This is a genomic window from Streptomyces sp. NPDC007189 (genome assembly GCF_040703635.1).
Taxonomy (GTDB): Bacteria; Actinomycetota; Actinomycetes; order Streptomycetales; family Streptomycetaceae; genus Streptomyces.
In genome coordinates this window covers 389,970-443,909 of the sequence record NZ_JBEYEY010000004.1, presented here as the reverse complement: position 1 = coordinate 443,909, position 53,940 = coordinate 389,970, and the positions used below count along the sequence as shown (strand labels likewise).

Sequence of the window (53,940 nt, the reverse complement as noted above, 5' to 3'; positions counted from 1 at the left end):
AGCGCAGCCTGCTGCCGAGCCGTCCGCCGGTGACGACCGGTCTGGAGGTGGCCTCCCGCTACCAGCCCGCCGGGGCCACCACCGAGGTCGGCGGCGACTGGTTCGACGTCATCCCGCTGGAGGGCGGCAAGACCGCGCTGGTGGTGGGCGACGTGATGGGCAGCGGGCTCAGCGCGGCCGCGACCATGGGCCGGCTGCGCACGGCGACCACCACGCTGGCCGCGCTGGACCTGGACCCGGCGCTGCTGCTGGAGCACCTGGACAAGACGACGTCGGCCCTGGACCACTCGATCGCGACCTGCGTGTACGCCGTCTACGATCCGCATCTGCGGCAGTGCCGGATCGCCAACGCCGGCCATCTGCCGCCGGCCCGGGTCCGCCCGGGCCGGCCGCCGGAACTGCTCGACCTGCCCACCGGGGTGCCGCTGGGGGTGGGCGGGGTCGCGTTCTCCACGGTCACCGTCGATCTGGCCCCCGGCGACGAGCTGGTGTTCTACACCGACGGGCTGGTGGAGACCCGCCGCCACTCCCTCGACGAACGCCTGGACTTCATGCTGTCCCTGCTCGACGACCCGGCCCGCCCCCTGGAGGAGACCTGCGACCTCCTCCTGCGCACCCTGCACCACCCCGACAACCACGACGACGTCGCCCTGCTGATCGCGCGGGCGCAGGAACTGCCGTAGCCGGCTCCGCCGGGCTCAGCGGGACGTTCGGGAGGCTTGGGCCGGGCCTTCCCCGCCGCCCGGAGGATCCTGGGGCCGTACGCCGATCACCACGTGCGCGGACAGTTCCTCCGACACCGCCAGGCGGGTCGTCAGGCCGGCGTCCGTGAAGGCCCGCACGGCGGCCGGCGCCTGGCGTTCGCTGGTCTCCGACAGCAGCAAGCCGCCCGGCGCCAGCCACTCCGGGGCGCCGACTGCCACGCGACGCAGCAGGTCCAGGCCGTCTGGGCCGCCGTCCAGGGCGGCGCGCGGTTCATGGTCGCGGGCCTCGGCCGGCAGCAGCGGCAGTTCGCCGGTCGGGACGTACGGCACGTTGGCGGTGACGATGCCGACACGGCCGCGCAGCGCGGCGGGCAGGGCGTCGTAGAGGTCGCCCTGGTGGGCCCGGCCGGTGAAGGCGGCGAGGTTGCGGCGGGCGCACCGTACGGCGGCCGGGTCGATGTCGGCGGCGTGCACCTCGGCCCCGTCCAGGGCGGCGGCGAGGGCCGCGCCGAGCGCGCCGGAGCCGCAGCACAGGTCCACGACCACCCGCGCGTCCGGAGCCTGGGCCAACGCCTGGTCGACCAGGAACTCGGTACGGCGGCGGGGCACGAACACCCCCGGTTCCAGCACGACCCGCAGGCCGTGGAACCGGGCCCAGCCGAGGACCTGTTCGAGCGGCAGCCCGGCGACACGCCGGTCCACCATCGAGGACACCTCGTCCTCGGTGCGGGCGGTGGCGAGGATCAACTCCGCCTCGTCCTCGGCGAAGACGCACCCCCCGGCACGCAGCGCGGACACGACGGCGGCAACGGAGGAACGGGAGGGGGAAGGTGAGGGGGAAGGGGAAGAGGGACCAGAAGGAGGCATGGAGCCCGAAAGCCTTTCGGAGCGCGGGAGTCGAGGGCGCTCCCGCGGTCACCGGCGCCGGTGCACCGCGCCGTCACGAAGGGGGAGCATCCCCGAGGGCACAGCGGTGATGGGTCCCACCTCCTCGGCACGTGAGGCCGCGTACCTCCGCGACCGGACGGCCACCATACCCCAAGGGGCGGCGCCGGATTCGAGCGGAAAAACGCGTGGCGCGGGTGACGGACGGGCGGCTACGCTCACCGCGATGACGACTCACGCCTCGCACCGATTGGGGGTCCCGTCCGCGCAAGGTGAGCGCTGATGCTCCCTTCCACCGCGCACGGGGATTCCCGGCTCTCCTTGTGGCTGCGCGTACGGGCGTACGCCGTGCCACCGTCGATGATCGAGCTCGCCACCGGCCGCCGTCTGGCCGGGGACTGGGCGGGGGCCTGCGCCGCCGCCCGGGTCGACGTCGACCTCGATCTGCGCCGCGTCGCCCGCGCCCACGGCCGGGAGATCGCCGCCTCGGTCCGCGCCGACCTGCGCCGTCTCGCCCCGGACCTGCTGCGCTGGCACATGCCGAGGATCGCGCCCGACGGGCTGCTGCGCCCCGGCCTGACCCTCACCCTGGCCCGGTACGAGCGGCCCGGTCGCACCGGCCCCCTGCACCTCGTGGCCCGTACGCCGCCGGCCTGGGCGGACGCCGGCCAGCGGATCGGCCTCGCCCTGTGGGATCCGGCCGAGCCGCCCGCCGGCCGCCATCCGCACCCCCGCCCGAACCGCCGCTACCGGCTCGATCTGCACCGGCACCTGTGGGACGCCGGCAGGGCCGGTGAACTGCGCGAGCGGTCGGGGGCCGACGGTCCGGCGCCGCCGGACGCCGATCCGCTGGCGCTCGCCCCGCCCGGGCACGGCTGCGCCGTCGGCCGGTGGGCGGCCGAGGCGGCCCTGCTGCTGCACGCCGAGGGCCGCCCCGGCGGCCCCTTCGCCGTACGGCTCGGCAGCCGGCACCGACTGCTCCTGAGGGCAGCGGAGGACGTGGGTGACGCCTGGTCCTTCGCTGGGGACCGCGGCTACGCCCGGAACCCTGATGGGGACTGGGGCGACGACCGAAACCCTGCTGGGGGCCGGTGCGACGCCCGGAACCCTGCTCGGGACCGAGGCGACGCCCAAGACCCTGCTGGGCACCGGGACCACGCCCAAAACCGCGCTGGGGATCGCGGCGACGCCCAATACCCTGCTGGGGACCGCGGCGACGGCCGAAACGCTGCTCGGGACCGAGGCGACGGCCGGAACCCCGCTGGCGGCCGAGGCGACGCCCGGAACCCTGCTCGGGACCGCGGCAGCGCCCAAGACCCTGCTGAAGACAGGGGCCACGCCCAAAACCCCGCTGGGGACCGCGGCGACGGCCCAAACGCTGCTCGGGACCGAGGCGACGGCCGGAACCCCGCTGGCGGCCGAGGCGACGGACGGAAACCCGCTCGGGAGCGGCGCGGGGATGGCCCGGGTGCCGGGTCGGTGCCTTTGGCTGGGCTCGGGCGTCGGACCGCGCGTTCCGACGGCGCGCTGCGGCTTCGGCTCGTCGGTGAGCCTCCGCCGGGCGGCTTCTCCGCCGTGCCGGTGCTGCCCGACGCCGCGACCTGGGTGGCGCCCGATCTGGAGCTGCTGCGCGCCGGGCTGCTCGGCCCGGAGGAGTTGCACCCCTTGGTCGCCGCCGCGCTGGCGCCCGGCCGGGAGGCGTCCGGTGCGGTCGCCGGGCCGGATCCGGTGGCGCGGGCGCGTCAGGTCGAGTGCCGGGGCGCCACCCACCGGATCGGCCTGGTCGACGGCGTCCTGGCCCCGCTGGACCACGATCCGGACGAGATCCGGCGCGAGGAGCTGCTGGCCGCGCTCGGCGGACCGCCACTGCCCTGTCTGCGGGCCGTCGACGAGGCCCACCGGCGTCCGGACTGCCTCGCCGGTGTGCGCGAACTGCTCGGCCACGGCGACACCGAGGGCGCCCTCGCGGTGGTCGAGGGGCTGCTCGGTCCCGGCGCGGTGCTGCGCGAGGGGCCGCTGCGGGACGAGCTGACCACGGCCGCCGAGCGGCGCATCGCCTACGGCCTGTACCGGGCCGGTCTGACGGGCCCCGGCCACGCCCCCGCCGGCGTCGGCCGCGACCGGGCCCGCCACGGCACCCGCCGCCGGCGGGACGGGTCCGTTCGCCCCTGAACTCCCGCCGTTCACGGCCGACTACGGCACCCACGCGTGCCCCTTCTCCCTTCTCCCTTCCCACTTCCCACTCCCCTCAGGTGATCCCACATGACTGCCTCCATCTCGCTCGCCCCCCAACTCGACGTCGCCGAAACCCTGTTGACCCTGCTGCGTGACACGACCACCGAACCGCGCTCCGACGACCAGCTGGAGGCCCTCACCCTCGCCGTGGCCGCCGATCTCCCGGTGCTGCTGTGGGGCGAGCCCGGCATCGGCAAGACGGCCGCGCTGACCCAGCTCGCCACCGCCCTGGATCTGCCGCTCACCACCGTGATCGCGAGCGTGCACGAGCCGTCCGACTTCTCGGGCCTGCCCGTCGTGGGAGAGGATCCGACGGTGCAGGGCGTCCCGATGGCCCCGCCGGACTGGGCGGTGCGGCTGGTGCGGGCCGGGCGGGGACTGCTGTTCCTGGACGAGCTGTCCACCGCTCCCCCGGCGGTGCAGGCGGCCCTGCTCCGGCTCGTGCTGGAACGGCGGATCGGCGCACTGCGCCTGCCGCCCGGGGTGCGGATCGTGGCCGCCGCCAACCCCCGCTCCTCGGCGGCCGACGGCTGGGAGCTGAGCCCGCCGCTGGCCAACCGGTTCGTGCATCTGCAGTGGGCCCACGACCACGACGTCGTCGTACGGGGGCTCGGCGGGACCTGGCCGCGGGCGACCCTGCCCCGGCTCGACCCTCAGCGGCTGTCGGAGGCCGTGGCGCATGCCCGGCGTGCGGTGTGCGGGTTCCTCACCGCCCGGCCGGGACTCGTCCACCGGCTGCCGGGCGGTGAGAGCCACCGGGGCGGCGCCTGGCCGTCGCCCCGCAGCTGGGAGGCCACCCTGCGGCTGATCGCCTTCGCGACCGCCGCCGGGTCGTCACGGGATGTGCTGTCGCTGCTGGTGCGGGGCGCCGTCGGGGACGGCCCCGGGCTCGAACTGCTGGCGAGCCTGGACCGGATGGACCTGCCGGACCCCGAGACGCTGCTCGCCGACCCGGCCGGCGCCGGACTCCCCGAGCGCGGGGATCTGCGGCAGGCCGTGCTGGACGGGGTGGTGGCCGCGGTCCGGGGCCGCCCGGAGCGGGCCCGCTGGGACGCGGCCTGGGCGTTGCTGGTGCGGGCCGTGGAGACGGGGGCGCCGGACGTCGTGGTGGTCCCGGCCACGACCCTGGCCGCCCTGCGCCGGGACGACTGGGTCGTACCGGCGGCGATCGAGCGGCTCACCGGGGTGGTGTCGCTGTCCCGGCGGGCCGACGAGGCCGCGCGGGTCGCCGGGGCCCGCCGATGACGGCGGACGCGCCCGGCGCGCTGGACCTCGGCAAGCTCTTCGCCGCGCGGCTGCACGCGGCCCGTGCCCGGCCGTACCTGGCGACGGCCCTGTTCGCGCTGCGGCCGGTGGAGTCCCGGCAGGTGCCGACGATGGGGGTGGACCGGCACTGGCGGTGCTACGTCTCCCCGGCGTTCGTGGACCGCACGCCGGTGGCGGAACTGGCGGCGGTGTGGGTGCACGAGGTGGCGCATCTGCTGCGCGACCATCACGGGCGCGGCGACCGGTTCGCCCGCGAGCACCGGCTGACCGGTCCCGCCGAGCGGCTGCGGATGAACATCGCCGCCGACTGCGAGATCAACGACGACGTGTACGGCGACGGGCTGCCGCGGCCCGAAGGCGCCGTGACACCGGAGAAGCTGGGGCTGCGCCCGGGCGAGCTGATGGAGGACTACCTGCGGCACTTCCGGCTCGGGCCGCGTCTGGAGCGGCTGGCCTGGCTGGACTGCGGCAGCGGGGCCGACGGGCTGGATCGGGAGTGGGAGCTGGGGCCGGACGGCGCGCACGGGCTGAGCGCACAGGAGCGGGACGCGATCCGGTTCCGGGTGGCGCGGGGCATCAAGGGCAGCCCGGGCAGCGCCCCGGGGGGCTGGCGGCGGTGGGCGGAGGAGGTGTTCCATCCGCCGCAGCCGTGGCGCCGGTTGCTGGGCTCGGCGCTGCGGTCGGCGGTCTCCGCCCCGGGCGTGGGCGAGGACTACAGCTACGGCCGGCCGGCGCGGCGTTCGGCCGGGCTCCCCGGAGTCGTCCTGCCGAGCCTGCGGCGCAGGCCGCCCCGGGTGTGCGTGGTCATCGACACCTCGGGGTCGGTCAGCGACGCCGAACTGGGCAGCGCGCTGCTGGAGGTGGCCGCGATCTGCCGGGCCGTCGGCGGCCGTCGGGACCTGGTCTCCGTGCTGTCCTGCGATGCCGCGGCCCGAACGGTCCAGCCGCTGTGCCGGACCGAGGGCATCGAGCTGATGGGCGGCGGCGGGACGGATCTGCGCACCGGGTTCGCCCGGGCGCTGCGGACACGGCCCGACGCGGTGGTGGTCCTGACGGACGGTCAGACACCATGGCCGGCCGAACGGCCGCCGTGCCGGACGGTGGTGGGACTGTTCCCCCGGCCCGGCGGTGCGTACGACGAGAACGACCCCGACCACCGGCCGGACACACCACCGGCGTGGGCACGTGTGGTGACGATCGGGTCGGGGGGCGGGTGAGGGGGGTGCGGCGTGGGGGTCGAGTGACGGGGTGGAGGCCGGCAGGGAGCTTCGCCCGTCGCGGGCGTTCTCCCTGTCGCCGGGCCGGTGTGGGCCTGTGCCGTCGCCGGGCCCGGGCCGGGTCAGACGCCGACCGTCTCCTCGGTCTCTTCCTCGGCCTCTTCCTCGGCCGTGCGCGCGTCCACCTCATCGGTCAGACGCGGCGCCGGGTGCGTGGCGGTCGCCGTCGTGCCGGTCGCCGTGCCGGCGTGGCCCGCCGCGTGCCGGGCGTGCCGGGGCCGCTCGTACAGGGCCGCCACACCGGTCACCACCAGGCCCACGAGCAGCCAGACCAGGAGCGTCCAGAGGTTGCGCGAGAGACCGTCGTCGCCGAAGTACAGCAGGCTGCGGACGCCCTCGACGAAGCCGGCGCCGTTCCAGAAGGCGTGCAGGGTGCCGAAGAAGCCGTTCTGCAGCTCGGGGCGGAACAACCCGCCGGAGCTGGTGAAGTTGAGCATCACGAACAGCACCATCATGGCGAGCGTGGTCCACCGCTTCAGGAAGGTGTGCAGGCCGACGCCGATGAGGAGGATGCCGGCCGAGTACAGCCAGGCCATGCCCCACACGCTCGCGAGGTCGTGGTGGGCCAGCTGGAACACCGGCCCGGCGAGGAGCGCTCCGATGCCGCTGACCACGGCGGAGACGCCGAGCGCGAGCAGGGCGCGTACCCGCATCGGGAGGGCGGCGCCCGCGGCGCCGATCGCGGCGACGGAGGCGTAGGAGCCGATGCTGAGGGCGATGAGCAGGAAGAACAGGCCCTGGCCCGTGGGGTCGTCGGCGACCGGCTCGGCCACGTCGGTGACCTTCAGCGGGACGCCCTGCCGGGCGGCGACCGGCGTGAAGGCCTTCTCCACGGCCGTGGCGCCCATGTCGGAGGCCGCGCTCGCCACCAGCAGCTCGGGGGACTTGGCGCTCGGCACGTAGGCGCCGGTGACATCGCGGGACTTCAGGAGGCCGACGGCGTCGGCGCGGCTGGCCACGGTCCGTACGTCGAGCTTGTCCCCCGCGGTGTCCTTGACCGTCTGGGCGAAGACCTTCGCCCGCGGGGTGGTGCCGACGACGGCGACCGGCATGTGGTGCGGCTCAGGGGTCACGAAGGCCCCCATGTACGCGAGCCCCATGCCTATGCACATCAGCAGCGGGGTGATCAGGTGCGTGAGCACATGGCGCAGCGCCGGTGACCTCATCGCGGGCGACCTCCAATGGTTGGCTTATACAACTTCCATGCAAGTTGTACTATACAACTACAACACCGGAGGAGGTATTCCCGTGAGCGCAGCGGAGTCGGCCGTCGAGACGATCCAGCGCGAGATGACGATCTTCGCGCGCCGGGCGCGCGCCTCGGCGGGCCGGATGCACCCCGAGCTGTCGCTGGTGTCGTACACCCTGCTCAGCCATCTGGAGGAGCACGACGGCCGCCGGGCGACGGACCTGGCCGCCCACTACGCGCTGGACAAGTCCACGGTCAGCCGCCAGGTGGCCGCGCTGGAGCGGGCCGGGCTGATCGAGCGCCGGCTGGACCCGGACGACCACCGGGTCCAGGTGCTGCATCTGACGGAGGCCGGCCGGGAGATCCTCGCCCAGGTCACCCGCAGCCGCCGGGCCGCCTTCCACGAACGGCTCGCGAACTGGCCGGAGGAGGACCTGGTGCGCTTCGCGGCCTACCTGGAGCGGTACAACGCGGGACCGGACGAGACCGGCTCCGCCTGACCGGCCGCCCGCGCCCGGCCGTCACGCCACGCCCGCCTACCGCGGGGCCGCCGATAACTGCGCATGGCACGCGCCGCAAGCCGACCGCGCCCGACCGTCAGGCCACCGGGACAACCGCCGGCTCCTCGGACAGCCGCTGCGGTGCGCGGGCCGCGACGAACGCGGTGCGGCGGCGCAGCCGGAAGCCCAGGGACTCGTACAGCCGGATGGCGCGCGTGTTCTGGGCGCTCGTGTGCAGGAAGGGCGTCTCGCCGCGCTCCCGTATGCCGTGCGCGACGGCGAGGATCAGCCGGGTGGCGAGGCCCTCGCCGCGAAAGTCGGGGTCGGTGCAGACCGCGCTGATCTCGGTCCAGCCGGGCGGGTGCAGCCGCTCCCCCGCCATGGCGACCAGCGCGCCGCCGCGGCGGATGCCGAGGTAGGTGCCGAGTTCGACGGTGCGGGGCAGGAAGGGACCCGGCCGGGTACGGGCCACCAGGTCGAGCATCTCGGGCACGTCCGCCGGGCCGAGGCGGACCGCCTCCGCGTCGGCCGCGGCGGCCAGGCCGTCGTCCACGAACTGCACGCCCTCGATCCGGAACGTGGTCTCCCAGCCGTCCGGCACCTCGCCGCGGAAGCCCGGCAGCGGTATCTCCGCGCCGGGACCGGCCAGGGCGGCCAGGTCCGCCCAGTCCCGTGCGTCCGGTTCGTCGGGCAGCGCCAGCCACGGGGAGACGTCGACGGGATAGCGCAGCACCCGGCCGCGCCGCTCGGCGAAGTGGGCGTGCGGGCCGGTCAGCGAGGCGAGGGCGGGGTTGTCGAGGACGTGCGGGGCGTCGGCGGCGGCCGGCCCGCCGACGCCCTGGCCGGGTATGTGGCTCACTCGGCCACCTCGATCACGACCTTGCCGAGGGCGTGCCCTTCCTCCACCGTGCGCAGCGCCTGGCCGGCCTGCTCCAGCGGGAAGACGCGGGTGACGTGCGGCTTCAGGGCGCCGCGGGCCGCGAGATCGGCCACCGCCTCCAGGACGGCGGCTGTACGGGCCCGCCGGACGGGGGCGCCGCCCAGCGCGGCGACGGCCTCCTGCGGCGATCCCGCGGTGACCAGCTTGCTCCGGTCCTTCAGCAGCTCGGCGGCCTCGGCGAGAACCGGGTCGCCCACCAGGTCGTACACCCCGTCGATCCCGTCCGGTACGGCGGCCCGCACCCGCTCGGCCAGATCCGGTCCGGAGGGCACGTGCACGGCGCCGAGCGACTCCACGAAGTCCCGCTTGCCCTCGCTCGCCACACCGACGACGTGCAGCCCGAAGGCGCGGGCGATCTGCACGGCCGCGCTGCCGACGCCGCCGCCCGCGCCCGTCACCAGCAGGGTCGCGCCGCCGGGCAGGTCCAGCTGGCGGACGCCGTCGTAGGCGGTGGCGGCGGCGACCGGCAGGGTGGCGGCGTCACGGAAGGACACCGCGGCGGGCTTGTGGGCGCTCACGGCGGCGGTCAGCAGGGCGTACTCGGCGTAGCCGCCGTCGGCGGTGCTGCCGAACACCTCGTCGCCGGCCGCGAAGCCGGTGACACCGGGGCCGGTCTCCTGAACGACACCCGCTGCCTCGCTGCCGAAGACCCGGGGAAAGACGGGCTCGCTCTCGCCGGGGCGGCGGAAGCCCTGGCGCAGCTTCCAGTCGACGGGATTGACGCCTGCCGCGCGGACCGCGATCAGGATCTCGCCGGGACCCGGGCGTGGGCGGTCCAGGTCGATCAGCGTCTCGGTCTCGGGTCCCCCGTGCCGCGTGTGGACGTACGCCTTGGGCATGCTCTTCCCTCACTTCTCTCGCACTGCCACCGGTGTACCGGTGCCGGCACCCAGCGCAAAGGAGAAGCGCCGCAGGGCTATTCCCACGGCCCGAAAGAGTTCATAGGGCTGCAATCATCCGGGCGGTGACCAGGGACGGAGCACACGGAACGACCGCGTACGGTTGAAGGATGAACGTAACGCGAGGCTTCACGGGCCGCCCGCGCGTGCACAACCCGGGGTTGCCGCCCGGTCAGTACGACGCGGGCGAGGACTGGCCCGTCCTTTCCGCCGAGGTCACCCCCGATCTCGCACCGGCCGACTGGACCTTCCGCATCGACGGCCTCGTGAAGCGGCCGCACACCTGGGACTGGGACGCGGCGCACGCCATGCCGGCGTCGGCGTACCACGGCGACATCCACTGTGTGACCGGCTGGTCGAAGTTCGGCGTGCGTTTCGGCGGGGTCTCCCTGGACGCGTTCTTCGACGTGGTGCGTCCCCAGGCGTCCGCCACGCATGTGCTCGCCCGCTCCCACACCGGCTACACCGCCGGCCTGCCGCTCGCCGACGTCACCGGCGGACGGGCCTGGATCGTCTGGGAGTACGACGGCGCGCCCCTCCCGGCCGAGCACGGCGGCCCGGCACGGCTGCTGGTGCCCCACCTCTACTTCTGGAAGAGCGCCAAGTGGATCGCGGGCCTCACCCTCCTCGACCACGACGAGCCGGGCTTCTGGGAGCGCAACGGCTACCACGAGCGCGGCAACCCCTGGGAGGAGCAGCGGTACTCCGGTGACTGACACGGCGACGACAGGTACGACCACCCCTGGCACGCCCCCGGCTTCCGCTCGGGCCACGGCCACCCCCGCCACCAGCCGCGGCCTCCCCGCCCCCCGGTTCGCCGTGCCCGCGCGGATCGCGGTGAGTGAGCAGGTGGCGGCGGTGTGGCAGACCGCCACGGTGACGGAGATCCGGCGTGAGACGCCGCGCGCGGCGACCTTCCGGCTGGCGGTGCCGGGCTGGGCGGGGCACCTGCCGGGCCAGCATCTGATGCTGCGGCTGACCGCGCCGGACGGCTATGCGGCGCAGCGGCACTACTCCATCGCCTCCGCGCCGGAGGACTCCGGGCACATCGAGCTGACCTTGGACCATGTGCCGGACGGCGAGGTGTCGGGCTGGTTCCACACGGTCGCCCGCCCCGGTGACACGGTCGAGGTGCGCGGGCCGCTGAGCGGCTTCTTCGCCTGGCCGGGCGACCGGCCCGCGCTGCTGCTCGGCGCCGGTTCCGGGATCGTGCCGCTGATGTCGATGGTGCGGCACCACCGCAGGCTGGGGCTCACCGTGCCGCTGCGCATGCTGGTGTCCGCGCGCGGCCCCGAGGAGCTGATCTACGCGGCGGAGCTGGGCGCGGAGACGACGGCCGTCTTCACCCGCAGCGCGCCACAGGGTGTGCCGGTGGGTCGTATGGCAGCCGCACATGTGGCGCCACTCCTGACCGAGCCGCCCGCCGGTGGGTGGGAGGCCTATGTGTGTGGAACCAACGGGTTCGCCGAGCACGCGTCCCGGCTGCTGGTCGCGGCGGGCCAGCCGGTGGACCGGATCCGTATCGAGCGCTTCGGCTGAGCCGCCCGCCGCAGCCCTCGGGGTGCGCACCGGGGCGGTCGCGCGACCGTGGGCGCGTGGCGCGTGCCGTGCTCCAGTTGGGCTTGAACTCGCGGTCGGCGGCATGAGCGAGGTGCTCCGTACGGGGTACGAGACGTTGTGTGGACGCTCGTGTGCGCGAGCGGCGGGGGTGGCGGACCTGGAGGCCCGGTTCGCCCGCTCTCCGGCTCCGGTGGTGCGAGGAGGTGGACATGCGTACCGGGGTGCGTGGCTGGCGCTGGCGGCGCAATCCGCTGCGGCGCCGCTCGGATGTCGTGGAGGCGTGGACGGTGCTGATCGCCGCCGTCCTGCTGTTCGTCGTCACGCCCCTGGTCGGCGTGGCCGCCGGCCTGCGGGCGCATGACACGGCCCAGCACGTCGCGGCCGCCCAGCGGGCCGAACGCCACCAGGTACACGCGCGGGTGATCGGCGACCCGCCCCAGCGGCTCTCCGGCGGGCAGACCGACCGCGGCTACCCGTACCGCGCCCGGGTCCGCTGGACCGAGCCCGGCAAGGGCGTCCATACGGCGTGGGCCCGGGTGCCGGCGGGCACCCTGACCGGGGACACCGTCTCCGTGTGGTTCGACGCCCGCGGCCGCAGTGTCGCCCCGCCGCCGAACGCCGCCGCGGTCTGGCAGCACACGGTGACCGTCGGGCTGGTCGCGGCGGGCGGCACGGCGACCGTCGTGCTCCTCGGCCACGCCGTCGAGCGCCGGATCGCGCTGCGGCGCCGGCTGGCGGAGTGGGAGCGGGAGTGGGCCCGGACGGGACCGAGGTGGACCCAGCCGCGGGCCTGACCGGCCCGGCCGTCCGGCCGCCGGGAGGGAGCAAACGCTTACTGGTCAGCCCTGCTGCGCCCACCGTACGGTGAGCTGACACATTCTCCCTTCGCCAAGGCGGTTGTTGATGGCCCTGTTCGACCTTCCCCTCGACGAACTCCGCGAGCACCGCAGCGAGTCCACCGAGCCCGAGGACTTCGACGCCTTCTGGGACAAGACGCTCGAGGAGGCGCGCGAGCACGATCTGGACGCCCGCTTCGAGCCGGTGGACACCGGGCTGTCGACGGTCCAGGTGTACGACGTGACGTTCGCCGGGTACGGCGGCCACCCGGTCCGGGGCTGGCTGCGCCTGCCGGCCGGCGCGAGCGAACCGCTGCCGCTGGTCGTGGAGTTCATCGGCTACGGCGGCGGGCGCGGGCTGCCGCACGAGGATCTGCTGTGGGCCTCCACGGGCCGGGCGCACTTCGTGATGGACACCCGCGGCCAGGGCAGCGCCTGGGGCGCCGGGGGAGGTACGGCGGATCCGGTGGGCGCGGCGCCGGCGTACCCCGGGTTCATGACGCGGGGCATCGACGCGCCGGAGAACTACTACTACCGCCGGGTGTTCACGGACGCGGTGCGCGCCGTCGACGCGGCCCGCTCGCATCCGCTGACCGACGCCGCGCGGACCGCGGTGATCGGCGCCAGCCAGGGCGGCGGCATCACCCTGGCCGTCGGCGGTCTGGTCCCCGACCTGGTCGCGGTGGCGCCGGACGTGCCGTTCCTGTGCGACTTCCCGCGCGCGACCACGCTCACGGACCGGCACCCGTACCGCGAGATCGGCCTGTTCCTCAAGACGCACCGCGGCCGCACCGCGGAAGTGCTGCGCACGCTGTCGTATTTCGACGGGGTGCACTTCGCGGCCCGGGGCCGGGCGCCCGCGCTGTTCTCGGCGGCGCTGGAGGACCAGACCTGCCCGCCGTCGACGGTGTTCGCGGCGTTCAACGCCTGGGCGCACGAGGACAAGGCGATAGAGGTCTACGACTTCAACGACCACGAGGGCGGCGGCCCCTTCCACGAGGCGGAGAAGGTGCGCTGGCTGAGGTCGTACGCCTGAGACGCGGGGCGGGCGTGCGGGGCCTTCCCTCCAGTCCGACCAGTCGGTACGTTCGGGGAACCCGGGTCGCGGCGTCGCGGCCCGGGTTCCCTGCGACGACGGAGGTCCCATGTCCGCGCACGAGACACAGGTCGACGGCCACTGCGACGCGCGTTTCGCGGCGGTGCGGGAGGCCTTCGAGGAGAACTTCCGCAAGCGCGACGAGCTGGGCGCGGCCGTGGCCGTGACCGTCGACGGGGTCACGGTGGTGGATCTGTGGGGCGGCCGGGCGGACGCGGCCGGCACCCGGCCGTGGCAGCGGGACACGCTCGTGAACGTGTGGTCGACCACGAAGGGACCGGTGGCACTGTGCGCGCATCTGCTCGCCGACCGGGGGCTGCTCGACTTCGACGCGCCCGTGGCCGCGTACTGGCCCGAGTTCGCCGCCGCGGGCAAGGAGAAGGTGCTCGTACGGCATCTGCTGTCGCACCGCGCAGGCCTGTCCGGGCTGCGGGAGCCGCACTCCCTGGCCGATCTGTACGACTGGGAGCTGACCACCGCCCGGCTGGCGGCCACCGAGCCGTGGTGGGAGCCGGGCACCCGGTCCGGGTACCACGCGCTGACGTACGGCTTCCTGGTCGGCGAGGTCGTCCGGCGGATCTCGGGGCTCCGGCCGGGGGCCTTCCTTCAGCGGGAGGTGACCGGACCGCTCGGGATCGACTTCACGGTCGGCCTGCCGGCCGGGGAGGCGGGCCGGGCGGCCGAGCTGGTGCGCCCGCCGGCCCTGTCCGGCAGTGAACAGGCGTCGGTCTTCGGGCAGTTGCCGCCCGCGGCGCTGGCGGCGCTGGCGAATCCGCTGGTCGGCGCGGCGGAGGCGAACACGCCCGAGTGGCGGGCCGCGGAGATCCCCGCGGCGAACGGGCACGGCACGGCGCGCGCGGTCGCGGCACTCTACGGCGTCTTCGCCGGGCGCGGCTCCTACGGCGGGCAGCGTGTTCTGTCGCCGGAGGCGGCCGAGCGGGTGCGCGAGGGGCAGGGCAGCTGCCGCGATCTGGTGCTGGGCGCGGGCTTCGAGGGCGATACCGAGGTCGGGCTCGGACTGTGGCTCAGCGGTCCGCACGGGTCGTACGGCCCGAACCCGCGGGCTTTCGGTCATGACGGACTCGGCGGCTCGTGCGGGCTGGCCGATCCGGAGGCGGGTGTGTCCCTGGGGTACGTCATGAACCGGATGGGGCCGCGCATCGCCGACGACCCGCGGAAGATGGCGCTGATCGACGCGCTGTACAGCGCCTTGTGACCGAGGTCGCGCGGGTGGGTTTCGGCCGAACCGGCAGGCCGCTCTTCCCTTGTGGTTTAGACCAATGCTAAGTCTGGTCGCGCAACGAGCCCGCACGACTACGTCTTGTCACCACAGGAGGGCGCGGCATGGCCCGCACCACCCCGCACGAACCCGCCCAGAGCGACGGCCGGCCCCTGTACGGGCGGATCGCGGCGCTGCTGCTCGACGAGCTGCGCGCCGGCACCATCCCGCCGGGCGAACGGCTGCCGGGCGAGCGGCACTTGGCCGCACACTTCCAGGTCAGCCGGGAGACGATCAGGCAGGCGCTGGAGGTGCTGCGGCGCGGCGGCCTGATCACCACCGACCGGCGGGGCAGCCATGCCACCCTGCCCGCCCGGCCTGTGGGGGCGCCGGCGACGCCGGCCTTTCCGCTGGGCGCCCGCTCGGCGGACCCGGCCGCGGTCGACCGGGCCACGGTGACCTGGGAGGCGCCGCCGGAGGAGCACGCGCGGGCGCTGGGCCTCGCCCCGCACCGCCCGACGCTGGTGCACCGCTACCGGTCGGCCACGCCGGACGGCCGGTCGCTGCGGACGGCGGTGACGTCGTTCTCGGCGGTGGCGCTGGCCGAGGTGGCGGAGCTGGCCCGCTACCGGGACCGGGCCGACGGCAGTACGCCCGCGCAGCTGCGCCGGGCCTACGACTGGATGCGCAGGGCCGGCCTGTCGCTGCACCACCGCGATGCCATCACCCAGGCCGACGGCGCCCGTTCGGTACGGGTGACCCGGCGGGTGCACGACCAGTACGCCCGGCCGCTGGAGATCACCGATCTGGTGGTGAACGCCGAACAGGAGACCCTGGTCTACGAGTTCACGCTGCCCGCCGCCGGCTGAGCCCGCCGGGCCACCACCAGCCGGGCCCGCGGGCTGCCGTCCTGGCGCCGCCCGAACGCGGGCAGGGGATGCAGGTCGACGGCGAACCCGGCGCGCTCCAGTTCCCCGAGCACCCGGCCGAGCCGGAAGGCCCGGTAGTACATCACGAACGGCGGCCGCCACAGCGCGTTGCGCACCCGCATCACCGCGTCGAAGCCGAGCAGCATCCAGAAGCCGGCCTGGGTCGGCTTCGGCGGGGCGAGCACCGGGAAGGCGAACCGGCCGTCCGGCCGCAGGACGGAGTGGACCTGGGCGAACAGCCCCGGCAGTTCTCGCGGCAGGAAGTGTCCGAACGCCCCGAAGGAGACGACGAGATCGAAGGCGGGCGTGAACGGCAGGGCCCGGGCATCGCCGCGCACCCAGGCGACCCGGGGCCCGCCGGCGGGCCGTACCCGGCGCCGGGCGACGTCGAGCATCCCGGCGCTGAAGTCGACCCCGGTGACGCTGCGGCGGCACAGCCCGGTGAGCACCTCGACGCCCTCGCCCGTGCCGCAGCACAGGTCGAGCCCGTCCTGGAACGGGCCGAGCGGGGTGAGCGCCTTGGCCACGGACTCCAGGACCTGGTCGGGCGTCCGGAAGGGCGTGTGGTCGAACTTCGGGGCGAGCAGGTCGTAACCGCGCTCGACGGACGACAGCGCCTGCACGGCCAGTTCGCGCAGGGAGGGGCCTTCGGGACCGAACATCTCCTCAGCCTACGGCCGGCCGCACCGCGAGGACCCGCTCGCATTAGTCTCATCGGCACCTGTTCGCTCACTTGACTATGAGGTGGTCCGATGCACGCGTTCCGTGCGGCGGTCGAGGCCGGGGACTTGGACGCCGTGGAGGCGCTGCTGGCGGAGGACGTCGTCTTCACCAGCCCGGTGGTCTTCAAACCGTATCCCGGCAAGGCGATCACGGCGGCGATCCTGCGCGCGGTGTCCCAGGTCTTCGAGGACTTCCGGTACGTCCGGGAGATCGGCGATCCGGCCGCCCCCGACCACGCGCTGGTCTTCACGGCCCGGGTGGGCGACCGGGAGCTGACCGGCTGCGACTTTCTGCATGTGAACGAGGAGGGACTGATCGACGAGCTCATGGTCATGGTCCGCCCGCTGTCCGGCGCGCACGCCCTGGCCGAGGCCATGGGCGCGCGGTTCGACGAGATCGCCAAGGAGGCGCAGGCGCGGTCGGCGTGAGCGCGCCCCGCCGCTCGGGCGTCACGGCCGCCGGGCCCGCAGGTCAGCCCTTGAGCTGCCCCAGCGTGGCCTTGGCGTCCTTCTTCAGCCAGTCGTCCACGTCACTCAGCGCGGGCGGGTTCTTGTCCTGGTCGTACGAGGAGAGGTACGCGCTGTAGCTCATCGTGTACGTCACCCAGCCGTCGCGGACGGCGAGGGTGGCGTAGCGGGAGCCGCTGCTCGAGGAGCCGTTGCTGGTGTCCTGGCTGACGAGGTAGGCCTCGTCCCCGATGCCGCTGACCGGTGCCACGTCGTAACCGGTGTGGCTGTCACCGTAGTTCTTCCACGTGGCCGTGAACTCCGGCCCCGGGTCGGTCTTCCTGTGCAGGTCCAGCTGCATGGACAGATAGGCGTCCGCGTACGTGGAGCCGGTCTTCTTCAGGCTCACGCTGCAGAAACTCTCGTCCAGCGCCACGTTCTTCAGAGAGGTCTTGGTGGGTGAGGAGTCGCCCTCGGGATACTCGGTCTTGAAGGACGAGTAGTCGGCGCTGGAGCACATGTTGGACGGCGCCGAGTAACCGCGCAGGTCGGCGCTGCCGCTCTTGCCGCCGATGAGGAAGACACCGCCCGCCCAGGCGGCGGAGGCCACGACCGCGCCGACCACGGCCCACAGCACCGCCTTGCCGGCCCCGCCGCCCCCGGCCGGCGGTGCCCCGCCGAACTGTGGAGCCTGCGCATAGGGATTCCCCGGCTGCGGCTGCCCGAACGGCCCCTGCTGTCCGGGCTGCCCCGCGTGCGGCTGCCCGAACTGCCCGGCCTGACCCGGCTGGGGCTGGGCGGCGGGCTGGCCGACCAGCGTGGGCTGCGCGTAGAAGGCGCCCGGCGGCGGGGACTGCGGGCTCGGGTAGGGGTAGGCCGTCGGCTGCGGTGGTACGGCCGGCTGCTGCGCGGGCGGCTGCGGCTGCGGAGCCGGCTGGTCGGCCGGCTGCGGGGGCTGCGGTGGCGTGGACATGCCTGGAACATAGACCATGGTTGCCGGTCAAGTCCCCTGACGTCCGGGATCGTTATGGTCTGGGGACATCTGGTCCGGTTCCCCGACCTGACGGCTGGTCAGGCTCCTGGCCGTCGGGCGGGAGGGACGGTGTGGGCCGGGGCGGGGAATAGACGCGGACGCCACCATGTTGACCGAACCAGACGCACGGGTATAGTGCGATCAGCGCGTGTGCGTGTCCCGTCGTACGGACGCCGGCGCCGCTTTTCCCCATCAGCCCCATGGCCGAGGTCTTCGACCGGCTAGGGCTTCTTCTGTGCACCACCTCGTGACCAGGGCGTTTCCGCCGTACCCGAGGTGCCGTTCCCGCCGCCCGGAGGCAGCTGTCACAGCCTCCCGCTCGCGGCCTCTCCCCCTCCCCCCTCGCTTCTTCCGTCCGCTGAAAGGACCTCCCACCATGACCACCACACTCGAACACCCTCCCGTGGTCCAGCAGGCCCCCGCCACCCGGCTCGTCACCGGTGTCCTCGACATCGACGCGCAGGGGAAGGGGCATCTGCGGGCCGCGCACCTGCTGTCCTCCCCCGCCGACCCCCAGGTCCCGCCGGGCCTGATCCGGCGCCACGGGCTGCGCAAGGGCGACCTCCTCGAAGGCGTCCAGGGTGACCGGCGCGCCCTGACCGAGATCACCCGCGTCGACGGCCGCGCCCCGGCCTCCTTGCGCTCCCGGCGTCACTTCCGCGACCTCACCCCGCTCCACCCGCACCAGCGCATCCGCCTGGAACACCCCGGCTCCGGGCCGGCCGGGCGCGTCACCGATCTGTTCGCGCCGGTCGGCAAGGGCCAGCGCGGGCTCATCGTGGCCCCGCCGAAGAGCGGCAAGACCGTCCTGCTGCAGCAGCTCGCCGCCGCCGTCGCCGGCAACCACCCCGAGTGCCGGCTGATGGTGCTGCTCCTGGACGAGCGCCCCGAGGAGGTCACCGAGATGCGCCGGTCGGTGCGCGGCGAGGTGTACGCCTCCACCTTCGACCGGGCGCCCAGGGAGCACATCGCCCTGGCCGAGCTGGTGATCGAGCGGGCCAAGCGGCTGGTCGAGGCCGGCGAGGACGTCGTGATCCTGCTGGACTCGCTGACCCGGCTGTGCCGGGCGCACAACAACGCCTCCGCCGCCGGCGGGCGCACCCTGAGCGGCGGTGTCGACGCGGGCGCGCTGATCGGCCCCAAGCGGTTCTTCGGCGCCGCCCGCCAGGCGGAGGAGGGCGGCTCGCTGACCATCCTCGCCACCGTGCTGGTGGACACCGGCTCCCGTGCCGACGGCTACTACTTCGAGGAGCTGAAGAGCACCGGCAACATGGAGCTGCGCCTGGACCGGGAAGCCGCCGCCCGGCGCCTCTTCCCGGCCGTCGACCTCGACGCCAGCGGCACCCGCCGCGAGGAACTGCTGCTCACCCCGGCCGAACTGACGGCCGTACACGGTCTGCGCCGCGTCCTGCGCCCCCGCGACGGCGGTCCGTCCGGTCTGGAGACCCTCCTGGAGCGGCTGCGCTCCACCCCCGACAACGCCACCTTCCTGCGGCGGATCCGGCCCACCCTGCCCTCCGGCTGAGACCGCCGCCGGGAGGCCGGGGTCCGGCATCCGGGTTGCCCGCGTGGGCCGAACGGCCGCTACGGCGAGAGAGACGGCCAGCCCCTTCGTACGTTGACCATATGATCACCGGACTTTCTCATCGGGTGGCCGCGACGGCCTGTTCCCTGTGTGTGGCGGGCGTGCTGGCGCTCACTCCGGCCACCGCCTCCGCCGGCCCCCGTGCCGGAGCACCCGCCCCGCCCGGCCCGGGTGCGGCGATGCCCGCGCCGTCCCTGCTCTACCGCTCGGGCACCCAGGTCCGTCCGCACCGGGGCGCGCCCGAGGTCCCTCAGGTGTCGGCGCTGTCCTGGGTGGTGGCCGACGCCGGCAGCGGCAGCGTGCTGGCCGCGAGCTCCGCGCACCGCAAGCTGCCGCCCGCGAGCACGCTGAAGACCCTGTTCGCGCTCACGGTGATGCCCTCGCTTCCCTCCTCGATGCGGCACACCGTGAGCACCAAGGAACTGGCGGGCATCGGCGAGGGCAGCAGCCTGGTCGGTGTCAAGGAGGGGAACTCCTACCAGGTGGCCGACCTGTGGCGCGGGGTCTTCCTCAGCTCCGGCAACGACGCCGTGCACGTGCTCGCCGCGCTGAACGGCGGCTGGAACACCACGGCCAGGCGGATGCAGGACAAGGCGCATACGCTCGGCGCCCTGGACACCCATGTGGTCTCCCCCGACGGCTACGACGCCGACGGCCAGGTGTCCTCCGCCTTCGACCTGGCCGTCTTCGGCCGGGAGGGCCTGCGCAACCCCGACTTCGCCCGCTACTGCTCCACCGCCGAGGCGTATTTCCCCGGTGACGGCGAGTCGTACGGCATTCGGAACACCAACCGGCTGCTGACCGGCGCCGACGGCGTGGCGAAGTACCCGGGGCTGATCGGCATCAAGAACGGCTACACCACCAAGGCGGGCAACACCCTGGTGGCCGCGGCCCGCCGGGGCGGGCGCACGCTGGTGGTGACCGTGATGAACCCTCAGGCCGGCGGCGGGTTCACCGTGTACCAGGAGGCGCGCAAGCTGCTCGACTGGGGCTTCGCGGCGGCGGGACGGGTTGACCCGGTCGGCTCGCTGGACGGGCAGCGCGTCGTGAAGTCCCGCCCGGCGTCGGTGACCGCACCGGTGGCCGCGGCCGCGTCCCGGGCAGCGGACGACTCGGGCTGGTCGGTTCCCGCCGTCGCCGCGGGACTCTCGGGGCTCGGGGTGGGCGCCGTGGCGCTGATGCTGACCCTGCGGGCCAGGGGCAGCCGGGCACCGCGCGGCTGACCCGTCGGCAGGCCCAGAAGCAGGCCCAGCGTGATCCAGGTGTAGGTGTTGCTTCCGAGGAAGCCCCCGATGCCCGAGGCGTCGTCGAACCACAGCCAGACCACGCTCGTGCAGAGCACGGCGAACAGGGCGCCCGCGATCCGCGGGCGCCCGGCGCGCAGCAGCACGGCGAAGGACGGCAGCAGCCACACCAGGTGGTGCACCCAGGTGATGGGGCTGACCAGGCAGGCCGCCGCCCCGGTGAGCGCGAAGGCCGCCGCCCAGTCGCCGGCCCGTACCGCCCTGCGCGCCCGCCACGCCCAGACGCACAGGGTCAGCAGGACCGCCGTCGCCCACAGCGGGCGGCCCGGCTCGCCGAGACGGGCCAGCACGCCCTGGAGCGACTGGTTCGACACATAGTCCAGCCGGCCCACCCGGCCCGTGTCCCACAGTCCCTTTGTCCAGTAGAAGCGGGACGCCCCCGGGTCCACCCAGGCGGCCAGCGCGGTCGCCGCCAGGGCGACGGCCGTCGCCACGCCCGCCGCCCGGCGCCGTCCGGCGAGCAGCAGCAGGCCGATGAACAGGGCGGGCGTGAGCTTCACCGCGGCGGCGAGCCCGATCCCGGCACCCGCCCAGCGCTCCCGGCCGGTGGCCAGCAGCAGACAGTCGCCGAGGACGAGGGCCAGCAACACAAGGTTGACCTGGCCGAAGCTGACGGTGTCCCGCAACGGCTCGAACAGGGCGAGCAGGCACAGGCACAGCGACCAGCGGTACCAGCCGTGCCGCCGCCGGCCGGGTCCGGCCAGGATCCGCAGGACCACCGCCAGCGCGGCCAGGTTGACCACCAGGGACGCCACGATCGCCGCGGTCCGGCCGAGCGGGGCCAGCGGCAGCATGGCGAGGGCCGCGAACGGCGGGTAGGTGAAGCCGTACGAGGTGCCCGGCACCCGGTAGTCGTAGATCCGGCCGCCGTGGTGCACCCAGGTGTGCACGGTGCCGTAGTAGACGCGCAGGTCGAAGAAGCCGCGCAGCAGCGGCACGGTGGCGGTGAACACCGTGACGGCGGCGGCCAGGGCGAGGACCAGCAGCAGCCGGCCCCTGGTCGTGCGCGGCCCGCTCACGCCATGCGTCCCGGTGCCGGGGCCTGGGCCGCCTGGTGGGCCTGCCACAGGACGACCACGCCGAGCACCCCGCCGGAGACGGCGAGCACCAGCTGGCCGAGGTCGGCCGGGCCGCCGCTCGGCAGTACGGCGAGGGCGAGGACGCCCGCCAGGGCCGCGACCCGGTGCCGTACCGAGGTGCTGGGCGCGGCCGCGGCGATGAGGAACAGGCCCCACAGCACGTACCAGGGGCGGATCGCGGGGCCGAGCACGGCGACCGTGAGCAGGCTGAGGCCGAGCGCGTACACGGGTCTGACGCGCATCCGGAGCCATATCAGCGCCACGGCCACGGCGGTCGCGGCGAGGCCGAGCACATGCCAGGCGGGCACGGCCAGTGGGGCCAGACTGCTGCCGAGGTGTTCCAGCAGGGCGCCGGTGGCGCGGCCGAGCAGGCTGGTCAGGGCCCAGTTGTGCGGGGAGACCGGGGTGTTGAGGGCGCCGATCCAGCCGTAGCCGGTGCCGGCGACGGCCGTGGCGGCGACCGTCGTGGCGGCGGACGCGGCCGCCACCGTCAGGACGGTCGGCAGTGGGCGGCGGCCGGAGCGGACCTGAAGGGCCACGACCGCGAGCAGACCGAGCACGGCCGGCGCCTTGACCAGGGCGGCCAGGGTGACGAGGACGGCCCCGAGGACACCGCCGGCGGGCCGGTCCCGGCGGGCGGCGACCAGGCCGAGCCCCAGCAGGCCGAGCATCAGGGCGTCGTTGTGGGCGCCCGCGACCAGGTGCAGCAGCACGAGCGGGTTGAGGGCGCCGAGCCAGAGGGCGGCGGCCGGGTCGGCGCCGCTGTGCCGGGCGAGGCGGGGCAGCGCCACCGCCATCAGGGCCACCCCGAGCACGGCGACCAGGCGCATGCCGAGCAGGCCGGCGGGCAGCCGGCCGTGGGTCAGACCGGACAGCGCGGAGGCCAGGGCGAGGAAGGCGGGACCGTAGGGGGCACCGGTGTGCTGCCACATCGGGGCCACCTCGTCGGCGAGCGGGCCGCCGAGCTGGGCCGGGCCGTGGGCGTAGACGTCCATGTGGGCGTCGACCATGGCGCCCTGCGCGAGATAGCTGTAGACGTCCCGGCTGAACAGCGGCGGCGCGAGCAGCAGCGGCGCCGCCCACACGGCGAGCACCAGCAGCAGGGCGCGCGGGGCGGGCGGCTGCGGGCCGCGCACCAGGCGGCCCAGGAGCACCCAGGCCGCTGTCAGCAGGACGACACCGAAGTACACCCCGACCACGCCGAGCGCCGCCTGCACCGAGGCGGGCGCCAGGAGGTGCTGCACGGGCAGGGCGCCGGCCGTCTCGCCGCCCAGCGCGAGACATGCGGTGCCGGCCAGCCCGAGCACCTGGCAGCGGCGGAGATCGACGGGGAACGCCATGGCCAACACTCGGGCAGCGTGTCAACGCCGGGTGGCCGGAAGACGACGCTCCGCTCACCGGCGGGCGGCCCGCACGTGACCGGCGTGTGAGCGACGATGACTTCCGGGCGTCCGCAGGGTCACTTCTGCGACGGCAACCGACGGAACGGACGTGATGACCGTGGCGCACAGCTCCGCCTACACCAAGACCGGCGACCTGGAGATGTACTACGAACTCCACGGCGAGGCGTCCGCGCACCGGCCGCTGGTGCTTCTGCACGGCGGCGTGTGCACCGTGGACCTGTCCTTCGGCGCCGTGCTGCCCGCGCTGGCCGGAACACGCCAGGTGGTCGCCCCCGAACTCCAGGGCCACGGGCACACCGCCGACACCGGCCGCGCGCTCACGGTGCTCGCTCTGGCCTCCGACGTGGTGGCCCTGCTCGACGAACTCGGCATCGAGCAGGCCGACTTCCTCGGCTTCAGCCTCGGCGCACTGACCGCGCTGGAGGTGGCCGTACGGCATCCGGGCCGGGTCGGACGGCTGGTCCTCGCCTCCGCCCCGTACACGCAGGACGGCTTCCTCCCCGAGATCCAGGACCCGGCCTCCGGTTCGTCCCGGCTGCCGACCCCGCGGGACTTCCGGGAGATGGCGGACGCGTACGCCGCGGTCGCGCCCCACCCCGAGCGCTTCCAGGACCTGCTCGCCCAGTGCTCCGCGGCCGCCCACGCACCGCTTCCCTGGACCGCCGACGACCTGCGCGCTCTGCGGGCGCCGACGCTGCTGGTCATCGGCGACACGGACTTCGTGCGCATCGAGCACGCAGCCGAGATGCGGGACCTGATCCCTGACGCGCGTCTCGCGGTGCTCCCCGGCACCACCCACATGGCGCTCATGCGCCGTACGGCCCTGCTGCTGCCGCTGCTGCACGAGTTCCTGGACTGAGGGCGCGCGGCGGCCGGAGCCGTCAGAACACCGAGAGCCCCGTCAGCGTGGTGAACCGGTCGAGCGCGGCCACTCCGGCCACCGAGTTGCCGCGCTCGTCCAGGCCCGGGCTCCACACGCACAGCGTGCACCGGCCCGGTACGACCGCGATGATCCCGCCGCCGACCCCGCTCTTGCCGGGCAGCCCCACGCGGTAGGCGAAGTCACCGGCCGCGTCGTACGTCCCGCAGGTCAGCATCACCGCGTTGACCTGCTTGGCCTGGCTGCGGGTGAGCAGCCGGCCGCCGTCGGCGCGGATGCCGTGCCGGGCGAGGAAGCCGGCGGCGAGGGCCAGGTCGGCGCAGGACGCCCGCAGGGAACACTGACGGAAGTACTGGTCGAGCAGGACGGGCACGGCGTTGTCGATGTTGCCGTAGGACGCCATGAAGTGGGCGAGGGCGGCGTTGCGGTCGCCGTGCGCGCTCTCGGAGGCGGCGACCTCCTGGTCGAAGTCCAGGGAGGCGTTGCCGCTCTCGGCGCGCAGAAACGCCAGCAGCTCGCCGGCCGCGTCCCCGGTACGGGTCTGGAGGCGGTCGGTGACGACGAGGGCGCCCGCATTGATGAAAGGGTTCCGCGGGATGCCGTTCTCGTACTCCAGCTGGACCAGGGAGTTGAAGGGGTTGCCGGAGGGCTCGCGGCCCACGTGCTCCCAGAGTTCGTCGCCCTCGCGCGCCAGGTCCAGGGCGAGGGTGAACACCTTGGTGATGGACTGCGTGGAGAACGGCTCGCGCCACTCCCCCACCCCGTACACCGTGCCGTCCAGCTCGGCGACGGCCATGCCGAAGCGGCGCGGGTCGCAGGCGGCGAGGGCCGGGATGTAGTCGGCGGCCCGGCCGCGGCCGGGGGTGCGCTCCATCTCCTCGGCGATGCGCTCCAGGACTGGCAGGAAGGTGAGGGACGACGTCGTTGTCATGATCACCATTGTGCCTCCGGACCGGCCCTGGAGCCCACTCCCACGGAGGCCGATATCCGCCTGTTACTGCAGGTCAGGTGGCCGGTGCCCCGCTGCCGGCGACGACCTCGGGGCGCAGCAGGCCGGCCAGCCGCTCGGCCGGCAGCAGGCCCTTGTCCAGGACGAGTTCGGCCACGCCCCGGCCCGTGGCGAGGGCCTCCTTGGCGATCTCGGTGGCGGCCGTGTACCCGATGTGCGGGTTGAGCGCGGTGACCAGGCCGATGGAGTTCTCCACGCTCGCCCGCAGCCGCTCGGTGTTGGCGGTGATGCCGGACACGCAGCGCTCGGCCAGCGTCAGGCAGGCCCTTCGCAGATGGGTGACGGACTCCGACAAGGAGTGCAGGATGAGCGGCTCGAAGGCGTTCAGCTGGAGCTGTCCGGCCTCGGCGGCCATGGTGATGGCGACGTCGTTGCCGATCACTTCGAAGGCGACCTGGTTGACCACCTCGGGGATCACCGGGTTCACCTTGCCCGGCATGATGGACGAACCGGCCTGCACCGGCGGCAGGTTGATCTCGCCGAGTCCGGCGCGCGGGCCGGAGGACAGCAGCCGCAGGTCGTTGCAGCTCTTGGAGAGCTTGACGGCGATCCGTTTGAGCACACCCGACATCTGCACGAAGGCGCCGCAGTCCTGGGTGGCCTCCACCAGGTTGGCGGCGGTGACCAGCGGCAGTCCGGTGATCTCGGCCAGGTGCCGGCGGGCCGACTCGGCGTACCCGGCGGGGGCGTTGAGACCCGTGCCGATCGCCGTGGCGCCGAGGTTGATCTCATGGATCAACTCAACGGCCTCGGCCAGTCGGCTGCGGTCCTCCTCGATCATGACGGCGAACGCGGAGAACTCCTGACCGAGCGTCATCGGCACGGCGTCCTGCAACTGTGTACGGCCCATCTTGAGCACGTCACGGAACTCGACGGCCTTGCGGGCGAACGCGTCCTGCAGGACGGCCATCGCCTTGAGCAGTCCACGTACCGCGAAGACCGTCGCTATCTTGACGGCGGTCGGATACACGTCATTGGTGGACTGGCCCAGGTTGACGTCCTCATTGGGGTGCAGATACGCGTACTCCCCCTTGGCGTGGCCGAGCAGTTCCAGCGCGCGGTTCGCCACGACCTCGTTGGCGTTCATGTTGGTGGAGGTGCCGGCGCCGCCCTGGATGACGTCGACGACGAACTGGTCGTGCAGCTTGCCCGCGCGGATCTCCTGGCAGGCGGCGACGATCGCGCGCGCCTTCTCGGGCGCCAGCAGGCCGAGTTCCTCGTTGGCGAGCGCGGCGGCCTCCTTGACGGCGGCCAGGGCGTCGATCAGATGCGGGTACGCGGAGATCGGAGTGCCGGTGATGGCGAAGTTCTCCGTGGCGCGCAGGGTGTGCACACCCCAGTACGCGTCGGTGGGTACGTCACGGTCGCCGAGGAGGTCGTGTTCGCTGCGGGTGGCGGCGGTCATGGGGGTGCGGATCCTCTTTCTGAGAGGGCTGAAGGTTGTACTCGGCGAACTACGCGCAAGCGGTGAACGGAACCGGATCCAGCGCACGCACGGCCCGCACGCACCCCACCGGCTCCCCGCCACCCAGCAGCGGCTCCCCCGCGAACTCGGTCAGCAGCTCGGGGTCGACGCCCGCGCGCGCGAGCGCAGCCGCCGCCACGGGAATCCGTGCCCGGTTCGCCCCGTCGGCGATCTTGACGGCGACGGCCCGGCCGTCGGGCAGCGCGGCGACCTGCACGCCCTCGAAGCCGTCCTTGGCGAGCAGCCCCGGCACGGCCCGCATCAGCGCGGCCACGTCGCGGCGGGCGCCGGAGGCCATCTCGGGGTGGGCGCGCAGCGCGTCGGCGACCTGCGCCTCCGGCGTGCCGGGTGCGGCCGAGGCGATCCGGGACAGGGCGCGGGCCAGGCCGTGCAGGGAGAGGGAGAACAGCGGCGCGCCGCAGCCGTCCACGGTGACCCGGGCGACCCGCTGCCCGGTGAGGTCCTCGACGGTCTCCCGGATCACCTGCTGGAGCGGGTGCTGCGGGTCGAGGTAGTCCGGCAGGGACCAGCCGCCCAGCCGGGCGGTCCACAGCATGGCCGCGTGCTTGCCGGAGCAGTTCTGGGCGAGCCGGGAGGGCCCCCGGCCCTCGCGGATCCAGGCGTCGCGCACGACCGGGTCGTACGGCAGGTCGGGGACGTTGCGCAGGTCGCCCTCGGTGAGCCCGGCGAGGTCGAGGATGCGCCGGGTGCCGGCGAGGTGGCGGTCCTCGCCGGAGTGGCTGGCGGCGGCCAGCGACAGCAGCGGGCCGTCGAGCGGCAGCCCGGCCCGCAGCATGGCCACGGCCTGGAGGGGCTTGACGGCCGAGCGCGGGTAGAAGGCGGCCTCGATGTCGCCGAGCTGCAACTCCACCCGGCCGTCGGCGCCGAGGACGACGACGGAGCCGTAGTGGATGCCTTCGACGACTCCGCCGCGGACGAGGTGGGCGACGGGAGCATGGAGGGGTTCGCGTATGACGGGTGCGTCGGCGAGGAAGCTGCTGTACATCACTGCCTGTATCGATGGGTCGGGTCCGGCCGGTACGCGGGTCACGCGTCGGCGCGGGCGGAGGTGCGGGTCGTCCGGCCGCGGAGGGCGTACCGCCCGGCGGCCGGGCTTGCGGCGATCAGCGGCGGACGGAGCATGGTGGTGGTTCCGGGGCCGTCGCTTCGAGGTGCTGCTCGCTCATGCCCCGGGGCCGCCTTCCGTGGGGAGGTCGTCCGCGTGCTGGGGGCGCACGATGTCGGTGAGGGTCGTCTCGACGCGGTCCAGGTGGTGGCTCATGGCCTGGACGGCGTCGTGTTCGGACCCGTCGATCAGCGCCTCGACGATGGCCCGGTGCTCGCGGTTGGACTGCTCGCGGCGGCCGCCCAGCTGGTTGAGGAAGGCGGACTGACGCGCCAGTGCGTCGCGGATCTCCTCGATGACCCGGCGGAAGACCGGGTTCTGGGCGGCCTCGGCGATGGCGAGGTGGAAGAGGGTGTCCATGGCCACCCAGGCCGTGGTGTCCGTCTCCCGCTCCATGCGGTCGAGCAGGTGGGCCAGGTGGTCCAGGGTCTCCGGGGTGCGGCGGGCGGCCGCGTACCCGGCGACGGGGATCTCGATGTGGCGGCGCACCTCGAGCAGGTCGCTGGCCGCGTAGTCGCCGAACGTGGGGTCCTCCACGGCGCTCGCGACGACGAAGGTGCCCTTGCCGGTCCGGGAGACCGTCAGGCCCATGGTCTGCAGCGCGCGCAGCGCCTCGCGCAGCACGGGCCGGGAGACCTCGAGGGTGCGGCACAGCTCCGCCTCGGAGGGGAGCTTGTCGCCGATGGCGTACTCGCCGCGTTCGATGGCGCCGCGGAGGTGGGCCAGGACCGCTTCCATCGCGCTGACGCGGCGCGGACCCGAGCCACCTGTCTGGCTGTCTGACAGGTTCACGGGAGCGATCCTGCGGGTTGCGGGCCGGGACTGTCAAGCCGCCCGCATGGAAACATTCGCGGGGTGCGGGCGCCTGAATACAGGCATCCGCACCCCGTGGGTGACCAGGAGGGCTTCCGTCAGGCGTTGAGCGTGCCCGCGGCCAGCAGGCCGAGCAGGCCCACGCCGATGACGATGCGGTAGATCACGAACGCGTTGAAGGAGTGCTTGGCGACGAACTTCAGGAGCCAGGCGATGGAGGCGTAGGCGACGACGAACGACACGATCGTGCCGACGGCCAGCGGGGCGGCGCCCACGCCCGCGCCGAGGGCGTCCTTGAGCTCGTACAGGCCCGCGCCGGTCAGGGCGGGGATACCGAGGAAGAACGACAGGCGGGTGGCGGCGACGCGGTCGAGGTCCAGGATGAGCGCGGTGGACATGGTGGCGCCGGAGCGGGAGAAGCCGGGGAAGAGCAGGGCGAGGATCTGCGAGCAGCCGACCCACATGGCGTCCTTCAACGAGGTGTCGTCCTCGCCGCGCTTGTGCCGGCCCATCTGGTCCGCGCACCACATCACGGCCGAACCGGCGATCAGCGAACCGGCCACCACCCACAGCGAGGCCAGCGGACCGTCGATCAGCGGCTTGGCGGCCAGGCCCACCAGGACGATCGGAATCGTGGCGTAGATGACCCACCAGGCGAACTTGTAGTCGTGGTGGTAGCGCTCCTCGCGGTTGGTCAGACCGCGGAACCATGCGGAGACGATCCGCTTGATGTCCTTGAAGAAGTACACGAGCACGGCGGCGATGGCGCCGACCTGGATGACGGCGGAGAAACCGACGACGGACTTGTCGTCGACGGGGATGTTCATGAGCCCCTCGGCGATCTTCAGGTGCCCCGTGGAGGACACCGGGAGGAACTCGGTCACCCCCTCGACGACTCCGAGGACGACGGCCTGACCGACGGAGATGGCGCTCATGGGATCCAGTTCTGAGGAGAGTTGGTCGACATTGCTGTAGACAGTACTTGCTGCGCCCGGCGCCCTGGCAAGCGCCTAGGCCCACAGGGCCCCGGCGATCGAGACACCGGCGAAGGCGGCGGCGAGCCCCGCCGCGAGGCTTCCCAGGACGTTGGCGGCGGCGTAGGCGCCGGAGCCGGCCTCGGCCAGCCGCAGGGTCTCGTAGGAGAACGTCGAGTACGTCGTCAGCGCTCCGCAGAACCCGGTGCCCACCAGCAACTGCGTATGCGGCCCGGCCGCCCCGGCGGAGAGCGCGCCCGTGAGCAGGCCAAGGATCAGCGAGCCGGTGACGTTCACCACGAAGGTGCCCCAGGGGAAGACGGAGTCGTGGCGGGCCTGCACGGCACGGTCGGTGAGATAACGCAGCGGTGCGCCGACCATGGCCCCCGCGATGACCAGCAGCCAGTTCACGACGACTTCTCACCCTTCCCGCGCGCGCCCCCGGGGTCGCCGGAGCGCCCCACGTACCGGACGACCTCGCACTCCTGAAGGGTGACGAGCCCCTCGCCGACGAGTTCGTCGAGCTGCGGCAGAAAGGCCCGTACCCGCTCCTCGGTGTCCACGACGACGATCGCCACGGGCAGGTCCTCGCTCAGGGACAGCAGGCGGGAGGTGTGGATGCGGGAGGAGGCGCCGAAGCCCTCGATGCCCCGGAAGACGCTCGCCCCGGCGAGTCCGGCCGCGTGGGCGCGGTGCACGATCTCGGAGTAGAGGGGCCTGTGGTGCCAGGTGTCGTCCTCGCCGATGTAGACGGTGAGCCTGACGGCCCGGCCGGTCAGTGATGTCATCGCTGCCTCCCGATCAGCACCCGGCGGGCGGCCGCCGAGGCCAGCCACACCGCGGCGAGGGCCGCGCACAGCGTCGCGGCGAGATAGGCGAGCCCGAGGCCCGGGCGGTGCGCGTCGGCCAGCCTGCGGATGTCGACGGCGTAGGTGGAGAAGGTGGTGTAGCCGCCCAGCACACCGGTGCCGAAGAAGGGGCGTATCAGCCGGTGGGCGGCCCACACCTCGGTGATGAGCACCATGAAGACACCGATCACCGCGCAGCCGGTGACATTGGCCCAGAACGTGGCCCACGGGAAGCCGCCGGGCGCTGCGGGAAGGGCGAGGGCGAGGCCGTAACGGGCGCAGGCGCCGACGGCGCCGCCCAGGGCGACCACCGCGACGACGGGCGCCTGGCTGCGCCACTCGGACCGCCGCCGTGGGCCGGGGCCGACACGGAGGCTCTCGGCTTCCGGGGCTGTCATGCTGGTACGTCTCCTCTTGGGCCTGCCCCGAACGGGTGATCATGGCCGGGCACCAGCCTACCGCCGGGTCAGCGGGCGGCGGGCCGCACACAGACCGCGACGCCGGGCTCCCAGAGACTACCGAGTACGAGATGGTCCCCCGTCGCGCAGACGCTGGTGACCATGCGGAAGCCGGAGCGGCGGCGAGTGAGGTGCGCCACGGTCCGTCCGGCGTCGTCGAGGGCCATCACGCCGATCGTCCCGCTCGGCCGGTACGGCGCGTGGACGGCGGCCCGGGCGGCGGCGCCGCGCACGGCGGGCGAGGCGCGGTGCAGCAGCTCCAGCGGAGGGACCCGGGGACTGGGCAGCGCGACCCACAGCGGGCCGCCGGGACCCTCGCGCCAGAGGTTGTCCGGCATGCCGGGGAGCGTGGCGAACAGGTCGGCGTGACCGGCGCGCGGGCCGGTGATGTGGTACCGGGTGAGCCGGCAGGCGCCGGTCTCGGCGATCACCAGGAAGGAGCCGTCGGCGCCGACGGCCAAGCCGTTGGCGAACTGCAGCCCGTCCAGCAGGACTTCGGGCTCGCCGCCCTCGGGCGGAACGCGCAGCAGCCGCCCGGTTCCGGTGTGCTCGACGATGTCGCCGATCCACTGGTCGAGCGGGTAGCGGCGGCTGGAGACGGTGACGTACACGGTGCCGTCCGGCAGGGCGACGGCGTTGCTGCAGAAGCGGAGCGGCTCCCCCGCCACCGAGTCCGCGAGGACGCGGACCGTGCGGCCGGTGCCGGTGACGCTGCCGGGGTCTGGGTCTGGGTCGACGCGGAGCAGGCCGCGTTCCGCGTCGCACACCAACAGGCCGCCGTCCGGAAGCGGTTCGAGCCCGAGGGGACGGCCACCGGTCTCGGCCAGCACCTCCACGCGGGCCGTCCGCGGGTCGCCGAGGTGGTGGACGCGCAGGATCCGGCCGTCCGCCACTCCGGTCAGCACCCGGCCGTGCGCGTCGACGGCCACGTCCTCGGGGCCGTGCCCGCCCAGGGAGACGTAGTGCAGCGGGACGAGTGCCGTGGGTCGGTCCATGTGCGGTCCCCTTCCGTCGGTCGGCCCATCATCTCCGGCCCGCCGCCTGCTCGCCGGTCCTTCGCGCGGCGGTGGTGCGGGCGGGCCCGTACGGCGCGCCGGGCGGCGGCCGGTTCACCGCGGCTCCGCGCGGCACAGCGGGCGTGCGTCACCAGCCCTTCTCGAAGACCCGGGCCACCTCGGCGATGCGGATCTCGTCGCGCCGGTAGTAGGTGCGGCAGTAGCCGCGGCGGGTGCGCAGCACGCCGAGCCGGGTGAGGAAGTCCAGATGGGCGAGCGCGGTCCGGCGCGGCACGCCCAGCTTTGCGGCGACGGCCCGCGCGGTGACGCCCGTCTCGGCGAGGTCGCGGCCACGGGGCGCCGGGAAGTGGGCCGCCGGGTCCTTGAGCCACTCCAGGATCGTCCGCCGCATCCGGCCCGAGGGGGTTCCCATCATCCGTCCGCCTCCGTCCCGGCCTCCTCGTACGCAGTCTTCCCACTGTGCCGCCGGCGACTCCGCCGCGGCCGGGACTCGGCGGTCGTTGTCCGGTACCCCACCGCCGTACGGCCGGGGCGGGCCGGTGCGCGCCGGAAGAACGGCGGGGGTTGGGCCTGCGAGCCGGAGAAGAGACGGGGCGGGGCCGGTGACCCGGAGGAGGGGCGGGGTCGGACCGGTGATCTGGAGAAGAGAGAGGGCCGGGCCTGCGAGCCGGAGAAGAGACGGGGCCCGGCCGGTGACCCGGAGGGGGAGTTGGGTCGGGCCGGTGATCTGGAGAAGAGACGGGCCGGGCCTGCGAGCCGGAGAAGAGACGGGGCCCGGCCGGTGACCCGGAGAAGGAGCGGGGTCGGACCGGTGACCCGGAGAAGGAGCGGGGCCGGGCCGGTGACCCGGAGAAGCGACGGAGCCGGGCCTGTGATCCGGAGAAGAGACGGAGCCGGGCCTCTGATCCGGAGAAGGGCGGGGCCCGGCCGGTGACCCGGAGAAGCGACGGAGCCGGGCCTCTGATCCGGAGAAGCGGCGGGGCCGGGACGCTGATCCGGAGAAGGGCGGGGCCCGGCCGCCCCTTGCAGCCGGGCCCCGCCGGGGTGGTTCAGCGGTGGCCGAACCACGTCATGGAGGAGAGCGCCTTGTCGTCGTAGCCGAACAGGGCCTGGTTCTCCCAGCCGTTGCCGGAGCCGGCGTCGGTCGGGTCCCAGCCGTTGCCGGGGACGGCGGTCCAGGTCGCCTCCCAGTAGAAGACGCCGAGGCCGCGGTGGTCCGGTACGGCCTCGACGATGCTCGCCACGTCGTTCATCCACTTGGTCTGGCCGGCCACGGTCGCCGGGTAGCCGGAGACCAGCTCACCGGTGGTGTCGATCTGGTTCTCCAGGGAGTCGTCCTGGGCCAGGGTGAACGGGTAGGCCGTCTCGGCGACGAACACCGGCTTGCCGTAGCGGGAGGCCGCGTCGTCCAGCGTGGTCTGGAAGTCGGCGAGCGGGCCGTGCCAGTAGCCGTAGTAGGACAGGCCGATCGCGTCGAACTTCACGCCGTGCGCGACCGCGTTGTCGAACCACCACTCGGTGCCGGCCTTGTCCCCGCCCTTGGCCAGGTGCAGCGCGACGACCGTGGAGGAGCCGACCGCCTTGGCGGCGTCGTAGCCTGAGTTGAGCAGTCCGGCGAGCTGGCTCCAGTTGTCCGTGGATCCCTCCGACCACAGGATGCCGGCATTGATCTCATTGCCGATCTGGACCATGTCGGCGGTGGTGCCTTGAGCCTTCAAGGCGTTCAACACGTCGTACGTGTGCTGGTAGACGTCCGTCTTGAGTTGACTGTATGTATGGCCCACCCAGGCGGCCGGCTTGTTCTGCTGACCCGGGTCGGCCCAGCTGTCCGAGTAGTGGAAGTCGACCAGCAGCTTCATGCCCTGGGCCTTGATCCGCCTGGCCATGGCGAGGACGTGCGTCTTGTCGTTGAAGCCGTCGGCCGGGTTCACCCACACCTTCAGCCGGGCGTAGTTCATGCCGTACGACTTCAGGACGGCGAGGGCGTCGCCGGTGGTGCCGGAGGCGGTCCTGTAGACGCCGCCCTTGGCCTCGCTCTTGGCGAGGGAGGAGATGTCGGCGCCGTGGATGGAGGTCCCGGTGGTGCCGGACGTGAAGGTCAGATCGTCAACGTTGATCCAGTTGCCGGCGTTCGCGTCACTGTTGACGCTGACGGTGCACTGATGACTGGTCACCTTGATCGGGGTGACCATCCTGATCCACCCACTGGACGAGACGGGCAGATCGGTGCGCTGCTCCGCACTCCCGCAATTCTTGAGCGCTATGTACGCGGCGTTCTGTCCACCACTGGAGCGGACCCACGCGGTCAACGTGTAGCTGCCGTTGGTCAGGCCCGACAGGTACTGGTACGTCTCCACCTTGTAGGCGGAAGCGGAGTAGTGGGTGAGGCGGTAACTGCCGCCGTGCCCGCCGGACTCGGTGTACGAGGCGCCCGTGTCGCCGTACTCGGACCAGCCGGCGGGCGTGGCCGCACCGGTGCCGTCCGCCTCGAACCCGCCGTTGGTGAGCGTGCTCGCGGCGGAGGCGGTCTGGGCGGGCAGGAAGGTGAGGGCGAGCCCGGCCGCGACCGGCAGAAGCAGGACTCTGATGGTGCGTCTGGGATGGAACTTCATCGTCCGTCGTCCCTTCGACGTGAACGGGGTGGGGGTCCTCCGGTGGGGGCTGGAGGAGAACCCCTCCGCCCGCGGCTCTCGTGGCGCACGCGGACGGAGGGGAGCCTGCTCAGCCGTCGAGTCGTACGACCCGGACGGCCCCCGCCGGGACCGGAAGGCGGCCCGCGGCGCGTTCGCCCGTCAGCAGCTCGGTGCCGGGCGCGTCCAGCGGCACCTTGGTGTCGCCGGCGGTGTGGTTGATCGCGAAGAGGTAGGTCCCGGACTCGCCGCTGCGGCGGACCACTTCGACGTCCCGGGGCAGGTCGTCGCGCGGGGCGATCCGGGCGTCGCCGGCCGCCCGGCCGAGGACGGCGTCCAGGCCTTGGGCGTCGAGGCGGGTGGAGACGTACCACGCGGTGCCCCGGCCGCGCCGGTGCCGGGTGACGGCCGGGCGGCCGGCGGTGAGCCCGTCGGCGTACCGCCACACGGTCTCGGCGCCGCGCGGCACGACGAACTCCGTCCACACGTCCCCGCTCAGCTCGCAGCCGTCGGGGCCGGCGAGCCGTACCCGCTCGTCCTCCAGCAGCGGCGAGAACTCTTCCACCGTCAGGCCGAGGACGTCGCGCAGCGCACCCGGGTGGGCGCCCTCGTGCACGGCGTCGTGCTCGTCGACGATGCCGGAGAAGTACGACACCACGAGCGTGCCGCCGTGGTCGACGTACTCGGTGAGGTTGTTCCCGGCCGCCTCCGTCATCAGGTACAGGGCCGGTACGACGACAAGGGGATAGGCCGACAAGTCGGCTTCCGGGTGGGCGAAGTCGACGGTGAGGTGGCGGTCGTAGAGGGCCTCGTAGAAGGCGTCGGCGCGTTCGCGCGGGTCGTGGTCCTGGCTGGGGCGCCAGGACAGGGCCTGCGCCCACCACGACTGCCAGTCCCAGAGCATGGCCACGTCGGCCTCCGTGCGGGTGCCGCGGATCGTGCTCAACGACTCCACGGACGCGCCGAGTTCGACCACCTCGCGCCACACGCGCGTGTCGGTGCCGCCGTGCGGCAGCATCGCCGAGTGGAACTTCTCGGCGCCGCGCCGGGACTGGCGCCACTGGAAGAACATGGCGCCCTCGGAGCCGCGGGCCACGTGCGCCAGGGAGTTGCGGGCCATCTGGCCGGGGGCCTTGGCGGGGTTGCGGGGCTGCCAGTTGACGCCCGAGGTGGAGTGCTCCAGGAGCAGCCAGGGGGCGCCGCCGGCGACCGAGCGGGTGAGGTCGGCCGCCATGGCGAGGTTGACGTGGGTGCGGCGGCCGTCGGTGATCAGGTAGTGGTCGTTGGTGACCAGGTCGACCTCGCGGCCCCAGGCCCAGTAGTCCATGGAGTCGCACTGGCTGAGGGCGGTCATGAAGTTGGTGGTCACCGGGACGCCCGGTGACAGGCGGTGCAGTATGTCGCGTTCGGCGCGGAAGTTCTCCCGGATGGTGGCGTCGGTGAACCGCTTGTAGTCGAGGGCCTGGCTCGGGTTGCCGACGGTCGGGGTGGCCCGGGGCGGGTTGATCTGCTCGAAGCTCGTGTAGTGCTGGCCCCAGAATGCGGTTCCCCAGGCCTCGTTGACCGCGTCCACGGTGCCGTAGGCGTCCGTCAGCCAGCGGCGGAAGTGCGCGGCGCAGGAGTCGCAGTAGCAGGCCGAGACGGGGACGCCGTACTCGTTGTGGACGTGCCAGAGCGCCAGCGCGGGATGGTCGCCGTAGCGTTCGGCGAGCCTGGTGGTGATGGCCGCGGCGGCGGCGCGGTAGTGGGCGTTGCTGTGGCAGATCGCGCCGCGCGAGCCGAACTCGTAGCGCATGCCCTCGGCGGTCACCGGCAGCGCCTCGGGGTGCGCCCGGTAGAACCAGGCGGGCGGCGCCACGGTGGGCGTGCCCAGGTCGACGCGGATGCCGTTCTCGTGCAGCAGGCCGAAGACCCGGTCCAGCCAGCCGAAGTCGTACGTCCCCGGTGCGGGCTCCAGCAGGGCCCAGGAGAAGATCCCGACGCTGACCATCGTCACGCCGGCCTCCCGCATCAGCCGGACGTCCTCCTGCCAGACGTGTTCCGGCCACTGCTCGGGGTTGTAGTCCCCGCCGAAGGCGAGCCTCGCGAGGCCCCTGGGGCTGGTGTCCGGCATGGATCTCTCCCGAAAAATCGATCATTTGGGAACGTGCACACACAGCATCGGCGGTGCGAGCCCAACATAACCGCACAGCAACAACCATTGACAAGTGTCCGGGATGTTTCTCTACTGTGAACGCTCACAGAAGCATGGCAGGGGCTCTCCCAGTGCGAGCAGCCGGGTCATGTGAACGTGCACATCCGCAGGGGAGGTCTCCGCAGCGGGCGGGGACCCTGGTCAGGGGAGAAACCATGCCGCACACGAAGCGCCGCCGCCTCGTGACAACCGCCCTCGCCGTCGCGCTCGGCGCGACCACCCTCGCCGCCTGCGGCTCCGGGGACGACAGCAAGGCCGAGTCCGGTCCGGTCTCGCTGACGTACTGGACCTGGGCACCCGGCATGGACAAGGTCGTGGACCTGTGGAACAAGGGGCCGGGGAAGAAGGAGCAGATCAGCGTCACGGTGAAGAAGCAGGCGTCCGGCGACTCGCTGATCACCAAGATCCTCACCGCGCACAAGGCGAGGAAGGCCCCGGACCTGGTGCAGGCCGAATACCAGGTGCTGCCGACGCTGGTCAGCAATGACGCGCTGGCCGACATCTCCAAGGAAGTCGCCGGTGTCAAGGGCAAGTTCGCCGACGGCGTCTGGCAGCAGACCACCCTCGGCACGGACGCGGTCTACGCGGTCCCCCAGGACATCGGCCCGATGATGTTCTACTACCGCGCGGACCTGTTCAAGAAGTACGGCCTGAAGGTCCCCACCACCTGGCAGCAGTTCGCCGAGACCGCCCGCGCGCTGAAGAAGAAGGCCCCGGACAAGTACCTGACCACCTTCTCGGCGGGCGACGCCGGGCTCTTCGCGGGGCTGTCCCAGCAGGCCGGCGCCAAGTGGTGGACCACCTCCGGCCAGAAGTGGAAGGTCGCCATCAACGACACGGCCACCCGGAAGGTCGCCCGGTTCTGGGGCGGGCTGGTCAAGGAAGGCGTCATCGACAACCAGCCGATGTACCAGCCGGCCTGGAACAAGGCGATGAACACGGGCCAGGAGATCGCCTGGGTCAGCGCGGTGTGGGCGCCGGGCACGCTGACCACGGCCGCGCCGGACACCAAGGGCAAGTGGGCCATGGCCCCGCTCCCCCAGTGGTCGGCGGACCAGGACGTGACCGGCAACTGGGGCGGCTCCTCCACGGCCGTCACCACCGACTCCGCGCACAAGGAGGCGGCGGCCAGGTTCGCGGCCTGGCTGAACACCGACCCCAGCGCGCTGAACGCGCTGGCGAAGGAGGGCGGCATCTACCCGGCCTCCACCTCCGCCCAGCTCAGCGGCGCCTTCACCAAGCCGCCGGCCTTCTTCTCCGACCAGCCGGACTTCTACACCAAGGCCGCCGACATAGCGAAGACCACGGCGCCTTCCGCGTGGGGCCCGAACGTCAACGTCGCCTACGCCACCTTCAACGACGCCTTCGGCGCCGCCGCCAAGAGCAAGTCGGACTTCACCGCCGCCCTGAACGCGATGCAGGACGCCACGGTCGCCGACCTGAAGAAGCAGGGCTTCGGGGTTTCCCAGTGAGCAGCGCCACCAGCCGGAGGTCGTACGGGGTCAAGGGGGCCCCGTACGCCCACCCGTCTCCCGCCGCCACCCTCAAACGCGCGCGAAGCGCCCCCTATGTGTTCCTCCTCCCCGCCACCGTCCTCTTCGCCCTCTTCTTCGCGCTGCCCATCGGGTACGCGCTGTGGCTCAGCTTCCGCAAGGTGCACGTCTCCGGGCTCGGCCTGGGGTCGGGGGCCCGCAAGGAGGTGTGGGCCGGCTTCGAGAACTACACCGACGCCTTCCACGACAGCGAACTGCTGCAGGGAGCGCTGCGCGTGCTCGGCTACGGCTGCGTCGTCGTCCCGGTGATGCTCGGCCTCGCGCTGCTGTTCGCGCTGATGCTGGACTCCGAGAAGGTGCGGCTCGCCCCGTTCACCCGGCTCGCGATCTTCCTGCCGTACGCCATCCCCGGCGTGGTGGCCGCGCTGATGTGGGGCTTCCTCTATCTGCCCTCCGTCAGCCCCTTCTTCTACGTCCTGCAGAAGCTGCACCTGCCGCAGCCCGACCTGCTGGACGGCGGCCCGCTCTACCTGGCCCTCGCGAACATCGCGGTCTGGGGCGGCACCGGCTTCAACATGGTCGTCATCTACACCTCGCTCAGGTCGATCCCGGCCGAGGTGTACGAGGCGGCGAAGCTCGACGGCGCCACCCCGCTGCAGATCGCGCTGAGGATCAAGATTCCGATGGTGGCGCCCTCGCTGGTGCTGACCTTCTTCTTCTCGATCATCGCGACGCTCCAGGTGTTCAACGAGCCGACCACGCTCAAGCCGCTCACCAACTCCGTCAACACCAGCTGGAGTCCGCTGATGAAGGTGTACCAGGACGCCTTCCACCGGGGCGACGTCTACTCGGCCGCCGCCGAGGCCACCCTGATCGCGCTGGCCACCCTGGTGCTGTCCTTCGGGTTCCTGCGGGCCGCGAACCGCCGCAACAAGCAGGAGGCACGATGAGCACGCTCGCCGTCCGCAAGGCCGCCCCGGCCGCCGGCACCACCCCGGGGACGGCGCAGGGGCCGCCCCTGCGCCGGCGGATCGCGCTCGTCCCGACGATCACCCTGCTGATCGGCGCCGTCTACACCCTCCTGCCGGTCGCGTGGGTGGTGATCGCGTCCACCAAGTCCGGTCGCGAGCTGTTCTCCACCTTCACGTTCCTGCCGGGCACCGGGTTCACGCAGAACATCAAGGACCTGAACGCCTACCGGGGCGGCATCTACTGGCAGTGGATGGGCAATTCCGCCCTGTACGCCGGTCTCGGCGCGCTGGTGTCGACGGCCGTCTCGGCGTTCAGCGGCTACGCGCTCGCGACCTACCGCTTCAAGGGCCGCGAGACGATGTTCAACATCCTGCTCGCGGGCGTCCTGATGCCGCCGGTGATCCTCGCCATCCCGCAGTACCTGCTGCTGGCCAAGGCGGACCTCACGGACTCCTATCTGTCCGTGCTGCTGCCGCAGATCCTCTCCCCGTACGGCGTCTACCTGTCCCGGATCTACGCCTCCGCCGCCGTCCCCGCCGACGTGGTGGAGGCCGGGCGGATGGACGGGGCGAGCGAGTGGCGGATCTTCACCCGCGTCGCGCTGCCGATGATGATCCCCGGCATGGTCACGGTGTTCCTGTTCCAGTTCGTGGCGGTGTGGAACAACTTCCTGCTGCCGTACATCATGCTCAGCGACGACGAGAAGTTCCCGCTCACCCTGGGTCTGTACACGCTGCTGGAACAGGGCTCCAACACGCCGGCGCTGTACACACTGGTGATCACGGGCGCGTTCCTCGCGGTGCTGCCGCTGATCGCGCTGTTCCTGGTCGTTCAACGGTTCTGGAGCCTGGATCTGCTGTCCGGGGCCGTAAAGTCATGACCATGAGCAATGCGGGGGGCCGGCGCAGGCCGCCGACGATCCACGACGTGGCGCGCGAGGCGGGTGTCTCGCGCGGCACCGTCTCGCGTGTGCTCAACGGTGGCCACTACGTCAGCCCCGCCGCCCAGGAGGCGGTCAACGCCGCCATCCGCAAGACCGGTTACGTCGTGAACCGGCACGCCCGGTCGTTGATCACCGGCCGCTCGGACTCGGTGGGCTTCCTGCTGACCGAGCCGCAGGAGCGGTTCTTCGAGGACCCCAACTTCAATGTCCTGCTGCGCGGTTGCACCCAGGCGCTGGCCTCGCACGACATTCCGCTGCTGCTGATGATCGCGGGCACCGAGGACGAACGGCGGCGCATCATGCGGTACATCACCGCCGGGCACGTCGACGGAGTACTGCTGGTCTCCAGCCACTCGGGTGATCCGGTCGCGGAGGAGCTGCGGGAGGCGGGGGTGCCGCTGGTCGCCTGCGGCAAGCCCATCGGCCTCGGCTCCAAGGTGAGTTACGTGGCCGCGGACGACCGGGACGGCGCCCGGGACATGGTCCGGCATCTGCTGTCGCTCGGCCGGCGCCGGATCGGCGTGGTCACCGGCCCGCTGGACACCCCCGGCGGTGTGGAGCGGCTCGCCGGGTACAAGGAGGTGCTGGCCGAGGCGGGCATCGGCGCCGACGAGAGCCTGATCGTCTCCGGGGACTACAGCCGGGCGAGCGGTGAGGCGGGCGCGGAGCGGCTGCTGGAGCGGTCCCCGGACATGGACGCGGTGTTCGTCGCCTCCGACCTGATGGCGCAGGGCGTGCTGGCGGCGCTGCGCCGGGCCGGGAGGACGGTGCCGGACGACATCGCCGTCGGCGGTTTCGACGACTCCCCCGCGGCCACGGCCGCGACCCCGGCGCTCACCACGATCCGGCAGCCGTGGGACCGGATCAGCAACGAGATGGTGCGGGTGCTGCTCGCGCAGATCGGCGGGGAGGATCCGGCGGCGGTGATCCTTCCTACGGAGCTGGTGCGGCGCGAGTCGGCTTGAACGGACGCGACGGCTGTCTTCGGGGATGTGGCCGGCGGGCACCGAGGTGCGGGGCGGCCAGCAGGGTTGCCGGGAGCCGGGCAAGCGGTCAGGATCGAAGAAGCCGAGGCGGGGGCCCCGGGCCTAGCGTGAAGTGCGTCGGAAGTGCACCGGCGGAGAGACCCGCCGGGCCACGCACCTGAGAAGGAGAGTCCCATGACCGCGGGCCTGCAGACGATCATCTACCCCGTCAAGGACAGGGACGGGGCGAAGGCCCTGTTCACCGTGCTGCTCGGGACCGAGCCGTACGTGGACGAGCCCTACTACGTCGGTTTCAAGGCCGAGGGCCAGGACGTCGGCCTCGACCCGAACGGGCATGCCCAGGGCCTGACCGGGCCGGTGCCGTTCTGGCACGTCACCGATCTGCGGGAGCGGCTCGCGCGCCTGCTGGAGGCGGGCGCCGAGGTGGTCCAGGACGTGCGGGACGTCGGCAACGGCCGGCTGGTCGCCTCCGTGAAGGACCCCGACGGCAACCTGGTGGGCCTGCTCCAGGACCCGGTCGCCTGAGCACCGGCAGGACGCGGCCGGTCCCGCCCGCATCCACACTAGTTGCACACTCAACGATTGGCTGGATCGGTGCTACGGTGCGGGTATGGCAGTCAAGACGGCCGATGCCCGGCTCGAGGAACGGTGGCGGGACATCCTCGCCGTGCACGCGCGCACCATGTGTGAGATCGACCGGGCCCTGCATCCCCATGGGCTGGGCGCCAGCGACTTCGAGGTGCTGGACATCCTGGCCGCCGAGTCGCCCGCGGAGGGCGACCAGTGCCGGGTGCAGAACCTGGTCGGCCGGGTGCATCTCAGCCAGAGCGCGCTGTCCCGGCTGATCAGCCGGCTGGAGAAGGACGGCCTGGTCGAGCGTTCGGTGTGCGCGGAGGACCGGCGCGGGGTGTGGGTGGCCCTCACGCCCAAGGGCCGCGCCCTGCACGCCGAGGTACGCCCGCTGCAGCGCGCCGTGCTGGAACGGATGCTGGCCGGCCGGGAGCGCTAGCGGACGGGCTCGGTCCCGTCGTCCTGCACCGCTCCTCGAACTCCGGGCCGGGCCACCTTCCCTCCGGAGCCCTGCGACGACCGCCTCTGGGCCCGGAGTGCGGCAGGGGACCCTGCCTCACCTGGCGAGCAGCGTGCGCACGCCCTGGGACGTCAGCGTCAGAGCGTGGGTCGAGCTGCCGTCGATGGCCAGGGAGAGGTCGTCGTCGGGCCACTGGGAGGCCAGGGCGCCCAGCGGGATCAGCCGGTAGCGGGAGACGAACGGCAGAAGGTCGGTCATCTCGCCCTCGGTGGTGAAGACGGGGACGACCGGGTCGCCTCCGGGCTGTTCGAGCACCGGAAGGGCGACGCTCGTGGCGTCGGCGCCCTCGCCGTCGACCGCGTCGTCCGGCACGGGGACGAGCACGTCACTGTGGGCGAGGACATCCAGCGCGGTCTCGTCCTCGGCGTTCACCGCCAGCGCGTCCAGCGCCTGCTGGGCGGGCGTCGGCAGGTCGTTGTGTGCGGGTGTCTCCATGGCAGATCCCCTGGTAGCGACGGTGTTACGGCCACCCGGGAGCGAACGGCGCCCGGGCGTGCTCCGCCTCGCGTACCCGGCGGGCCGCGGGCCATGCGTCGAGGACCGGAGGAGATGCGGTGACGGGGCGGGTCCCGTGATGGCGGGGACGGTGGAGACAGGTCACGGCCCCGCTTCCGCCAGCACGGCGTCCACCCCGGTGACCCGGATCAGTGGGCGGTACATTTCCATGATCTGCAGGGCCTTGAGGTGGGAGTCGTCGTCCGCGCCGGCGCAGGCGTCCGCGACCACGAGGACCTCGGTGCCCGCGTCGGCGGCGGCCAGGGCGGTGGAGAGCACGCAGCACTCGGTGCTGACACCGGCCAGGACCAGCCGGTCGGCGGGGCCGAGGCGCGCGGCGAGTTCCGGGGTCCACTTGCCGAAGGCGGGGGCGTCCAGGACGGCGTCGGCCAGGTCGGCGAACTCGTCGGTGAGCTGCCAGAGTCCGGCGTCCGGGGGCTGGAGGGCGAAGGGCCACTCGGCGTAGTAGTCGCGCCAGGCTCCGGCCGGTTTCGCCGGGGCCACGAAGCGGGTGAAGGTCACCCGGCCGGCGAAGGCGGGCAACAGGCTGCGGACGCCCGCGGCCGCGTCGGCGTAGCGGGGGGCGGCCCAGGGGCTCGCCGGGTCGGCGAAGACGCGCTGCATGTCGATCACGGCGAGGTGTCCTGCGGTCATGGGTGGAGCGCTCCTTCGCTGGTCAGCGGGCTGGGTGACTGTGCCTCCTGGGCGCGGACCCGGCGCCGGCCCGTGGGCAGGGTGCCGAGGAAGGCGAGGGCCAGCGCGGCCAGGACGCCGAGGTTGGCGTACGCCCAGGCGCCGGTCCTGCCGCCCAGGCCGAGGGGGCCGAGGAGGTAGCCCTGCCAGGTGAGCCAGCTCGCCGCGGTGTTGGTGACCAGGCCCCAGCCGACGGCCGTGGCGGCGAGGGTGAGGAGCAGGGGCGGCAGCGGGATGTCGCCGTAGCGGCCGTGCGGTCGGTAGAGGTCGCCGTCGTCGTAGTCGCGGCGGCGCAGGGCGAGGTCGGCGAGCATGATGCCGCACCAGGCGGCGATGGGGACGCCGAGCGTGGTCAGGAAGCCCATGAACTGGCCGAGGAAGTCGTCGGCGAAGAACACGATGTAGACCGCGCCGGCGATCATCAGGACGCCGTCGAGGAAGGCGGCCAGATAGCGGGGCACCGGCAGGCCGGCGGAGAGCAGGGCCAGACCCGAGGAGTAGATGTCGAGGACGGCGCCGCCGACCAGGCCGAGGACGGCGACCACGGCGAAGGGCACCAGGAACCAGGTGGGCAGGATCGTGGTGAGCGCGCCGATCGGGTCGGCCGCGACGGCCTTGCTGAGCTGCTGCGAGGAGCCGGCCAGGAGCAGGCCGAAGACCAGCAGGAGCAGCGGGGCCAGGGATGCGCCGAAGGCGGTCCAGCCGATCACGCCGCGGCCCGACGAATCGCGGGGCAGATAGCGGGAGTAGTCGGCCGCGGCGTTGACCCAGCCGAGGCCGAAGCCGGTCATCATGAACACCAGCGCGCCGATGAACTCCTGCGCGGAGCCCGCGGGGACAGCACTGACCGCGCTCCAGTGGACGCGATCGGCGACGAGGCCGACGTAGACGACGGTGAGGACGCCGGTGATCACGGTGATCGCCGTCTGCAGCCGCATGATGACGTCGAATCCCATGACGCCGCCGACGACGGTCAGCGCGGCCACCACGGCCAGGGCGACGATCTCGGTCTCGGTGCCGCCGCCCCAGCCGAGGCGGCGGAAGACGGTCGCGGTCGCCATGGTGGCGAGCGCGGTGAGGACGGTCTCCCAGCCGACGGTGAGCATCCAGGAGACGACGGACGGCAGCCGGTTGCCGCGCACTCCGTAAGCGGCCCGGCTGAGCACCATCGTGGGCGCCGAGCCGCGCTTCCCGGCGACCGCGACGAACCCGCACAGCAGGAACGACACGACGATGCCGAGCACGCCGGCCGCGAGAGCCTGCCAGAAGGAGATGCCGAAGCCGAACGCGAAGGCGCCGTAGCTCAGGCCGAGGACGGAGACGTTGGCTCCGAACCAGGGCCAGAACAGCGTGCGCGGGGTGCCCTTGCGCTCGGCGTCCCCGATCACGTCGAGGCCGTGTGTCTCCACCCGCGTCGGGCGGCCGGCCGAGCTGCCGTCGGCGGCGCCGAGCGGGTCGCGGGATTCCGTCATGGCCGAGCCACCTGCCCTACCTGTGCGGACGTGTGCGAGCACGCTAGGCGGGGGCACCAGGGGCGTCAAGGACGCCGGTCCATGACGGAACTGCCCGGCGGACGTGGGAGGTTCAGCGGTCGAACTCCTCCTGGATGGGGGTCCTCGGCTCCTCCCGCAGGTGCTGGGAGAGGCCGGGCTTGCCTCCCTCGCGTGCCTGTTCCGCTCGCTGCGCGGCGGTGCGGTCGAGGTCGGAGTCCGGGTCCACCCGCACCGACCGCGCGACGTCCTCGCGGCCCGTGTACTGCTCGGCGGGGATGCCCCGCAGAGCCTTGAGGACCTCGTCGGACGCGCCCGCCTCGCGCGCGGCCTCGACCAGGTGTTCCTTGTCGGCCGGGTACGACACGTCCTTCACTGCCGCCAGCACCTCGGGGACGCTGGTGTGTGCCGTGCTCATCTTGCCTCCCTCAGTCGTCGCCGTCGCCGACGTCCTGTTCGCCGGTGTCCTCGCCCTCGGCCTGGGACGGGGTGGTGCGGGGCGGCACCTCGGTGCCCGCCTCGTCCGCCTCCCGCTCGCCCTCGGCCTGGGACGGGGTGGCCATGTCGTCGCTCATGGGGCCTCCCGGACGCGTCCGGTCTGTTTCCGAAGCCCCGGGTACCCGCCCGCCGGATGTCCCATCACCCGCCGGCATGCGTGAATCCGCCGCCCCGGGATGGGTACCTGGGCAGTCCCGGCGCCGGATGCGGCGCGCGGGAGAAACAACCGACCTTCTCACCGCCTGGAGGAACCATGGCGGGTATCAGCCCCCCCGATCTGCAGAAAGCCCTGTCCGGCGCGGAGTACCCGGCCAACCGGGAGCAGCTCGAGAAAGTCGCGCAGGACAACCACGCGCCCAAGGAGATCACCGAGCGGATCTCGCACCTCGGGAAGAAGGAGTTCCAGAACCCGGCCGAGGTGAGCAAGGCCATCTTCCGGAACGAATGACCGGACACCGGTGTGCGGAGGCCGGGGCTCCTCGCCCCGGCCTTCGCGCGTGCGGGTGCCGGGTCTCCGTCGCCGTTGGTCACCGGCGCCGGATGGACGACTGCTGCCGCGGTGCGCCGGGCTCGTCCTCGCCGCCCGCGGTCACCGGTCCGGCGCCGGTGGCCGGAATGCGCTCACCCGCGCCCGGCCGGGCGGTCGCGTCCTGCGGTCGTGGCGCGTGTCGCGCCCGGAGCGATCGGCGGTGAGGATGGCGAGGTGGGGGCGGGTCGGCAATCAGGCGGACATACGACGGTGCGGAGGCGGTCGGTCATGGCGGTGAACCGTGTCGGTCTGGTGGTGCACGGCGGGCGTGCCGAGGCCCTGGCCGCCGCGCAGGCGGTGCGCGAGTGGTGCGCGGAGCACGCCGTGGGGTGCGCCGACATCGACGTGTGGCGGCAAGGCGCGCGGCACAGCGCGCGGGAGGAGGTCGACGCGGCGGGCGACCCGGACCTCATCGTCACCCTCGGCGGCGACGGCACCTTCCTGCGCGGCGCCCGGCTGGCGGCCGAGAACGACGCCATGGTCCTCGGCGTGGACCTCGGCCGCGTCGGCTTCCTCACCGAGGTTCCGGCCCCGGCGGTGCGCGCGGCCCTGAACGCGGTCCAGGAGGAGCGGATCACCGTCGAGAGCCGGATGCTCCTGACCATGCGGGCGTCCTGCCGGCTGGAGGTGCCCGCGCAGATGGAGGCGCTGCTGCGGTACGGCCGCGGGCCGATGCTGCCGCCCCCGCGGGTGCGGGGGGAGTGCGAGGTGGGCGACAACTGGGGCGTCGCGCTGAACGTCACCGCGCTGAACGACGTCGTCGTGGAGAAGCTCGCCCGGGACCGGCAGGTGTCGGTCGCCGTCTATCTGGCCGGCCGGCTGCTGGCCTCCTACTCCGCCGACGCGCTGCTGGTGGCCACGCCGACCGGCTCCACCGCGTACAGCTTCGCCGCCGGCGGCCCGGTGGTCTCCCCGCGCGCCGAGGCGCTGGTCTTCACGCCGGTCGCCCCGCACATGGTGTTCAACCGCTCGGTCGTGGCCGCTCCCGACGAGCCCGTCGCGCTGCGCATCCTCCCGCGCTCCGGCCAGGCGGCGGTGAGCATCGACGGCCAGCTGCGCGGGGTGCTGAGCCCCGGTGACTGGATCGGCGTGTACGCGGCGCCGCGCCGGCTGAGGGCGGTGCGGCTGGGTCCGACGGACTTCTACGGCCGGCTGCGCGAGCGCATGAACCTCACCGACGCGCCGGCCGCGCTCGCCGACGGGGAGGCCGCTCCCCTGTGGCCGGTGACCACGCCCCCGCCGGGCGACCTGGCCCACCTCGCCCTGCCTCCGGCGCCCGAGGACGCGCACCGGCTCTCCTGACGTCCGGGTCCGCGGGCGGGTCCGCGCGGCGCCGGAACGTGCGCCGCTCAGTCCGTCGTGGCCGACTGCCGGCGCGGCAGCTTCCAGTTCGGCCGGGGAAAGTGGCAGGTGTAGCCGTTGGGGTAGCGCTCCAGGTAGTCCTGGTGCTCGGGTTCCGCCTCCCAGAAGTCGCCGAGCGGCTCGACCTCGGTGACCACCTTCCCCGGCCACAGCCCGCTCGCCTCGACGTCCGCGATCGTGTCCACGGCGATGCGGTGCTGCTCCTCGTCGGCGTAGAAGATGGCGGACCGGTAGCTGCGCCCGATGTCGTTGCCCTGGCGGTCCTTGGTGGTCGGGTCGTGGATCTGGAAGAAGAACTCCAGGACGTCCCGGTAGCTCGTGACCGCGGGGTCGAAGAGGATCTCGATGGCCTCGGCGTGGTCGCCGTGGTTGCGGTAGGTGGCGTTGGGGGTGTCGCCGCCGCTGTAGCCGACACGGGTGGACACCACGCCCGGCTGCTTGCGGATCAGATCCTGCATGCCCCAGAAACAACCGCCCGCCAGGACGGCCCGCTCGGTTCCCACGGTCATCGGTCACTCCCTGAAGCTCGGCCCCGGCCCGGTCGTCGACGTGCCGGCCGGACGGTCCCCCAGCCTAATACCGCCCACGCGCGATCAACGAACGGCCACCGTGGCGCCCTCTGCCCGCCGGGGACCGGAAATCCGGCTGCCACCAACTTGGTCTAGTCCTCTTGACGGGGGCTCACCCCGGCGCTTTGGTATGTACCAACCTCGGCCCCGCACGGCACCACCCCACCAACCCACCACTCCAGGCCCGAGGCATCCCCGGGAGGGGCACTGTCATGCACCTGGCAAGATTTGCGGCTTCCGCATGCGCGTTCGCGCTCGCCGCCACCGGCGCCGTCGTCGCTCTGGCGTCCCCCGGCAGCGCCGCCGCGGCGAGCAGCGTCTACTCCGTGGCCCCCTATGTCGACATGTCCAACAGTCAGGAAGGGCTCCTCGACACCGCCGTCACCGCACACCACCTGAAGGCCTACACCGCGGCGTTCGTGCTCGGCGAGGGCTGCACCCAGATCTGGGGCGACACCCTGCCCGTCGGCAACGACTCCTACACCGACCCCGAGATCGCCAGGGCGAAGTCCGAGGGCGCCTCCGTCATCATTTCCTCCGGCGGGGCGAGCGGCGAACCGCTCGCCTGGACGTGCTCCACCCAGAGCAGCATCGACGCCGGGTACCAGGCCCTCATCGACGACTACGGCGTCACCCGGCTCGACTTCGACGTCGAGGGCGCCGCCGTCGCGGACACCGCTGCCGCGGCCCGCCAGATGCAGGCGATGAAGGACCTCAAGGCGGCCAATCCCGGCCTGCAGTTCTCCATGACCCTGCCTGTGCTGACGAGCGGCCTGACCAACGACGGCGTCACCATCCTCAAGGCCGCCAAGAACGCGGGCATCAGGATCGACGTGGTCAACATCATGGCCATGGACTACTACGCCGGCACGGGCACCGAGATGGGCCAGGGCGCGATCGACGCGGCCAGGGCCACGCTGGCGCAGATGCAGTCCGTGGACCCCGGTTACACGTACGCCAACCTCGGGATCACCCCGATGATCGGCAAGAACGACGACGGCTCCACGTTCACCCTGGCGGACGCCCAGACCGTGGAGAACTTCGCCGCGCAGAACGGCGTCGGGCGGCTGGCGTTCTGGTCCGTCAACCGCGACCAGCCGTGCAGCGGAAGCGCCAACTCGCTGCCCACGTGCAGCGAGATCAGCCAGAGCAGCCTCGCGTTCACGGACGCGTTCGTGCCGTACGAGGGCTCGGGCGGTGGCGGAGGCGGTGGCACGACCAGTGACTTCTCGCTGTCCCTGGCGCCGGGTTCCGCCTCGGTCGCCCAGGGCGGTTCGGCGACCGCGACGGTTCGTACGGCCGTCACCTCCGGCAGCGCCGAGTCCGTCAGCCTCTCCGCCGCCGGCGCGCCCTCCGGTGTCAGCATCTCCTTCACCCCCAACTCGGTGTCCTCTGGCGGCAGTTCGACGCTGACGGCGACGGTCGGCTCGTCCGTGGCCGCGGGCACCTACCCGATCACCGTCACCGGTACGGCCGCCGGCGGCAGCCACAGCGCGACCTACACCCTCACCGTCACCGCCGGCGGCGGGGGCGGGGGCGGCGGGGGTTCACTGGCCAACGCCGGCTTCGAGACGGGCAGCCTGAGCCCCTGGACGTGCACGGGCGGCGGCGCGGTGGTCTCCGGCCCGGTCCACAGCGGCAGCCACGCCCTCCAGGTCACGCCGAGTTCCAGCGGCACCGGCGAGTGCGACCAGAGCGTCACCCTGTCCCCCAACCACAGCTACACGCTCACCGGTTGGGTCCAGGGGCCCTACGCCTACATCGGGGTCAGCGGCGGCGCCACGGCCAGCACGTGGTCGAACGACACGAGCTGGAACCAGCTGACGGTCCACTTCACCACGGGCAGCAGCGGCACCGTCACCGTGTACGTCCACGGCTGGTACGGCCAGTCCGACGTCCACGCGGACGACTTCACCCTCGGCTAGCCGTGACGGTGTCCGCCTCGCCTACCGGGACGTGGGCGAGGGCAGGCCCCTGGTCCTGCTGCACGGGTTCACCGGGGATGTGTCGCGCCCGTACATCGGCTGCGGGCTCCGACTCGGCGAGGAGTGTCCGGCCGCCTCAGCCGGGGTCCAGCGGGCGCCCTTGTCGGCGGCGGGGCTCGGGCGCCGGCCCTCCGTCACGGTGATCCGGCCGCCGGTCACCCCCGCGGAGGCGCGTCCCCGTCGCGCAGGTGACTCCGGTCAGTGGTTGGGGGCCGCCGTGCTGATTCCGCCCAGCGCCGAGTGCGGGTCGTCCGCGGCCGCCAGGTCGCCGAGGCTGACCACCCCGACCGGGCAGCCGCCGTGTTCCACGACGGGGAGCCGGCGCAGGCCGTGGTGGCGCATCAGCTCGGCCGCGCGGTCCGTGGTGTCCTCCGGGCTCACGGTGAGCACCGGAGGCCGGCTGCACACCGTGCCGACCGCGGTGGTGTGCGGGTCCAGTCCCGCGGCGAGCGTGCGCACCACGATGTCGCGGTCGGTGAGCACTCCGAACAGATCGCAGTCGTAGGCGACCAGGACGTCGCCGATGTCGTGCTCACGCATGAGCAGCGCGGCCCGTTCCACCGAGGTCATCGGCTCCACCGCCACCGCGCCGGGCGACATCACGTCACGTATCCGCCGGGTCATCGGGCACCTCCGGATCCGGGATGGTGAGGCATACGGTCCCGCCCGCGTAGCCCGGCACGGCACGGGCAAACCCGGCACCCGGTGCCGCGGGCTCGGTCGGCGCCGCGCCGCCCCCGGCGGGACAATCGAGACGAGGGCTCGCAGAAGGGATCACGGCAGCCATGGTCGGTGACATCAGCGACGAGCTGCGCGCACGGCGCGAGGGCGACGACGGCCACCGCTCGATGCCGCACACGGCGGACACGCGTCTGCAGGCATGGGGCGCCACCCGGGAGCGCTGCCTCACCGAGGCCGTACGCGCCCTGGTCGAGGCCTTCGCGGACGTGTCGCACGCGCATCCCGAGACGATGGAACGGCTCCGTCTCGCTCCCGGCGACGACCCGGACCTGCTGGTGGCGCTGCTGGACGAGGTGGTCTACCGGCTCGAGGTGACCGGCCGGATCCCCGTCGACGTGGAGGTGGAGCCCGCCGACGACGGTGGCCTGGAGGTACGGCTGTCGCTCGCCGGCCTCGCGGACGTCGCCATCGTCGGTGCGGTGCCCAAGGGCGTCTCCTGGCAGGAGCTGCACATCGGCCCGGACGCGTACGGCTGGTCCTGCTCGGTGATCGTGGACGTATGACCGCGCCCGCCCGCGCAGGCGCCCGCGTCACCCCTTCACCACTCCGAGCGGCACCAGCCGGGCGACCTTCCGGCACAGCCCCGCCCCCTCGCTCGCGCTGACCACGGCGTCGACGTCCTTGTACGCCTCCGGTGTCTCCTCCGTCAGGCCGCGCCAGGACTTCGGGCGGGCGGCGATGCCCGCCCGGTTCAGCCGTGCCCGCAGTTCGGTGCCGGTGACGGAGCGGGCGGCCTGGTGGCGGCTCATGGTGCGGCCCGCGCCGTGGCAGGTGGAGTGGAAGGCGTCGCCGCCGGGCACCCCGGCCAGCACGTACGACGCCGTCCCGAGGGTGCCGGGGATCAGCACCGGCTGACCGAACTCCCTGATGTCCTCGGGCAGTTCGGGGTGTCCGGGCGGGAAGGCGCGGGTGGCGCCCTTGCGGTGCACGCACAGGCGCCGCGGCCGACCGTCCACCGGGTGCGTCTCGATCTTGGCGAGGTTGTGGGAGACGTCGTACACCAGCGACAGCCGGGCGCCGGCGGCGCGCCGGAACACGCCGCGCGCCGCGTCGGACAGCAACTGCCGGTTCGCCCGGCCGTAGTTGGCGGCCGCGGCCATGGCCCCGAGATAGGCCTGCCCCTCGGGGGAGTCGACCGGCGTGCAGGCCAGCTGCCGGTCGGGCACGGTGATGCCGTACCGGGCCATCGCGCGGTCCATCAGGCGCACATGGTCGGTGCAGATCTGGTGGCCGAGGCCCCGCGAGCCGCAGTGGATCATCACGCACACCTGGCCCGGTGCGATCCCGAACCGGGCCGCGGCCTGCTCGTCGTACACCTCGGCGACCTGCTGCACCTCCAGGAAGTGGTTGGCGGATCCCAGGCTGCCGACCTGGCCGAGGCCCCGCTCCCGGGCCCGCTGCCCGACCTGTGTCACGTCCGCGTCGGCGACCGCACCGCCGTCCTCGCAGCGCAGCAGGTCGCGTTCCTCGCCGTGCCCCTGCTCCACGGCGTAGCGGGACCCGCCGGCCAGCAGCCACTCCAGCTCGCGCGGATCGCCGAGGTGCCACACGCCCCCGGGCCCGGCCCCGCGGGGTATCGCCCGGTCCAGGCCGTCCATCACCGCGGTCAGCGCGGGCCGGAGGGTGTCGCCGTCGCAGTCGGCGGCCAGCAGCCGCACCCCGCAGGAGATGTCGAAGCCGACGCCGCCGGGCGAGACCACCCCGCCGTCGGCCACGTCGGTGGCGGCGACCCCGCCGATGGGAAAGCCGTACCCCCAGTGGATGTCCGGCATGGCGTACGAGGCGGCGACGATGCCGGGCAGCGTGGCCACGTGCGCGACCTGTTCCAGGGACTGCTCGGCGTCCGCGAGCAGTTCCCGGGAGGCGAACACGATCCCGGGTACGCGCATGTCCGCCTGCGGCTCGATGCGGTAGCGGAAGGAACGTTCCTCGACCAACTCCATCGCGGCCTCCGCTCCGGCTCGGCGGCGCGCCCCTGGTCACTGTCCGTGCAGCGCGGCGAGCACGTCGTCGTCCGTCAGCTGCTCGAAGCTCTCGTACCACTCTCCCACGGCCAGGAAGACGGCGGGCCGCTGGAGGCACAGCACCTCGTCGGCCTCGCCCCGCAGCAGTTCGGCCGCCTGCGGCGAGCACACCGGCACCGCCAGCACCACCCGCTCCGGCGACTGCCGGCGCAGCCAGCGCAGCGCCGCCCGCGCGGTCGCCCCGGTGGCCACCCCGTCGTCCACCAGGATCACGGTACGGTCCCGCAGCTCGGGCGCGGGACGGCCCTGCCGGTACCGCTCCTCCCGCCGGCGCAGCTCCACCCGCTCCCGCTCCAGCACGTCGCCCAGTTCTTCCTCGCTGAGGCCGAACTCGTCCAGGGTCCGCTTGTCGAACAGCGGAGGATCGTCGCCCGCGAGCGCGCCGACGCCCAGCTCCTCCTGGAACGGCGCCCCGATCTTGCGCGCGACCAGCACGTCGAGCGGCGCCTCCAGCGCCCGCGCCACCTCGCGGGCCACCGTCACCCCGCCGCGCGGCAGGGCCAGCACGACCGGATGCGTCAGCGCCCCGGCCTCCTGCCGGATGCGCAGCCGTTCGGCCAGCTCCCGCCCGGCATGGACACGATCATGAAACCGCATGTCCCGTCCGCTCCTTCCACGTCACCGGCGGGCCGTGCCTCCGGATCGGTGACCTCGCCCGGCGACGCCCCTGCCGGTCGGCCGGCCCGGCGGGCATGGCACACCTGCCTCCGGCGCCCCGGCCGGGTACCCGGGCAGTGCCGGCGCGACACGGGGACCGGGCGGCCGCCCGACGGTGCGGCGCCGTAGCGATCGGAGGAGATGGGCGATGGCACGGATGCTCGTCGACGGGGACGACCTGGTCGTACGGCTGTCCTGGTGGGAGCGGGCGGCCGCGCGCCGCGGTGGAGTGCGGGTGGCGCTGGCGGAGGTGTGCCGGGTGACGGCCGAAACCGAGTGGTGGCGCGCCCTGCGCGGAGTCCCGCGGCGCGGCCTCTGGATTCCCGGCGGCCGGTCCGTCGGGACGCGCGGCCATCACGGCGGTACGGACTTCGTGGCCCTGCGGGCGGGCAGACCCGTGGTGTGCGTCGAACTGCGGCCCTCCGCCCCCTTCCGCTTCCTTGCCGTGTCCGTGCCGGACATGGACGAGGCGAGGGCCACGGCCCGCTCCCTGGGCCGGGCCGCGCCCCGCATCGACACCTCCACGCGGTACCGGCAGCCGGTTCCGGTGGCGGAGGAACTCCCTGGCGGCAGCGCCCGTCCCAGCTTGCCTACGGGCACGGGGACGGAGCGGGGCGTTGGGAAGGAGCGGGACGCCGGGAAACGCCGGGGCACGGGGAAGGACCGGGGCGCCAGGAAAGGCTGGGGCGTCGGGAGGGGCAGGGGCGTCGGGAGGGGCGAGGGCACCGGGCCGGATCGGGACACGGGGAGGGACCGGGGCGCCGGGAGGGACGAGGGCACCGGGCCGGACCGGGGCGCCAGGAAGGGCAGGGGCATCCGGAGGGGCCGGGGCATCGGGCAGGACCGGGCCACCGGGCAGGACCGGCTCGCCGGGAAGAACCGAGACACCGAG

54 protein-coding genes and 2 pseudogenes (1 of these 56 cut by a window edge) are annotated in these 53,940 nt (G+C 73.3%); 26 read left to right on the top strand and 30 right to left on the bottom strand.

Annotation, left to right across the window (positions count from 1 at the left end):
- Positions 1-683, top strand: the end of a protein-coding gene (locus AB0950_RS11200) for a SpoIIE family protein phosphatase (protein WP_366778363.1). The gene continues 1,396 nt to the left of window position 1, outside the view; the window shows 683 of its 2,079 coding nt (coding positions 1,397-2,079); its start codon lies off the left edge, out of view; its stop codon occupies positions 681-683.
- A 15-nt stretch (positions 684-698) separates the two neighbouring features.
- Here the strand turns inward: AB0950_RS11200 and AB0950_RS11195 are convergent, their stop codons facing one another.
- The gene (locus AB0950_RS11195; RefSeq protein WP_366778362.1) at positions 699-1,571 is read right to left on the bottom strand and encodes a putative protein N(5)-glutamine methyltransferase; all 873 of its coding nucleotides are present in this window, start codon (positions 1,569-1,571) and stop codon (positions 699-701) included.
- Positions 1,572-1,871: 300 nt separating this feature from the next.
- On the opposite strand from AB0950_RS11195, the gene AB0950_RS11190 reads away from it, so the two are divergent.
- The 3 genes from AB0950_RS11190 (at position 1,872) to AB0950_RS11180 (ending at position 6,307) form a co-directional block, all read left to right on the top strand.
- Positions 1,872-3,761, top strand: a complete 1,890-nt coding sequence (locus AB0950_RS11190) for a hypothetical protein (RefSeq protein WP_366778361.1) — start codon at positions 1,872-1,874, stop codon at positions 3,759-3,761.
- A gap of 90 nt (positions 3,762-3,851) precedes the next feature.
- Positions 3,852-5,069, top strand: coding sequence for a MoxR family ATPase (locus AB0950_RS11185; protein WP_366778360.1), 1,218 nt, complete (start codon positions 3,852-3,854; stop codon positions 5,067-5,069).
- A complete protein-coding gene (locus AB0950_RS11180; protein ID WP_366778359.1) occupies positions 5,066-6,307 on the top strand; it encodes a VWA-like domain-containing protein in 1,242 nt (413 codons plus the stop codon). Before AB0950_RS11185 ends, AB0950_RS11180 begins: the two co-directional genes overlap by 4 nt.
- Positions 6,308-6,429: 122 nt before the next feature.
- Here AB0950_RS11180 and AB0950_RS11175 read toward each other — a convergent pair whose 3' ends face one another.
- Positions 6,430-7,533 carry a hypothetical protein gene (locus AB0950_RS11175; protein ID WP_366778358.1) on the bottom strand — a complete coding sequence of 368 codons (1,104 nt, stop codon included), beginning with the start codon at positions 7,531-7,533 and terminating at the stop codon, positions 6,430-6,432.
- A 124-nt stretch (positions 7,534-7,657) separates the two neighbouring features.
- Here AB0950_RS11175 and AB0950_RS11170 point away from each other — a divergent pair, with 124 nt between their 5' ends.
- Positions 7,658-8,056, top strand: a complete 399-nt coding sequence (locus tag AB0950_RS11170) for a MarR family winged helix-turn-helix transcriptional regulator (protein WP_366778437.1) — start codon at positions 7,658-7,660, stop codon at positions 8,054-8,056.
- Positions 8,057-8,153: 97 nt separating this feature from the next.
- On the opposite strand, the gene AB0950_RS11165 is transcribed toward AB0950_RS11170, so the two are convergent.
- Entirely contained in the window at positions 8,154-8,915 is a 762-nt protein-coding gene (locus AB0950_RS11165; RefSeq protein ID WP_360573633.1) for a GNAT family N-acetyltransferase, read from the bottom strand.
- Positions 8,912-9,835, bottom strand: coding sequence for an NADP-dependent oxidoreductase (locus tag AB0950_RS11160; RefSeq protein WP_366778357.1), 924 nt, complete (start codon positions 9,833-9,835; stop codon positions 8,912-8,914). Before AB0950_RS11160 ends, AB0950_RS11165 begins: the two co-directional genes overlap by 4 nt.
- A 170-nt stretch (positions 9,836-10,005) precedes the next feature.
- On the opposite strand from AB0950_RS11160, the gene AB0950_RS11155 reads away from it, so the two are divergent.
- The 6 genes from AB0950_RS11155 to AB0950_RS11130 all read left to right on the top strand — a co-directional run bounded on the left by AB0950_RS11155 (position 10,006) and on the right by AB0950_RS11130 (position 15,475).
- A complete protein-coding gene (locus tag AB0950_RS11155) occupies positions 10,006-10,611 on the top strand; it encodes a sulfite oxidase-like oxidoreductase (RefSeq protein ID WP_366778356.1) in 606 nt (201 codons plus the stop codon).
- Between the two features lie 103 nt (positions 10,612-10,714).
- Complete coding sequence (locus tag AB0950_RS11150; RefSeq protein WP_366778436.1) at positions 10,715-11,434, top strand: ferredoxin reductase; 720 nt, start codon at positions 10,715-10,717, stop codon at positions 11,432-11,434.
- 230 nt (positions 11,435-11,664) lie between these two features.
- Positions 11,665-12,249 (top strand): hypothetical protein, encoded by a 585-nt coding sequence (locus AB0950_RS11145; protein WP_360145995.1) that lies wholly within the window; start codon positions 11,665-11,667, stop codon positions 12,247-12,249.
- A 109-nt stretch (positions 12,250-12,358) separates the two neighbouring features.
- Positions 12,359-13,327, top strand: a complete 969-nt coding sequence (locus tag AB0950_RS11140; RefSeq protein ID WP_360573627.1) for an acetylxylan esterase — start codon at positions 12,359-12,361, stop codon at positions 13,325-13,327.
- 109 nt (positions 13,328-13,436) lie between these two features.
- Positions 13,437-14,603 (top strand): serine hydrolase domain-containing protein, encoded by a 1,167-nt coding sequence (locus AB0950_RS11135; RefSeq protein WP_366778355.1) that lies wholly within the window; start codon positions 13,437-13,439, stop codon positions 14,601-14,603.
- 128 nt (positions 14,604-14,731) lie between these two features.
- Positions 14,732-15,475, top strand: a complete 744-nt coding sequence (locus AB0950_RS11130) for a GntR family transcriptional regulator (protein WP_360146004.1) — start codon at positions 14,732-14,734, stop codon at positions 15,473-15,475.
- On the opposite strand, the gene AB0950_RS11125 is transcribed toward AB0950_RS11130, so the two are convergent.
- Entirely contained in the window at positions 15,445-16,197 is a 753-nt protein-coding gene (locus AB0950_RS11125) for a class I SAM-dependent methyltransferase (RefSeq protein WP_366778354.1), read from the bottom strand. The two genes, AB0950_RS11130 and AB0950_RS11125, sit on opposite strands and share 31 nt — an antisense overlap.
- A gap of 90 nt (positions 16,198-16,287) precedes the next feature.
- Here AB0950_RS11125 and AB0950_RS11120 point away from each other — a divergent pair, with 90 nt between their 5' ends.
- Positions 16,288-16,686, top strand: coding sequence for a nuclear transport factor 2 family protein (locus AB0950_RS11120; RefSeq protein WP_360146010.1), 399 nt, complete (start codon positions 16,288-16,290; stop codon positions 16,684-16,686).
- Positions 16,687-16,729: 43 nt separating this feature from the next.
- On the opposite strand, the gene AB0950_RS11115 is transcribed toward AB0950_RS11120, so the two are convergent.
- Entirely contained in the window at positions 16,730-17,677 is a 948-nt protein-coding gene (locus AB0950_RS11115; RefSeq protein ID WP_360146013.1) for a hypothetical protein, read from the bottom strand.
- 436 nt (positions 17,678-18,113) lie between these two features.
- Between AB0950_RS11115 and rho the strand changes: the two genes are divergently transcribed.
- Both rho and AB0950_RS11105 read left to right on the top strand, forming a co-directional pair.
- On the top strand, positions 18,114-19,262 hold the full coding sequence (rho, locus tag AB0950_RS11110; RefSeq protein ID WP_366778353.1) for a transcription termination factor Rho: 1,149 nt from the start codon (positions 18,114-18,116) through the stop codon (positions 19,260-19,262).
- Positions 19,263-19,363: 101 nt separating this feature from the next.
- Positions 19,364-20,245 (top strand): annotated as a pseudogene (locus AB0950_RS11105) (D-alanyl-D-alanine carboxypeptidase); the annotation flags it as partial.
- A gap of 11 nt (positions 20,246-20,256) precedes the next feature.
- Here AB0950_RS11105 and AB0950_RS11100 read toward each other — a convergent pair.
- Positions 20,257-21,645, bottom strand: coding sequence for a glycosyltransferase family 87 protein (locus AB0950_RS11100; RefSeq protein ID WP_360573619.1), 1,389 nt, complete (start codon positions 21,643-21,645; stop codon positions 20,257-20,259).
- Positions 21,642-23,045, bottom strand: coding sequence for a polyprenol phosphomannose-dependent alpha 1,6 mannosyltransferase MptB (gene mptB / locus AB0950_RS11095; protein WP_366778352.1), 1,404 nt, complete (start codon positions 23,043-23,045; stop codon positions 21,642-21,644). Before mptB ends, AB0950_RS11100 begins: the two co-directional genes overlap by 4 nt.
- 154 nt (positions 23,046-23,199) lie before the next feature.
- Here mptB and AB0950_RS11090 point away from each other — a divergent pair, with 154 nt between their 5' ends.
- On the top strand, positions 23,200-23,967 hold the full coding sequence (locus tag AB0950_RS11090; protein WP_366778351.1) for an alpha/beta fold hydrolase: 768 nt from the start codon (positions 23,200-23,202) through the stop codon (positions 23,965-23,967).
- Between the two features lie 22 nt (positions 23,968-23,989).
- Here the strand turns inward: AB0950_RS11090 and AB0950_RS11085 are convergent, their stop codons facing one another.
- The 12 genes from AB0950_RS11085 to AB0950_RS11030 form a co-directional block, all read right to left on the bottom strand.
- Complete coding sequence (locus AB0950_RS11085) at positions 23,990-24,928, bottom strand: glutaminase (protein ID WP_360146028.1); 939 nt, start codon at positions 24,926-24,928, stop codon at positions 23,990-23,992.
- 64 nt (positions 24,929-24,992) lie between these two features.
- Positions 24,993-26,402, bottom strand: coding sequence for an aspartate ammonia-lyase (gene aspA, locus AB0950_RS11080; protein ID WP_360573612.1), 1,410 nt, complete (start codon positions 26,400-26,402; stop codon positions 24,993-24,995).
- Between the two features lie 49 nt (positions 26,403-26,451).
- Positions 26,452-27,468: an asparaginase gene (locus AB0950_RS11075; protein WP_366778350.1), complete on the bottom strand. Its 1,017-nt coding sequence runs from the start codon at positions 27,466-27,468 to the stop codon at positions 26,452-26,454.
- A gap of 177 nt (positions 27,469-27,645) precedes the next feature.
- On the bottom strand, positions 27,646-28,380 hold the full coding sequence (locus tag AB0950_RS11070) for a FadR/GntR family transcriptional regulator (protein WP_366778349.1): 735 nt from the start codon (positions 28,378-28,380) through the stop codon (positions 27,646-27,648).
- A gap of 119 nt (positions 28,381-28,499) precedes the next feature.
- Positions 28,500-29,336, bottom strand: a complete 837-nt coding sequence (locus AB0950_RS11065; RefSeq protein WP_360146040.1) for an undecaprenyl-diphosphate phosphatase — start codon at positions 29,334-29,336, stop codon at positions 28,500-28,502.
- A gap of 75 nt (positions 29,337-29,411) precedes the next feature.
- Complete coding sequence (gene crcB, locus AB0950_RS11060; RefSeq protein WP_360146043.1) at positions 29,412-29,786, bottom strand: fluoride efflux transporter CrcB; 375 nt, start codon at positions 29,784-29,786, stop codon at positions 29,412-29,414.
- Positions 29,783-30,163, bottom strand: coding sequence for a DUF190 domain-containing protein (locus AB0950_RS11055; protein ID WP_360146046.1), 381 nt, complete (start codon positions 30,161-30,163; stop codon positions 29,783-29,785). The genes crcB (AB0950_RS11060) and AB0950_RS11055 overlap by 4 nt, the downstream gene beginning before the upstream one ends.
- Entirely contained in the window at positions 30,160-30,621 is a 462-nt protein-coding gene (gene crcB, locus AB0950_RS11050) for a fluoride efflux transporter CrcB (protein WP_360146049.1), read from the bottom strand. The genes AB0950_RS11055 and crcB (AB0950_RS11050) overlap by 4 nt, the downstream gene beginning before the upstream one ends.
- 68 nt (positions 30,622-30,689) lie before the next feature.
- A complete protein-coding gene (locus AB0950_RS11045) occupies positions 30,690-31,676 on the bottom strand; it encodes an SMP-30/gluconolactonase/LRE family protein (protein WP_366778348.1) in 987 nt (328 codons plus the stop codon).
- 148 nt (positions 31,677-31,824) lie between these two features.
- Positions 31,825-32,112 carry a helix-turn-helix domain-containing protein gene (locus AB0950_RS11040; RefSeq protein ID WP_360146055.1) on the bottom strand — a complete coding sequence of 96 codons (288 nt, stop codon included), beginning with the start codon at positions 32,110-32,112 and terminating at the stop codon, positions 31,825-31,827.
- 634 nt (positions 32,113-32,746) lie between these two features.
- On the bottom strand, positions 32,747-34,309 hold the full coding sequence (locus tag AB0950_RS11035; RefSeq protein WP_366778347.1) for a glycosyl hydrolase 53 family protein: 1,563 nt from the start codon (positions 34,307-34,309) through the stop codon (positions 32,747-32,749).
- A 109-nt stretch (positions 34,310-34,418) separates the two neighbouring features.
- On the bottom strand, positions 34,419-36,440 hold the full coding sequence (locus AB0950_RS11030) for a beta-galactosidase (protein WP_366778346.1): 2,022 nt from the start codon (positions 36,438-36,440) through the stop codon (positions 34,419-34,421).
- A gap of 236 nt (positions 36,441-36,676) precedes the next feature.
- On the opposite strand from AB0950_RS11030, the gene AB0950_RS11025 reads away from it, so the two are divergent.
- From AB0950_RS11025 to AB0950_RS11000, 6 genes are all read left to right on the top strand, one after another.
- On the top strand, positions 36,677-37,993 hold the full coding sequence (locus AB0950_RS11025; protein WP_360146064.1) for an extracellular solute-binding protein: 1,317 nt from the start codon (positions 36,677-36,679) through the stop codon (positions 37,991-37,993).
- 98 nt (positions 37,994-38,091) lie between these two features.
- Positions 38,092-38,964 (top strand): sugar ABC transporter permease, encoded by an 873-nt coding sequence (locus AB0950_RS11020; RefSeq protein WP_360147151.1) that lies wholly within the window; start codon positions 38,092-38,094, stop codon positions 38,962-38,964.
- Entirely contained in the window at positions 38,961-39,866 is a 906-nt protein-coding gene (locus tag AB0950_RS11015) for a carbohydrate ABC transporter permease (protein WP_366778345.1), read from the top strand. Before AB0950_RS11020 ends, AB0950_RS11015 begins: the two co-directional genes overlap by 4 nt.
- A complete protein-coding gene (locus AB0950_RS11010) occupies positions 39,863-40,894 on the top strand; it encodes a LacI family DNA-binding transcriptional regulator (RefSeq protein WP_366778344.1) in 1,032 nt (343 codons plus the stop codon). The genes AB0950_RS11015 and AB0950_RS11010 overlap by 4 nt, the downstream gene beginning before the upstream one ends.
- A 195-nt stretch (positions 40,895-41,089) precedes the next feature.
- Positions 41,090-41,440, top strand: a complete 351-nt coding sequence (locus tag AB0950_RS11005) for a VOC family protein (RefSeq protein WP_360146073.1) — start codon at positions 41,090-41,092, stop codon at positions 41,438-41,440.
- Positions 41,441-41,525: 85 nt separating this feature from the next.
- The gene (locus tag AB0950_RS11000) at positions 41,526-41,924 is read left to right on the top strand and encodes a MarR family transcriptional regulator (protein ID WP_330341604.1); all 399 of its coding nucleotides are present in this window, start codon (positions 41,526-41,528) and stop codon (positions 41,922-41,924) included.
- 117 nt (positions 41,925-42,041) lie between these two features.
- On the opposite strand, the gene AB0950_RS10995 is transcribed toward AB0950_RS11000, so the two are convergent.
- From AB0950_RS10995 to AB0950_RS10975, 5 genes are all read right to left on the bottom strand, one after another.
- On the bottom strand, positions 42,042-42,440 hold the full coding sequence (locus tag AB0950_RS10995) for an SseB family protein (RefSeq protein ID WP_360146076.1): 399 nt from the start codon (positions 42,438-42,440) through the stop codon (positions 42,042-42,044).
- Positions 42,441-42,602: 162 nt separating this feature from the next.
- Positions 42,603-43,154: an isochorismatase family protein gene (locus AB0950_RS10990; protein ID WP_366778343.1), complete on the bottom strand. Its 552-nt coding sequence runs from the start codon at positions 43,152-43,154 to the stop codon at positions 42,603-42,605.
- Complete coding sequence (locus AB0950_RS10985) at positions 43,151-44,665, bottom strand: cytosine permease (protein WP_366778342.1); 1,515 nt, start codon at positions 44,663-44,665, stop codon at positions 43,151-43,153. Before AB0950_RS10985 ends, AB0950_RS10990 begins: the two co-directional genes overlap by 4 nt.
- Before the next feature lie 112 nt (positions 44,666-44,777).
- Positions 44,778-45,101 (bottom strand): DUF2795 domain-containing protein, encoded by a 324-nt coding sequence (locus tag AB0950_RS10980; RefSeq protein WP_360146085.1) that lies wholly within the window; start codon positions 45,099-45,101, stop codon positions 44,778-44,780.
- Between the two features lie 10 nt (positions 45,102-45,111).
- Complete coding sequence (locus AB0950_RS10975; protein ID WP_360146088.1) at positions 45,112-45,258, bottom strand: hypothetical protein; 147 nt, start codon at positions 45,256-45,258, stop codon at positions 45,112-45,114.
- 176 nt (positions 45,259-45,434) lie between these two features.
- On the opposite strand from AB0950_RS10975, the gene AB0950_RS10970 reads away from it, so the two are divergent.
- Both AB0950_RS10970 and AB0950_RS10965 read left to right on the top strand, forming a co-directional pair.
- Positions 45,435-45,629, top strand: a complete 195-nt coding sequence (locus tag AB0950_RS10970) for a DUF2795 domain-containing protein (RefSeq protein WP_360146091.1) — start codon at positions 45,435-45,437, stop codon at positions 45,627-45,629.
- A gap of 309 nt (positions 45,630-45,938) precedes the next feature.
- On the top strand, positions 45,939-47,012 hold the full coding sequence (locus tag AB0950_RS10965; protein ID WP_360573595.1) for an NAD(+)/NADH kinase: 1,074 nt from the start codon (positions 45,939-45,941) through the stop codon (positions 47,010-47,012).
- Between the two features lie 47 nt (positions 47,013-47,059).
- Here AB0950_RS10965 and msrA read toward each other — a convergent pair whose 3' ends face one another.
- On the bottom strand, positions 47,060-47,581 hold the full coding sequence (gene msrA / locus AB0950_RS10960; RefSeq protein WP_360146097.1) for a peptide-methionine (S)-S-oxide reductase MsrA: 522 nt from the start codon (positions 47,579-47,581) through the stop codon (positions 47,060-47,062).
- Between the two features lie 272 nt (positions 47,582-47,853).
- Here msrA and AB0950_RS10955 point away from each other — a divergent pair, with 272 nt between their 5' ends.
- Positions 47,854-49,566, top strand: a complete 1,713-nt coding sequence (locus tag AB0950_RS10955) for a carbohydrate binding domain-containing protein (RefSeq protein WP_366778341.1) — start codon at positions 47,854-47,856, stop codon at positions 49,564-49,566.
- A gap of 21 nt (positions 49,567-49,587) precedes the next feature.
- Here AB0950_RS10955 and AB0950_RS10950 read toward each other — a convergent pair.
- Positions 49,588-49,779: pseudogene (locus AB0950_RS10950) on the bottom strand (hypothetical protein); the annotation flags it as partial.
- A gap of 45 nt (positions 49,780-49,824) precedes the next feature.
- Positions 49,825-50,250, bottom strand: a complete 426-nt coding sequence (locus AB0950_RS10945) for a CBS domain-containing protein (protein WP_366778340.1) — start codon at positions 50,248-50,250, stop codon at positions 49,825-49,827.
- A 161-nt stretch (positions 50,251-50,411) separates the two neighbouring features.
- Here AB0950_RS10945 and AB0950_RS10940 point away from each other — a divergent pair, with 161 nt between their 5' ends.
- On the top strand, positions 50,412-50,870 hold the full coding sequence (locus tag AB0950_RS10940; RefSeq protein WP_360146106.1) for an archease: 459 nt from the start codon (positions 50,412-50,414) through the stop codon (positions 50,868-50,870).
- A gap of 27 nt (positions 50,871-50,897) precedes the next feature.
- Here the strand turns inward: AB0950_RS10940 and AB0950_RS10935 are convergent, their stop codons facing one another.
- A complete protein-coding gene (locus tag AB0950_RS10935) occupies positions 50,898-52,310 on the bottom strand; it encodes an RtcB family protein (protein ID WP_360146109.1) in 1,413 nt (470 codons plus the stop codon).
- A 36-nt stretch (positions 52,311-52,346) separates the two neighbouring features.
- A complete protein-coding gene (locus AB0950_RS10930; protein ID WP_366778339.1) occupies positions 52,347-52,988 on the bottom strand; it encodes a phosphoribosyltransferase family protein in 642 nt (213 codons plus the stop codon).
- Positions 52,989-53,196: 208 nt separating this feature from the next.
- Here AB0950_RS10930 and AB0950_RS10925 point away from each other — a divergent pair.
- On the top strand, positions 53,197-53,940 hold a 744-nt coding region (locus AB0950_RS10925), incomplete at its 3' end, for a hypothetical protein (RefSeq protein WP_366778338.1).

What these genes read in the sequence shown, in the direction of transcription:
- AB0950_RS11175 (WP_366778358.1), bottom strand. Translation starts at nt 7,533, where the DNA reads ATGAGGTCACCGGCGCTGCGCCATGTGCTCACGCACCTGATCACCCCG.
- AB0950_RS11145 (WP_360145995.1), top strand. Translation starts at nt 11,665, where the DNA reads ATGCGTACCGGGGTGCGTGGCTGGCGCTGGCGGCGCAATCCGCTGCGG.
- AB0950_RS10990 (WP_366778343.1), bottom strand. Translation starts at nt 43,154, where the DNA reads ATGACCGCAGGACACCTCGCCGTGATCGACATGCAGCGCGTCTTCGCC.
- AB0950_RS11160 (WP_366778357.1), bottom strand. Translation starts at nt 9,835, where the DNA reads ATGCCCAAGGCGTACGTCCACACGCGGCACGGGGGACCCGAGACCGAG.
- AB0950_RS11040 (WP_360146055.1), bottom strand. Translation starts at nt 32,112, where the DNA reads ATGATGGGAACCCCCTCGGGCCGGATGCGGCGGACGATCCTGGAGTGG.
- AB0950_RS11085 (WP_360146028.1), bottom strand. Translation starts at nt 24,928, where the DNA reads ATGGTGATCATGACAACGACGTCGTCCCTCACCTTCCTGCCAGTCCTG.
- AB0950_RS10940 (WP_360146106.1), top strand. Translation starts at nt 50,412, where the DNA reads ATGGTCGGTGACATCAGCGACGAGCTGCGCGCACGGCGCGAGGGCGAC.
- AB0950_RS11120 (WP_360146010.1), top strand. Translation starts at nt 16,288, where the DNA reads ATGCACGCGTTCCGTGCGGCGGTCGAGGCCGGGGACTTGGACGCCGTG.
- AB0950_RS11155 (WP_366778356.1), top strand. Translation starts at nt 10,006, where the DNA reads ATGAACGTAACGCGAGGCTTCACGGGCCGCCCGCGCGTGCACAACCCG.
- AB0950_RS11135 (WP_366778355.1), top strand. Translation starts at nt 13,437, where the DNA reads ATGTCCGCGCACGAGACACAGGTCGACGGCCACTGCGACGCGCGTTTC.
- AB0950_RS10945 (WP_366778340.1), bottom strand. Translation starts at nt 50,250, where the DNA reads ATGACCCGGCGGATACGTGACGTGATGTCGCCCGGCGCGGTGGCGGTG.
- AB0950_RS11195 (WP_366778362.1), bottom strand. Translation starts at nt 1,571, where the DNA reads ATGCCTCCTTCTGGTCCCTCTTCCCCTTCCCCCTCACCTTCCCCCTCC.
- AB0950_RS11010 (WP_366778344.1), top strand. Translation starts at nt 39,863, where the DNA reads ATGACCATGAGCAATGCGGGGGGCCGGCGCAGGCCGCCGACGATCCAC.
- AB0950_RS11130 (WP_360146004.1), top strand. Translation starts at nt 14,732, where the DNA reads ATGGCCCGCACCACCCCGCACGAACCCGCCCAGAGCGACGGCCGGCCC.
- AB0950_RS11030 (WP_366778346.1), bottom strand. Translation starts at nt 36,440, where the DNA reads ATGCCGGACACCAGCCCCAGGGGCCTCGCGAGGCTCGCCTTCGGCGGG.
- AB0950_RS10985 (WP_366778342.1), bottom strand. Translation starts at nt 44,665, where the DNA reads ATGACGGAATCCCGCGACCCGCTCGGCGCCGCCGACGGCAGCTCGGCC.
- AB0950_RS11055 (WP_360146046.1), bottom strand. Translation starts at nt 30,163, where the DNA reads ATGACATCACTGACCGGCCGGGCCGTCAGGCTCACCGTCTACATCGGC.
- AB0950_RS10970 (WP_360146091.1), top strand. Translation starts at nt 45,435, where the DNA reads ATGGCGGGTATCAGCCCCCCCGATCTGCAGAAAGCCCTGTCCGGCGCG.
- msrA (WP_360146097.1), bottom strand. Translation starts at nt 47,581, where the DNA reads ATGACCGTGGGAACCGAGCGGGCCGTCCTGGCGGGCGGTTGTTTCTGG.
- AB0950_RS11125 (WP_366778354.1), bottom strand. Translation starts at nt 16,197, where the DNA reads ATGTTCGGTCCCGAAGGCCCCTCCCTGCGCGAACTGGCCGTGCAGGCG.
- AB0950_RS11115 (WP_360146013.1), bottom strand. Translation starts at nt 17,677, where the DNA reads ATGTCCACGCCACCGCAGCCCCCGCAGCCGGCCGACCAGCCGGCTCCG.
- AB0950_RS11025 (WP_360146064.1), top strand. Translation starts at nt 36,677, where the DNA reads ATGCCGCACACGAAGCGCCGCCGCCTCGTGACAACCGCCCTCGCCGTC.
- AB0950_RS11015 (WP_366778345.1), top strand. Translation starts at nt 38,961, where the DNA reads ATGAGCACGCTCGCCGTCCGCAAGGCCGCCCCGGCCGCCGGCACCACC.
- AB0950_RS11045 (WP_366778348.1), bottom strand. Translation starts at nt 31,676, where the DNA reads ATGGACCGACCCACGGCACTCGTCCCGCTGCACTACGTCTCCCTGGGC.
- AB0950_RS10935 (WP_360146109.1), bottom strand. Translation starts at nt 52,310, where the DNA reads ATGGAGTTGGTCGAGGAACGTTCCTTCCGCTACCGCATCGAGCCGCAG.
- AB0950_RS11075 (WP_366778350.1), bottom strand. Translation starts at nt 27,468, where the DNA reads ATGTACAGCAGCTTCCTCGCCGACGCACCCGTCATACGCGAACCCCTC.
- AB0950_RS10955 (WP_366778341.1), top strand. Translation starts at nt 47,854, where the DNA reads ATGCACCTGGCAAGATTTGCGGCTTCCGCATGCGCGTTCGCGCTCGCC.
- AB0950_RS11035 (WP_366778347.1), bottom strand. Translation starts at nt 34,309, where the DNA reads ATGAAGTTCCATCCCAGACGCACCATCAGAGTCCTGCTTCTGCCGGTC.
- AB0950_RS11065 (WP_360146040.1), bottom strand. Translation starts at nt 29,336, where the DNA reads ATGAGCGCCATCTCCGTCGGTCAGGCCGTCGTCCTCGGAGTCGTCGAG.
- AB0950_RS11005 (WP_360146073.1), top strand. Translation starts at nt 41,090, where the DNA reads ATGACCGCGGGCCTGCAGACGATCATCTACCCCGTCAAGGACAGGGAC.
- AB0950_RS10965 (WP_360573595.1), top strand. Translation starts at nt 45,939, where the DNA reads ATGGCGGTGAACCGTGTCGGTCTGGTGGTGCACGGCGGGCGTGCCGAG.
- AB0950_RS10995 (WP_360146076.1), bottom strand. Translation starts at nt 42,440, where the DNA reads ATGGAGACACCCGCACACAACGACCTGCCGACGCCCGCCCAGCAGGCG.
- AB0950_RS10980 (WP_360146085.1), bottom strand. Translation starts at nt 45,101, where the DNA reads ATGAGCACGGCACACACCAGCGTCCCCGAGGTGCTGGCGGCAGTGAAG.
- rho (WP_366778353.1), top strand. Translation starts at nt 18,114, where the DNA reads ATGACCACCACACTCGAACACCCTCCCGTGGTCCAGCAGGCCCCCGCC.
- AB0950_RS10975 (WP_360146088.1), bottom strand. Translation starts at nt 45,258, where the DNA reads ATGAGCGACGACATGGCCACCCCGTCCCAGGCCGAGGGCGAGCGGGAG.
- AB0950_RS10930 (WP_366778339.1), bottom strand. Translation starts at nt 52,988, where the DNA reads ATGCGGTTTCATGATCGTGTCCATGCCGGGCGGGAGCTGGCCGAACGG.
- mptB (WP_366778352.1), bottom strand. Translation starts at nt 23,045, where the DNA reads ATGGCGTTCCCCGTCGATCTCCGCCGCTGCCAGGTGCTCGGGCTGGCC.
- aspA (WP_360573612.1), bottom strand. Translation starts at nt 26,402, where the DNA reads ATGACCGCCGCCACCCGCAGCGAACACGACCTCCTCGGCGACCGTGAC.
- AB0950_RS11140 (WP_360573627.1), top strand. Translation starts at nt 12,359, where the DNA reads ATGGCCCTGTTCGACCTTCCCCTCGACGAACTCCGCGAGCACCGCAGC.
- AB0950_RS11190 (WP_366778361.1), top strand. Translation starts at nt 1,872, where the DNA reads ATGCTCCCTTCCACCGCGCACGGGGATTCCCGGCTCTCCTTGTGGCTG.
- crcB (WP_360146049.1), bottom strand. Translation starts at nt 30,621, where the DNA reads ATGACAGCCCCGGAAGCCGAGAGCCTCCGTGTCGGCCCCGGCCCACGG.
- AB0950_RS11185 (WP_366778360.1), top strand. Translation starts at nt 3,852, where the DNA reads ATGACTGCCTCCATCTCGCTCGCCCCCCAACTCGACGTCGCCGAAACC.
- AB0950_RS11170 (WP_366778437.1), top strand. Translation starts at nt 7,658, where the DNA reads ATGACGATCTTCGCGCGCCGGGCGCGCGCCTCGGCGGGCCGGATGCAC.
- AB0950_RS11180 (WP_366778359.1), top strand. Translation starts at nt 5,066, where the DNA reads ATGACGGCGGACGCGCCCGGCGCGCTGGACCTCGGCAAGCTCTTCGCC.
- AB0950_RS11090 (WP_366778351.1), top strand. Translation starts at nt 23,200, where the DNA reads ATGACCGTGGCGCACAGCTCCGCCTACACCAAGACCGGCGACCTGGAG.
- AB0950_RS11000 (WP_330341604.1), top strand. Translation starts at nt 41,526, where the DNA reads ATGGCAGTCAAGACGGCCGATGCCCGGCTCGAGGAACGGTGGCGGGAC.